Raw genomic sequence first — 55,948 nt, forward strand, 5'->3', positions numbered from 1 at the left:
TCGCCCAGGCCGTAGCTGGAGGTGATGAAGACCACGTCCTTGAAGCCGCTCTCGGTATCGATCGTGAACATCACGCCGGCCGAGCCCAGGTCGGAGCGCACCATGCGCTGCACGCCGGCCGACAGCGCGACATCGGCATGGGCAAAGCCCTTGTGCACGCGGTAGCTGATCGCGCGGTCGTTGTACAGCGACGCGAACACCTCCTTCATCTTGTGCAGCACCTCCTCGATGCCGATCACGTTCAGGAAGGTCTCCTGCTGGCCGGCGAACGAGGCGTCGGGCAGGTCTTCGGCGGTGGCCGAGGAACGCACGGCGAAGGACACGCCGGGGTTGTCGGCCGTCAGCTGCGCGAAGGAGCTGCGGATGGCCTTTTCCAGCTCGGCCGGAAAGGGCTGCGCCTCCAGCCAGCCGCGGATCTCGGCGCCGGCCTCGGCCAGCGCGCGCACATCGTCGGTATCCAGCGTGGACAGGCGCGCCTCGATGCGCTTGTCCAGGCCCTCGTACTTGAGGAACTCGCGGAAGGCGTGGGCCGTGGTGGCAAAGCCGCCGGGCACACGCACACCGGTGGCGGAGAGCTGCGAGATCATTTCGCCGAGGCTGGCGTTCTTGCCGCCAACGACCTCGACATCGCTCATTCTCAGATGTTCAAACGGGACGACCAGGGCGGTCGACTCAAAACGTGCAGACATGGGAAGGCTCCGTGATGTTGAAAATTCGGGGCTCCCACCGTGAGATTCACGGTCTGGACGCGCACAGCCACGGCTCCACCATTTCTGGATTCTTGTAGGAGGCGGGCGGGCTGCATGGAGAATGGGCGTCGCGGGATGTTGGCGCCGATTCTACGGGCAAGCGCCACTATGATGTCCAGGCACTTAGAAGCAGCACCCTATGCCCAATCGCACCGTGTATTTCGTCTCGGATGGCACCGGCATCACCGCCGAGACCTTTGGCAACTCCATCCTGGCCCAGTTTCCGACCAAGCCGCGCCATGTGCGCCGTCCCTTTGTCGACACGGCCGAGAAGGCCTATGCGGTGGTGCGCGAGATCAACGAGACCGGCGAGCGCGAGGGCAAGCGCGCCATCGTGTTCGCGACCCTGGTCGACCGCGACGTGCTGAAGATCATGCGCGACCATTGCACCGGCCGCGTGCTGGACATGTTCGGCACCTTCATCGAGCCGCTGGAAGACGAGTTCGAGGTCAAGTCCAACCACCGGGTGGGCCGTTTCTCCGACATCGCCCGCAGCCAGGAATATCACGACCGCATCGAGGCCATCAATTTCTCGCTGGCCCATGATGACGGCCAGTCGGCCAAGAACCTCGATGTGGCCGATGTGATCCTCGTCGGCGTCTCGCGCAGCGGCAAGACACCGACCTCGCTGTACCTGGCCATGCAGCACGGTGTCAAGGCCGCCAACTACCCGCTGATCCCCGAGGACTTCGAGCGCGGCAAGCTGCCCGCCTCGCTGGTAGCACACAAGAGCAAGTGCTTCGGCCTGACCATAGACCCGGAGCGGCTCTCGCAGATCCGCAACGAGCGTCGCCCCGGCAGCAAGTACGCCGACATCCTGAACTGCCGCTATGAGATCAACGAGGCCGAGAAGATGATGAAGCGCGACGGCATCGCCTGGCTGTCGTCGACGCACAAGTCCATCGAGGAAATCGCAACGACGATTCTGCGAGACATCCGGCCGGATCGGCTTATTTACTGAGCCGCTGCCTCGCCGATTCGTACAGGCAGATCGCCGCCGCGCTGCCGACATTCAGCGACTCTTCGCCGCCCGGCTGCGGGATGCCCACGGTCAGCGCGCAGCGCTGCATCAGCTCGGGCTGCACGCCCTGCCCTTCATGGCCCATGACCCAGGCGCAAGGACTGGGTAGCTGCAGCTGATGCAGTTGCTGGCCGGCATGCGAGCTGGTCGCGACCAGGGGCACGCCCAGCGTGTCGAGATCGGATGGGGCCAGACCCTCGATCAGGCGCAGGCCGAAATGCGCGCCCATGCCGGCACGCAGCACCTTGGGACTCCACAGCGCGGCCGTGCCCTTCAGGGCCAGGATCTGGCGAAAGCCCATCGCCGCCGCATTGCGCAGAATGGTGCCGACATTGCCGGCATCCTGCAGCCGGTCCAGCACCACCGAGTCCAGGCCCGGCGTCAAGACCTGGCCCTCGGCATGGGGAACCTCGAAGCCGATCTGCGCCGGCGACTCCAGGCCGCTGAGTGTCTTGAACAGGGCGTCCGGCACGACCAGCACCTTGGGCGCGGCGTCGGCCAGTCCCCGCAGCCCGGATTCGGCATAGGCGGTCTCGGTGACAACCGCCAGGCTCACCGCATGGCCGCGCTGCAGGCAGGCGCGCGCCAGATGGTCGCCCTCCAGCCAGACCGAGCCCAGCTTGCGGTAGGCGCCGCCATCCTGCGAGAGTTTGCGCAGGCGCTGCAGCACCGGGTTGTCGCGCGAGGTGATGTGCAGAACTTGGCTCATGAGGATTCCAGCAGCTGTCGCACCGGGCCGAAGCTGCGCCGGTGCCAGGCGCACGCGCCATGGGCGCGCAGGGCCGCGAGATGGTCGGCGGTCGGATAGCCCTTGTGGCCGGCGAAACCATATTCGGGATGCAGCTCGTGCATGGCCAGGCATTGGCGGTCGCGCGTGACCTTGGCCAGGATGGAGGCCGCCGAGATGGCCTGCACCTTCGAGTCGCCCTTGACGATGGCCTCGGCCGGGATCTTCAGCACCGGCAGGCGGTTGCCGTCGACCAGCACCTTGGTGGGCTTGAGCCGCAGGCCCTCGACCGCACGGCGCATCGCCAGCATCGTGGCCTGCAGAATGTTGAGCCGGTCGATCTCCTCGACGCTGGCCTCGGCGATGCAGCAGCACAGCGCCTTGGCGCGGATCTCATCGAACAGGCGCTCGCGCTTCTTCTCGGTCAGCACCTTGGAATCGGCCAGGCCCCGGATCGGGTGCAGCTCGTCGAGGATCACCGCCGCGGCCACCACCGGCCCGGCCAGCGGGCCTCGGCCGGCCTCGTCGACACCGGCGATCAGGCCGGGTGCGTCCCAGCTCAGGCCCAGCTGTTGCGGCATGGACTCAGGCATGGCCGATGACCCTCGCGATCGCAGCGGTGGCCAGCTGCGCCGTGTTGCGGCGCAGGGTCTCGTGCTGCTGCTGGAAGCGCGCTTGCGCCCGCGCGTAGCGCGCATCGTCGTCCAGCCAGGCCAGTCCCTCGCGCGCCAGCGCCGCCGGCGTACACTCGTCCTGCAGCAGTTCGGGCACCAGAAACTCATTGGCCAGCACATTGGGCAGGCCCACCCAGGGCTGGTAGCGCCGGCTCTTGATGCGCTGCCAGTTGAGCCAGTGCATGCGGTAGGCGATCACCATCGGTCGCTTGAACAGCGCGGCCTCCAGGGTCGCCGTGCCGCTGGCCACCAGCGTGATGTCGCAGGCGGCCAGCGCCTCGTGCGAGCGGCCATCGAGCAGCAGCAGATCCAGCCCCGGCGGCAGCAGCGGTGTGATCAGCTCACGCAGCCCCGGCGCCACCGGCATCACGAAGCGCAGCCCGGGCCGCGCGCGCTGCATCAGCAGCGCGGCCTGCAGCAGCGGTGCGGCGATATAGCGGATCTCGCTCTTGCGGCTGCCCGGCAGCAGGGCCACGACAGCATCGCCCTCCCCCAGGCCCAGCGCCGCACGGCTGGCCGCCTTGGGCGGCTCCAGCGGAATCGCATCGGCCAGCGGGTGGCCGACATAGCTCGCCGCGATGCCGGCACGCTGCAGCAGCTCGGGCTCGAAGGGGAACAGGCACAGCACATGGTCGACCGAGCGGCGGATCTTGTCGACACGCTCGCCGCGCCAGGCCCAGATCGAGGGGCAGACGAAGTGGATGGACTTGATGCCGGCGGCCTTCAACTGCGCCTCCAGCGCGAAGTTGAAGTCGGGCGCGTCGATGCCGATGAAGGCCTGCGGCGCATCGGCCAGCAGCCGGGCGGCGAGCTGCCGGCGGATAGACAGGATCTCGCGCAGATGCAGCAAGGCATCGACATAGCCGAATACCGAGAGCTTGTGATGCGGCCACCAGGCCTCGAAGCCCTGGGCCGCCATGCGGGGGCCGCCGATGCCCTGGGCGGTGAGGTCCGGCCAGCGCTGGCGCAGCCCCGGCAGCAGCAGGCCGCCGAGCAGATCACCGGAGGCCTCGCCGGCCACCATGCCAAAGCGGGGCGCGGTGTCGTTCATCGTGTCAGCGGATGATGCCGCGCGTGGCGCCGTGCAGGAAGTCCCGCATCAGCTGCACCGTGTCCTTGGCCTCGGGATGCGAGGCCTGCAGGCCGGCCATCTCGATCTCGGCCTGGGCCACGGTCAGACCGCGGCGGTAGAGGATGCGGTACATCTGCTTGACCGCATTGATCTGCTCGGGCGTGAAACCCCGGCGCTTCAGGCCTTCCTGGTTGAAGCTGCGCGCCTCGGCGGTGTTGCCGGCCGCCATGATGAAGGGCGGCAGGTCCTGGAACAGGATGGAGCCCATTGCCGTCATGCTGTGCGCGCCGATATGGACGAACTGATGCACGACGGTGAAGCCGCCCAGGATGGCCCAGTCGCCGACATGCACATGGCCGGCCAGCTGCGCGTTGTTGGCGAAGATGGTCTTGTTGCCGACCTTGCAGTCATGGGCCAGATGCACATAGGCCATGATCCAGTTGTCGTCGCCCAGCGAAGTGATGCCGTCGTCCTGCGTCGTGCCGCGGTTGAAGGTGCAGAACTCGCGCACCACATTGCGGTCGCCGATGATCAGCTGCGTCGGCTCGCCGGCGTACTTCTTGTCCTGCGGCGCCGCGCCGATCGAGCAGAACTGGAAGATCTGGTTGTCGCGGCCGATCGTCGTCGGCCCCTGCAGCACGCAGTGCGCCCCCACCGTCGTGCCGGCGGCGATCTTCACGCCGGCCTCGATAACGGTGTAAGGGCCCACCTGGACCGAGCTGTCCAGCTCGGCCTTGGGGTCGATCAGGGCCGTCGGATGGATGTTGGACATGGCTCGCGACTCCGACGGGTTCAGCAGTCGATGCGGCGCATCGTGCACATCAGCTCGGCCTCGCAGGCCAGCTCCTCGCCGACCCAGACCTTGCCGGTGAACTTGTAGATCGAGGCCTTGGCGCGGTCCAAGGTGACGTCCAGCACCAGCTGGTCGCCCGGCTCGACCGGACGCTTGAAGCGCGCGCCGTCGATGCCGGCGAAATAGCAGACCGTCTTGTCGTCCAGCTCGGCATCCAGGCTGACCAAGGTCAGCACGGTGGCGGCCTGGGCCAGCGCTTCCAGCATCAGCACACCGGGCATCACCGGGCGGTGCGGGAAATGGCCGAGGAAGTGCGGCTCGTTGATGCTGACGTTCTTCAGCGCGCGGATGCGCTTGCCCTTCTCGATCTCCAGCACGCGATCGACCAGCAGCAGCGGATAGCGATGCGGGATCTTCTTGAGGATCTGATGGATGTCCATGGATGTCGTCATAACTTCTTTTCCAGCGCCCGCAGGCGCTCACGCAGCGCGTGCAATTGTCTCAATGTGGCGGCGTTCTTTTCCCAGCTCGCATTGTCGTCGAAGGGAAACACGCCGCTATAGGTGCCGGGCTTGGCGATCGAGCGGGTCACGACGGTGGCGGCAGAGACATGCACGCCGTCGGCCAGGCTCAGATGGCCCAGCACGATGGCACCACCGCCCACGGTGCAATGCCTGCCGATGACGGCACTGCCGGCGACGCCGGCGCAGCCGGCCATCGCCGTGTGGGCGCCGACGCGCACGTTGTGACCGATCTGCACCAGGTTATCGAGCTTGACGCCGTCTTCCAGCACCGTGTCGCCCAGGGCGCCGCGGTCGATACAGCTGTTGGCACCGATCTCGACATCGTCGCCGATGACGACCGCGCCGAGCTGCTCGATCTTTTCCCAGCGGCCCTGCCCGTCATCCGATTTTGTGGGCGCGAAGCCGAAGCCGTCGGCGCCGATCACCGCGCCGCTGTGCACGATGCAGCGCGCGCCGATACGGCAATCAAAGCCCAGCGTGACGCGCGGCGCCAATCGGCTGTCGGCGCCGACGCTGGCGCCGCGCTCGAGCACGCAGTGTGCGCCGATGCGCGCGCCGGCAGCAATGCGCACACCGGCCTCGATCACGGCCAACGGCCCGATGTCCACGCCCTCGCCCAACTCGGCATCGGGATCGATCACCGCGCTCGGGTGAATGCGGGCCGGCGCGGACGGACGCACCCGCGCAGCCCACCACTGGGTCAGCCGGGCAAAGTAGAGATAGGGGTCGGGCGTGACGATATAGGCGCCGCCGCGCTCGGCGGCGGCCTCGGCCATCGCCGGGCCCACGATCACGCAGCCGGCCAGGCTGGCCGACAGCTGCGAGCGGTAGCGCGGGTTGGCCAGAAAGGCGATGGTGGCGGCGTCCGCGCCCTCCAGCGGCCCGATGCGCGCGATGCGCAGATCGGAGGCACCAACAAGATCGCCGCCCAGGGCGGCGATCACTTCGTTCAGCGGGGCGCTGAAGCTCACTTCTGCGAGTTGAGCGCGTCGATCACCTTCTTGGTGATGTCGATGCGGTTGCTGGCGTGCAGCGCATCCTGCACGATCAGGTCGTACTTGTCGGTATCGAAGATCTGCTTGATGACCTTGTTGGCCCGCTCGACCAGCACCGACAGCTCTTCGTTCTTGCGCTGGGTCAGGTCTTCCTGCCACTCGCGGCGCTTGCGCTGCAGGTCGCGGTCGGCCTCGACCAGATCGCGCTGGCGGCGGGTCTTCTCGGCCTCGCCCAGCGTCGGGGCATCCTTCTCCAGCTTGTCGGCGGCGCCGCGCAGCTTGGTTTCCAGATCCTTCAGCTCTTTCTCGCGCTTGCCGAACTCGGCCTCCAGCTTGAGCTGTGCTGCCTTGGCCAGATTGGCCTCACGCATCACGCGCTCGCTGTTGACGTAGCCGATCTTCACTTCTTGCGCCTGCGCCGACAGCGTCGATGCACACACCATGGCGGCCAAGGCCACCGATTTCAACAGCTTGCTCTTCATCAGAATGCAGTCCCGATCTGGAATTGGAATTTCTCGATTCTATCCGTGGGCTTCTTGCGCACCGGCGAACCATAGCTCATCTTCAACGGCCCCATGGGAGAAAGCCAGCTCAAACCGATACCGGCCGAGGCCCGTACCGAGTCGCCGGTGATCTTCTCACCATCGCGCCACACATTGCCGGCATCCATGAAGCCGAACAAGCGGAAGGTCTTGTCATTGCCAGCCCCTGGAACGGGCACATAGAGCTCGGCGTTGACATTGATACGGCGGCTGCCGCCCGAATAGGAGCCGGTCACGTCGACCGGGCCGAGCGAATTCGCCTCGAAGACCCGCACCGAACCCAGGCCGCCGGCATAGAAGTTCTTGAAGATCGGGTAGGGGCGACCGCCGATGCCCTTGCCCCAGCCCAGCTCGCTGTTCAGGCCCAGCGTGAACTTGTTGCCCAGCGGGATGTAGTGCTGGTACTGAAGATTGGCACGCATATAGCGCGAATCGCCGACCGCGCTGAGCTCCAGATTGACGCGCTGGTATTTGCCCGAGGTCGGCGACAGGATGCTGTCGCGGTCGTCGCGCTGCCAGCCGATCGTGAACGGGATCGCCATGCTGGACGAGCCGAACTGGTGGCGGAACAGGAAGTAGCTATTGGGCAGGCCGGCCGAGGTGGTGATGCGGGTCAGCTCGTAGCCGAGGCCGAAGAACACCGTGTCGACCTCGGAGAAGGGCACGCCGAAGCGCACGGCGGCGCCGTGGCTGACCAGCTCGTACTCCTCGCCCAGCGTGTTGATCGGCTTGGTCGTGCGGTAGAACAGATCGATCGCACGCGACACGCCGTCGACCGTGAAATACGGGTCCACCGTGCTGAGCACCAGCGCACGGCCGGTCTTGGCGGTGTTGACCTCGATGCCCAGGTAGTTGCCCGAGCCGAACACATTGTCCTGCTTGATCGAGCCCGACAGCGACAGGCTGTTGGCGCTGGAATAGCCGGCGCCGACCATGATGTTGCCGGTCGGGCGCTCTTCGACCGTCAGCGTCACATCAACCTGGTCGGGCGCACCCGGCACCTCGGTGGTGTCGATCTCGACTTCCTTGAAATAGCCCAGGCGCTCGACGCGGTCGCGCGAGGCCTTGATGCGGCGGCCGTCGTACCACGCCGACTCGAACTGGCGGAACTCGCGGCGTATCACCTCGTCGCGGGTGCGCGTGTTGCCGGAGATGATGACGCGGCGCACATAGACGCGGCGCTGCGGCTCGGCCACAAAGGTCACGACCACCTGGCCGGTGGCGCGGTCGATCTCGGGCCGGCTCTCGACGCGCGCAAAGGCGTAGCCATACGTGCCGTAAAGATCGGTAAAGAGCCGGGTCGTCTGGGCCACGGCCTCGCCGCGATAGGGCTCGCCGGGCTTCAGCGCGATCAGGCTCTTGAAGTCTTCCTCGCGGCCGAGGAACTCGCCTTCGAGCTTGACCTCGGTCACCGTGTAGGGCTGGCCCTCGTTGACGGTGATCGCGATATTGATGCTCTGCTTGTCCGGCGAGATCGTCACCTGGGTCGAGGTGACGGCGAACTCCAGATAGCCGCGATTCAGATAGTAGGAGCGCAGCGTCTCCAGATCGGCGTTGAGCTTGGCGCGCGAGTAGCGGTCGGTCTTGGTATACCAGGTCAGCCAGCCGCTGGTGGTCTGCTCGAGCAGGCCGGTCAAGGTGCTCTCCGAGAACACCTTGGAGCCGAGAATGCGGATCTCGCCGATCTTGGCCGGTTCGCCCTCGGTCACGGCAAAGCTGACGTTGACGCGGTTGCGCTCCAGCGGCGTGATGGTGGTGCTGACCTCGGCGCCATACAGGCTGCGGGTCAGGTATTGCCGCTTCAGCTCCTGCTCGGCGCGGTCGGCCAGGGCCTTGTCGAAGGGCTTGCCTTCGCCGATGCCCACGTCCTTCAGCGACTTGGTCAGCGCCTCGGTGTCGAACTCCTTCAGACCGATGAAGCTGACATTGGCGATGATGGGCCGCTCCTCGATCACGACCACGGCCGAGTCGCCATCGATCTGGATGCGCACATCCTTGAACAGGCCGGTCGCGAACAGCGCGCGCAGCGCAGCCACGCCCTTCTCGTCGTTGTAGGTGTCACCGATGCGGAAGGGCAGCGATGCGAACACGGTGCCGGGGTCGGTGCGCTGCAGACCCTCGACGCGGATGTCCTTCAGCACAAAAGGATCGACGGCCCAGGCGGTGCCCGACTGCAGCGCGGCGGCCAACGCCAAAGCCAGGATTGACGGGCGCATCAGCGCAGACTTGCAATGAGATGAGGACATGTGAGATCAGTGCAGGCCCAGCAGGCGGGCCATGTCATTGGAAAGGGCCAGAGTCATCATCAGCAGCATGACCAACACGCCAGCGCGTTGCAGCTGCCGGAGCCACCATTCCGAAACGGGGCGGCCGCTCAAACCCTCGAAAAGATAATACATCAGGTGTCCGCCATCGAGCATCGGCAGCGGCAGCAGGTTCAGCACACCCAGGCTGACGCTGACCAGCGCGAGAAAGCTCAGGTACTGGGTCAGGCCCAGCTTGGCGGACTGGCCCGCATAGTCGGCAATCGTGATCGGCCCGCTGAGGTTCTTCAGCGAGGCCTCGCCGATCAGCATGCGGCCGAAGGTCGTCAGGGTCAGTGCCGAGACGTCCCAGGTGCGCTTGGCACCCAGCCACAGCGAGTCCAGCGGCCCATGGCTGACCGTCACCAACTCGGGCGCCGAACCCAGCATGGCCTCGATACGGCCCAGGCGCTGGCCGGCGTCGTTGACGATGCGCGGCCGCACCTCCAGCATCAAGACCTGACCCGCGCGCTCGACCTGCCACTGCATCGCGGGCGCTCGCTCGCCCTCGACGCCCTGGGCGCTGGCGCGTATCAGCTCGCGCAGCGCGGCCGCATCACCGGCCGGCCGGCCATCGACGCTGAGCACCCGGTCGCCGCGCTGCAGCCCGGCCTGCTCGCCGGCACCGCCGGCCACCAGCTCGCCCAGCACCGGCTCGCTGAAAGCACCGCCCAGGCCCACCTCGCGCATCAGCTGCGCATCGAGTTCGCGGCCACGCAAGGCCTCGGTGTCGAGCACCAGCACGCGCCGGCCATGGCCTTGTGCATCGCTGACGCTCAGATGCAGCTTGCCGCCATCGGACAGCACCTGGGTCAGCTGCCAGCGCAGCTCGGGCAGCGACTGCAGCTCGGTCCAGTCCTGGCCATCGCGCGAGGTCGCCTGCACCCAGTCACCGACGCGCATGCCGGCGCGCTCGGCCAGGCTGCCGGCCAGCGGCGCGCCCAGCACGGGCTTGGGCTCATCGACACCCATCAGATTGACCGCCGCGAACAGCGCGATCGCCAGCAGGAAGTTCGCGACCGGGCCGGCCGCAACAATGGCAGCACGTTGGCGCAGCGGCTTGTTGTTGAAGGCCCGGGCGCGCTCGTGCGGCGCCACCGGTCCCTCGCGCTCGTCGAGCATGCGCACATAGCCGCCCAGCGGCAGGGCCGACAAGGTGAACTCGGTGGCATCGGGCCCGTTCTGGCGCCGCCAGATCACGCGGCCGAAGCCCACCGAAAAGCGCAGCACCTTGACGCCGCAGGCCTTGGCCACGCGGTAGTGCCCCCATTCGTGCACGACGATCAGCACGCCCAGGGTCAGCAGAAAAGCCAGGATCGTGACCATCACGCGGCCAGGCCCTGCATCAGCGCCCGGGCATGACGGCGGGCACGCTGGTCCAGCGCCAGCAGGCCCTCGACGCTGGCGCATTCACCGGCCTCGGGATGCAACTCCTCAAGGCTGCGCTGGTTGATCTGGTGGATCTGGTCGAAGCGCAGACGCCGCTCCAGGAAGGCGGCAACCGCCTCCTCGTTGGCGGCGTTCAGCACCGCGGTCGCGCCCTCGGCGGCGCGCAAGGCCTGCCAGGACAGGTGCAGGCCGGGGAAGCGGATCGCATCGGCCTCCTCGAAGGTCAGCGAGGGTCCGCCGACCAGGTCCAGGGTCTTGGCACCGGTCGCGATGCGCTCCGGGAAGGCCAGGCCATAGGCGATCGGCACCCGCATATCGGGCGTGCCGAGCTGAGCCAGCACCGACTGGTCGCGGCACACCACCATCGAATGGATGATGCTTTGCGGATGGATCACGACCTTGATCTGCTCGGGCCTCAGGCCGAACAGCCAGCGCGCCTCGATCACCTCCAGCGCCTTGTTCATCATGGTCGCCGAATCGACCGAGATCTTGCGGCCCATCACCCAGTTCGGGTGGGCGCAGGCCTCGTCGGGCGTGACGGCCGCGAGGCTGGCCGGATCGCGCTGGCGGAAAGGGCCGCCGGACGCGGTCAGCACGATGTGGTCCAGCCGCTGATGCCAGGTCGAGCGGTCCTCGGGCAGGCACTGGAAGATGGCCGAATGCTCGCTGTCGATCGGCAGCAGGCTGGCGCCGCCCTGCTCGACCGCCTGCATGAACAGCGCGCCACCCAGCACAATGGCTTCCTTGTTGGCCAGCAGCAGCTTCTTGCCGGCGCGCGCGGCAGCGATGGCCGGCGCCAGGCCTGCCGAGCCGACGATGGCGGCCATCACCGCATCGACCTCGGGGTGGGCGGCGATCTCGGCCAGGCTGTTCGGGCCGTCCAGCACCTCGGTCTTCAAGCCCTGCTCGCGCAGCAGGCTGCGCAGCTGGGCCGCCAGGACCGGATCGGGCAGCACGGCAAAACGGGGCCGATGCTGCAGGCATTGCGCGGCCAGCTCGTCGACCCGGCTCATCGCGCTGAGCGCGAAGACCTCGTAGCGGTCCGGGTGGCGGGCCAGCACGTCCAGCGTATTGACGCCGATCGAGCCGGTGGCGCCGAGCACGCAAACACGCTGACGTTGGGACAGATTCATTTCAGATGACTCAGAGAACTCAGGGCCAGGGCCAGCGGAAACACCGGCAGCAAGGCATCGACCCGATCCAGCACGCCGCCATGGCCGGGCAGCAGCTGGCTGCTGTCCTTGGCACCGACGGCCCGCTTGATCAGGGACTCGAACAGATCGCCGACCACACTCATGCAGCTCAGGAACAGCAGGGCCAGCACGCCAACGGGCAAGGCCTGAGCCCGCAGCAGGAGCTGATAGAGGCTGGGCGAATCGACCGCCAGATGGCGATCGATGCCAAAAGCCCAGGCAAAGCCCAGCAGCAGCACGCCCAGCATGCCGGTCCAGACCCCCTCCCAGCTCTTGCCGGGGCTGATGGCCGGCGCCAGCTTGCGCCGGCCGAAGGCACGCCCGCCGAAATAGGCCGCGATATCGGCCATCCAGACCAGGCAGAAGATGGACAGCAGGAAATTGATGCCGACGGCCTTGGCCTGGGCCATCGCCAGCCAGGCCGCCCACAGCGCCAGCGCACCGAGAATCAGCCGCAAGGGCTTGGAAGCCTGCGGCCAGGCCGCCGGCCCGCCGCGCAGCGCATAGGCCCCGCCCAGCACCCAGATCAGGGCCGCCAGCCACCAGCACCAGGCCGGCGGTGCGCTCAGGCCCATGGCCAGCAAGGTCCCGGCGCAAAGGCCGGCAATACCGGCGCCGAACAGCAGGGCCGGCAGGCCGGGCAGACCGTTCAGCCGCGACCACTCCCAGCCGGCAGCGGCAATCATCACCAGGGTCAGCAGCGCGAACGGCCAGGGCGAGGCCGCAAACAGGGCCGGCAGCAGAACCGCCAGCAGCACCAGGGCCGTGAGAATGCGCTGTTTGAGCATGCTCAGGCGCCAACCGCAGCCGGCACTTCCTTGACGCCGCCAAAGCGCCGATCACGCGCACGGAAGGCGGCGATCGCCGCATCCAGCTGGGCCTCGCCGAACTCCGGCCACAGGCAGTCGGAGAACACGAACTCGGTGTAAGCCACCTGCCAGAGCATGAAGTTGCTGATGCGCACCTCGCCACCGGTGCGGATGAACAGGTCCGGGTCGGGCGCATAGCTCATCGCCATGAATTCGCCGAGCTTGGCCTCGGTCATCTCCTCAGCCGGCACGCCGGCCTTGATCGCAGCCTTGGTGGCCTGCACGATGTCCCAGCGGCCGCCGTAATTGAAGGCGACGTTGAGGGTCAGCTTGCTGTTGTGGCGGGTCGAGGCCTCGGCCTCGTTCCAGGCATTGCGCAGCTTGTCTGACACCGCCTCGCGGTCGCCGACGATGCGGATGCGCACCCCCATCGCGCCCATGCGCGCCAGATAGCGCGACACCGCCGCCAGCACCAGGCCCATCAGGCCGGAGACCTCGTCGCTGGGCCGCTTCCAGTTCTCGCTGGAGAAGGCGAACACGGTCAGATACTCGATGTCGCGGTCGATGCAGGCCTGCACTACCTTGACCAGGGCATCGACGCCCTGCTTGTGGCCAAAGAAGCGCGGCAGAAAGCGCTTCTTCGCCCAGCGGCCATTGCCATCCATCACGATGGCGATGTGGCGGGGGACCGCCTTGCTCTCGATAGTCACCGCAGCGCTTCCGCTCAAACCGCCATGATCTCGGCTTCTTTGCCGGAGATCAGCTTGTCGATCTCGGCGATCGTGCGGTCGGTCAGCTTCTGCACCTCGTCGGTGCTGCGACGCTCGTCGTCCTCGGTGATCAGCTTGTCCTTCAGCAGCTTCTTGGCCTGCTCGTTGGCGTCGCGGCGCAGATTGCGCACGGCAATCTTGGCATCCTCACCGGCATTGCGCACCACCTTGGTCAGGTCGCGGCGGCGCTCTTCGGTCAGTGCCGGCATCGGCACACGGATCAGATCACCCTGGGTGGCGGGATTCAGGCCCAGATCGGACTCGCGGATCGCCTTCTCGATTTTGGCGCCCATGCCTTTTTCCCAGGGCTGGACGCTGATCGTGCGGGCATCGACCAAGGTGACATTGGCCACCTGGGAGATCGGCACCATGGAGCCGTAATAGTCGACGCTGACCTGATCGAGGATGCCGGGGTGGGCGCGACCGGTGCGTATCTTCTGCAACTCGCTCTTGAAGGACTCCACCGACTTGGCCATCTTCTGTTCGGCCGTCTTCTTGATATCTGCAGTGCTCATGATTCTTGACCTTGCTCTGTCTTAGTCTCTAACGCGGGGCCCGCCTCACACGTGGACCAGCGTGCCCTCGTCTTCGCCCATCACGACGCGCTTGAGCGCACCCGGCTTGAAGATGCTGAACACCTTGATCGGCAGCTTCTGGTCGCGGCACAGCGCGAAGGCGGTGGCGTCCAGCACCTGCAGATTCTTGGCGATGGCCTCGTCGAAGCTGATGCGCGAGTAGCGCGTGGCGTTCGGGTCCTTCTTGGGGTCGGCGCTGTAGACGCCATCCACCTTGGTGGCCTTCAGCACGATCTCGGCGCCGATCTCGGCACCACGCAGCGCGGCGGCGGTGTCGGTCGTGAAGAAGGGGTTGCCGGTGCCGGCCGCGAAGATCACCACCTTGCCCTCTTCGAGGTATTGCAAGGCCTTCGGGCGCACATAGGGCTCGACCACCTGTTCGATCGCGATGGCCGACATCACGCGGGCCGTCATGCCCTCCTGGCGCATCGTGTCGGCCAGGGCCAGGGAATTCATCACCGTGGCCAGCATGCCCATGTAATCGGCGGTGGCGCGATCCATGCCCACCGAGCCGCCGGCGACGCCGCGGAAGATGTTGCCGCCGCCGATCACGACGGCCACCTCGACACCCATTTGCGTGATCTCCCGCACCTCCTGCACCATGCGCACGATGGTGGCACGGTTGATGCCGTAGGCGTCGTCGCCCATCAGGGCCTCGCCGGAGAGTTTGAGCAGGATGCGTTTATGCGCGGGCATTCTTACCTCGTCAATGCTGTTGAGTGCCGCGATTCTTCCAGACCTCGTGGGTCCAAAGTCGCGGGCACAAGTGTAAAGGGCGCCACTGGCGCCCTTTATTTCTGCCGGGGCTTATTGCCCCTTGGCGGCGGCCACCTGAGCGGCCACCTCGGCGGCGAAGTCGTCCACCTTCTTCTCGATGCCCTCACCCACCACGTACAGGGTGAAGCCCTTCACCGTGGTGGCCTTGTCCTTGAGCATCGCGCCCACGGTCTGCTTGCCGTCGGCGGCCTTCACGAAGACCTGGTCCAGCAGCGAGACTTCCTTCAGGAACTTCTGCACCGAACCCTCGACCATCTTGGCGACGATGTCGGCCGGCTTGCCGGACTCGGCAGCCTTCTCGGCAGCGATCTTGCGCTCCTTCTCGACCAGCTCGGCCGGCACATCGGCCGACGACAGCGCAGCCGGCTTCATCGCGGCGATGTGCATGGCGACGTCCTTGGCGGCGACTTCGTCACCGTCGAACTCGACCACCACACCGATGCGGGTGCCGTGCAGATAGGAAGCCAGCTTGGCGCCGGAGGCGTAGCGCTGGAAGCGGCGGATCGACATGTTCTCGCCGATCTTGCCGATCAGGCCCTTGCGCACATCTTCCACGGTCGGGCCGAAGCCTTCTTGCGACAGCGGCAGGGCCGACAGCGCGGCCACATCGGCCGGCGCCTGCTCGGCGATCAGGCCGGCACAGGCGTTGACGAAAGCCAGGAAGGCATCATTCTTCGAGACGAAGTCGGTCTCGCAGTTGACTTCCAGCAGCGCGCCATTGGCACCGACCACGGCGGTGGCAACCACGCCTTCGGCGGTCACGCGCGACGAGGCCTTGCCGGCCTTGTTGCCCAGCTTGACGCGCAGGATTTCCTCGGCGCGGACCAGATCGCCTTCGGCTTCGGTCAGAGCCTTCTTGCATTCCATCATCGGCGCATCGGTGCGGGCGCGCAGCTCGCCGACCATGCTTGCGGTAATAGCAGCCATTTTCTTTCTCCGTTTCTTGCGAGCGCCGTGTGCTTTCGCGCCACCGCACCCTTTTGCATTTGCTTTGAAAAAAGGGGGCTGAACTCAGCCCCCTCTCGCCCAGGCGCTGAAGGCTTAAGCGCCTTCGCTGACTTCCACGAACTCGTCGCCAGCCGGGGCCACGGCTTGCACCAGCTCGTTGCCGGCGTTGGCACGGCCTTCCAGCACCGCGTCGGCCACGGCCTTGGCGTACAGAGCCACGGCCTTGGCCGAGTCATCGTTGCCGGGGATCACGTAGTCGATACCTTCGGGCGAGTGGTTGGTGTCAACCACGCCGATCACCGGAATGCCCAGCTTCTTGGCTTCGGCCACGGCAATCTTGTGATAGCCGACGTCGATCACGAAGATCGCGTCCGGCAGGGCACCCATGTCCTGGATGCCGCCGATGTTCTTTTCCAGCTTGGCCAGGTCACGCTGGAACATCAGCGCTTCCTTCTTGATCGCGGGCTGGGTGCCGGCGTCGACCTGGGCTTGCATGTCCTTCAGGTTCTTCAGCGAGCCCTTGACCGTCTTGAAGTTGGTCATCATGCCGCCCAGCCAACGCTGGTCGACATAAGGCACGCCGGCGCGCTGGGCTTCCAGGGCGATGACTTCACGGGCTTGGCGCTTGGTGCCGATCATCAGCACGGTGCCGCGCTTGGCGGACAGCTGGCGCACGAACTTCATTGCCTCTTCGAACGCGGGCAGCGTCTTCTCGAGGTTGATGATGTGAATCTTGTTGCGATGGCCGTAGATATACGGGGCCATCTTGGGGTTCCAGAAGCGGGTTTGGTGACCAAAGTGGACGCCGGCTTCCAGCATTTCACGCATCGTAACGGACATGGGTAACTCCGAAGGTTGTGTCTAAAATCCGGCTCGAATTGCCCTGCACACTTCAAGCAGCAGCAACACCTTTCGATAGCCGGTTTGCGATTAGTTTTGCGTTGCCTCCCGCCCGGATGAGCAGACTCGCAAACAGCAAAACCCAAAGAGTATACACGACCCATGCCCCACAACCTGAGCGGCGCCCCGCAAGGCCTGCACAGCGGCCCCGTGCGAGCCGCCGACGCGATGCAAGAACCCGTGGCCGCCGAGCCCGCCGATCAGAAGCGGGGAGGCTGAGATGCGCATCGCAGTCATAGGCGCCGGCATCATCGGCGTCAGCACCGCCTACGAGCTCGGCGCGGACGGCCACGAGGTCACCGTGTTCGAGCGCAGCGGCAGCGTCGCGGCCGAGACCAGCTTTGCCAACGCCGGCATCGTCGCGCCCGGCTATGTCGGCCCCTGGGCCGCACCGGGCATGCCAGCCAAGCTGCTGCGCCAGCTGTTCGCCAGCCATGCCGCCGCGCGGCTGGGCGGCCCGCCCAGCGCCGCCACACTGGCCTGGCTGTGGCGCTGGTGGCGGGCCTGCAAGCCCAAGACCCATGCCACAAACCGGCGCCGCATGCATGGGCTGGCGGCTTACAGCGCCGAGCGCCTGCGCACGCTGCGCCAGCAGCTGCAGCTGGACTACGAGCGCGCCGACGGCTATCTGGTGCTGCTGCGCAGCGCGCGCGAGCTCGCCGCCGCCCAGCCGGGCCTGCAACTGCTGGGCGAGCTGGGCGTGGCTCACAAGCTGCTGGACGCCGCGCAGTGCCGGGCCGTCGAGCCCGGCCTGAATCCGGACACCGCGCTGGCCGGCGGCATTCATCTGGCGCAGGACGAGGTCGGCAACTGCCGCCAGTTCACCCATCTGCTGCGCGGCGAGGCCCAGCGCCTGGGCGTGCGCTTTCGCTTCCACACGACGGTGCGCCGCATCGAACCGGGCAGTGCGCCACTGCTGGTGCATGAGTACACGCCGCCCGACGAGGGCCAGATCGTGCGCAACGAAGCCACCAGCCGCGAAGGCCCCTCCACCCTGCCCCAGCCGATCGAGCCGCAGCAGGAGCGCTTCGACGCCATCATCGTCTGCGCCGCGATGGGCTCGGCCGCGCTGCTGCGCCCACTGGGCCTGAAGCTGCCGCTGGCCGCCGTGCATGGCTACTCGATCACCGCGCCGCTGCGCCAGCTCGAGGCCCACCCCGATCTGGGCCCGCGCGCCGGCCTGATGGACGAGCGCTACAAGATCGCGATCAGCCGCATCGGCCAGCGCGTGCGCGTGGCCGGCAGCGCCGAGCTGGGCGGCGACCCGGCCGCCTTCAATGCCAAGGCCATCGCCACCCTGCACAAGGTGCTGCACGACTGGTTTCCCGGCGCCACGCACACGACGCAGACGCAGCGCTGGAAGGGCGCTCGCCCGATGCTGCCCGATGGCCCGCCGGTGCTGGGCGCCAGCGGCGCGGCCGGCGTCTGGCTGAACCTCGGCCACGGCAGCAGCGGCTGGGCGCTGGCCTGCGGCTCGGCGCGCGTGCTGGCCGACCAGCTCGCGGGGCTATCACCGGGCGTCGATGTCGAAGGCCTGGACATCGGCCGTTTGCGCTAATCTGCCCCCATGCGCCCCGCCCTGCGATCGCTCGAGCACCTGCCGCTGCATGGCACGGCCAGCAGTCGCGCGATCGAGGCCCAGGCCTTGCAGACAAGCCGGCCTCACGCGCTGATGCAGCGCGCCGGCGCCGCCGTCGCCAAGCTGGCGCTGGCACTGCAGCCGCATGCCCGCCAGATCTGGTTGCTGTGCGGGCCCGGCAACAACGGTGGCGACGGCCTGGTGGCCGCCCGACTGCTGCAGGCCGCCGGCAAGCAGGTGCGCATCAGCCTGTGCAGCACTGCCGGCCGCGCCGCGCCACCCGATGCCGCCTGGGCCCTGCAGCAGGCGCAGGCGGCCGGCCTGGCGATCGAGACGGTGCTGCCGACCAGCCCGCCCAAGGCCGATCTGCTGATCGACGCCCTGCTGGGCCTGGGGCTGAGCCGCACTCCCGACGGCGCCGCCGCCGAGGCGATTCGCTTGATCAACCACCACCCTGCCCCGACGCTGGCGGTGGACTTGCCCAGCGGCATGGATGGCGACAGCGGCCGAGCCTCACTGAGCGTGCAGGCGCAGCACACGCTGGCGCTGCTGAGCTTGAAGCCCGGCCTGTTCACGGCCGAGGGCCGCAGCCTGTGCGGCGAGATCTGGTGGGACGATTTGGGCCAAGCACCGGCCGGCAGCGCCGATGCGCGGCTGCTGGGGCGACAGGCCTTGCGCGACTGGCGACGGCTCAGCGGACCGCGCGGGCACGCCAGTCACAAGGGCAGCTGGGGCGATGTGCTGGTGGTCGGCGGCGCCACCGGCATGCGCGGCGCCGCCTGGCTGGCAGCGCGCGCGGCCCTGGCGGCGGGCGCCGGCCGCGTCTACGCCTGCCTGCTGCAGGCCGAGGCCAATATCGCTGCGCCGCAGGACCGGCCCGAGCTGATGAGCTGGTCGGAATCGCTGCTGCAGTTTCCGGACAGCTGGCAGCGCCATATCGTGGTGGCGGGCTGTGGCGGCGGCGCGGCGATCGCGGCCCCCTTGCCCGATCTGCTGCGGCACGCACGCCGCCTGGTGCTCGATGCCGACGCGCTCAATGCCATCGCCGCCGACACCCATCTGCGCCAGTTGCTGCGTGCGCGCCAGACCCTGGCTCACCCCAGCCTGCTGACCCCACACCCGCTGGAGGCAGCGCGACTGCTGCAATCCGATACCGCCCAGGTGCAAGCCGACCGGCTCGGCGCCGCGCAGGCGCTGAGCCTGGAATTCGGCTGCACCGTGTTGCTGAAAGGCTCGGGCACGGTGATCGCCAGCCCGCATCAAATGCCGGCCATCAACAGCAGCGGCAGTGCCGCGCTGGCGACGGCCGGCACCGGTGATGTGCTGGCCGGCTGGCTGGGCGGCCTGTGGGCACAGTATCGCGGCGACGACCCGGCCGCCACCCACACCCTCGCCTGCGCCGCCGCCTGCTGGCACGGGCTGGCGGGCGATGCACAAAAAAGCGGCCCGCTGAGGGCCGCCGATCTGATCGAGGGCATGCACGCGCTGCACGCCAGCGACTGAGGCCGCTCAGCGGCGCTTGCGCGTCTCGGTGCTCTTGGCGCTGCCGGAGCGCGCCGTCTTGCGCGCCGCCTTGACCGGATGAGCCAGCGACTTGGCGCCCTTGCCTCCGCTCTTGCCACCCGCCTTGCGCCCCGCCCTGAGCTCGGCCTTGAGCTCACGATCCTGGCGACGCACCTGCTCCAGAGCCTCGCTGGCCGATTCGGGCGCGAGCGCTGCGGCCCGGTCGCTGGCGCCCTTGTCGCGCAGTGCCCGCGCCACCAGGCGCGCCTCGTCCGTGTCCTGCACCAGGCGGAAGTCGATCTTGCGGCCGTCCAGGTCGACGCGGCTGACCTGCACCCGCACCTTGGCGCCGGTCGCGTAGCGGATGCCGGTGCGCTCGCCGCGCAACTCCTGGCGCACCTCGTCGAAGCGGTAGTACTCGCCGCCCAGCTCGGTGATGTGGATCAGGCCCTCGACATAGAGGGCATCGAGCTGCACAAACAGACCGAAGCTGGTTACCGCGTTGACGGTGCCGCTGAACTCCTCGCCCAGATGCTCGCGCATATAGCGGCATTTGAGCCAGGCCTCGACATCGCGCGAGGCCTCGTCGGCGCGGCGCTCGTTGGCACTGCAATGCGCACCGACAACCTCCCAGCGCTCCAGATCATTGCTGACCGTGGCCGGGTTGACCGGCTTGGCGCGGCCGGGGCGCTGCGCCGGCATCGGCACATTCATCTTGGCCGCGTCGAGCAGATAGCGCTTGCCGCCCAGCATGGCCTTGATGACCCGGTGCACCAGCAGGTCGGGATAGCGCCGGATCGGGCTGGTGAAGTGGGTGTAGGCCTGGTAGGCCAGACCGAAATGGCCGGCATTGGCCGAGGTGTAGACGGCCTGCTGCATCGAACGCAGCAGCATGCTGTGGATCTGCTGGGCGTCGGGCCGGTCCTTGGTCGCTGCGGCGATGGCCTGGTACTCGCCGGGCTTGGGGTCGTCGCTGATGCCCAGACCGATGCCCAAGGCGCGCAGATAGGCCTGCAGCGCGATGCGCTTCTCCGGCGTCGGGCCTTCGTGGACGCGGAACAGCGAGTGGTGCTTGGCGCCGGCGATGAAGTCGGCCGCGCAGACATTGGCGGCCAGCATGGCCTCCTCGATCAGGCGGTGGGCCTCGTTGCGGGTGCGCGGCACGATCTTCTCGATGCGGCCGTTGTCGTCGCAGATGATTTGCGTCTCGGTGGTCTCGAAATCCACCGCGCCCCGCTTCTTGCGATCCGCCAGCAGCGCGCGATAGACCTCGTGCAGATGCAGCAGATGCGGCACCAGCTCCTTGCGCTTGGCTGCTTCCGGGCCATGGGTATTGGCCAGCACCGAGGCCACCTCGGTGTAGGTGAAGCGCGCGTGCGAGCGTATCACCGCCGGGTAGAACTGATAGGCATGCGTGACCCCCTCCTGCGTGACCAGCATGTCGCAGACCATGGACAGGCGGTCCTCGTAAGGCACCAGCGAGCACAGGCCGTTGGAGATCTTCTCCGGCAGCATCGGGATCACGCGGCGCGGGAAGTAGACCGAGGTGGCGCGCTCATAGGCATCGTGGTCCAGCGGCTCGCCGGGCTTGACGTAATGGCTGACGTCGGCGATCGCGACCAGCAGGCGCCAGCCGCTGAAGGCGTTCTTGCCACGGCCCTGCTTGTGCGGCTCGCAGTAGACGGCATCATCGAAGTCGCGCGCGTCCTCGCCGTCGATGGTCACCAGCGGCACATCGCGCAGGTCGACGCGCTGCTTCAGATCCACCGCGCGCAAGCGGTCGGGCAGCTTGGCAGCCTGCGCCAGCGTCTCGGCGCTGAAGGCATGCGGCACATCGTATTTGCGCACCGCGATCTCGATCTCCATGCCGGGATCGTCGATCTCGCCCAGCACCTCGACCACGCGACCAACCGGCTGCGAATACAGCGATGGCGGCTCGGTCAACTCGACCGCCACCACCTGACCGGCCACCGCATTGGCGATGCCGTTCTTCGGAATCAGGATGTCCTGACCCATGCGCCGGTCTTCCGGCGCCACGATCCAGATGCCCGACTCCAGCAGCAAGCGGCCGATGATGGGCCGCTTCTTGCGCTCCAGGATCTCCAGCACCCGGCCCTCGGGTCGGCCGCGCTTGTCCATGCGCACGATACGCACGCGCAAGCGGTCGCCGTGCATCACCGCATGCATTTCCTGCGAGGACAGGTAGATGTCCGGCGGCCCGTCATCGGGCAGCAGAAAGCCATGCCCGTCGCGGTGGCCTTGCACCGTGCCTTCGACCTCGCTGAGCAGCGCCGCATTCGTTGCGCCCGCACTCTGCGTGGCGCTTGAGGACTTGATATTTTTGATGATAGAATCCTTGCTTTCCTGAAAGCCCAGGTGGCGGAATTGGTAGACGCACTAGTTTCAGGTACTAGCGGGTAACTCCGTGGAGGTTCGAGTCCTCTCCTGGGCACCAAACATAAAAGGCCAGCACATTGTGCTGGCCTTTTTCATTTCCGAACGAGCCCGAGCCACCGAGCACGGCGCAGCGGCGCGCAGATACAACAAAGCCGACCCGGCATGCTTGCGAGGTCGGCTTGGCTGTCATCGGTATCGTCGGGCCCAGAGTCTCAGACGGCGAATTTCTTGGCCAGCGCATCCGGCCGCAAATCGTCGTACTCCTCGAAAGGCTGGTGGATCCAGGGACTGGTCTCCAGCATCTCGACATAGTAGTCCGGCGTGTAGCTGGACACACCCTTGGTCCAGATCACCGCCGAGCGCAGCTCGCTGATCGAGGGCATGCCGCGCAGGCGCTCGACCACGGCGCGCAGGGTCACGCCCGAGTCGGCCAGATCATCGACCAGCAGCACGCGGCCGGCCAGCTCGCCCTTGGGCATCGTGATGTACTTGGCGATGTCCAGCCGCCCCTGGATCGTGCCGGCCTCGGCGCGGTAGGAGCTGGTCGACATGATGCCCAGCGGCTTGTCGAACACGCGCGACAGCACATCGCCGGGGCGCATGCCGCCACGGGCCAGGCACAGGATCTGGTCGAACTCCCAGCCGGACGCATGCACCTTCAGCGCCAGGCGCTCGATCAGCATGTGGTATTCGTCCCAGGACACGTACAAATGCTTGCCGTCGTCGGTCAACATGGGTTTTTTCTCCTTTGGGGGTCAGGTCGTCTCAGGCTCAGGCCTGGTAGGGATGGCGCAGCACGATGGTGTGGTCGCGGTCGGGGCCGGTCGAGACCATCGCGATCGGCGCGCCGATGACTTCCTGCACGCGCTCCAGATAGCGGCGCGCATTCAGCGGCAGCGCATCCCAGTCGGTCATGCCGAAAGTCGTTTCGGTCCAGCCCGGGAAGGTCTCGAACACCGGCTTGCAGGCCAGGATGTCGTCGGCGTCCAGCGGCAGGATGTCGATCATCTGGCCGTTGAGCTCGTAGCCGATGCACATCTTGACCTCGGCCAGGCCGTCCAGCACGTCCAGCTTGGTCATGCACAGGCCGCTGATGCCGTTGATGATGATGGAGCGCTTCAGTGCGGCGGCATCGAGCCAGCCGCAGCGGCGGGCGCGGCCGGTCACGGTGCCGCGCTCCTGGCCGACGGTGGCCAGGTGATAGCCGACCGTGCCTTCCTTCTCCCACTCCAGCTCGGTCGGGAACGGGCCCGAGCCGACGCGGGTCGTGTAGGCCTTGGTGATGCCCAGCATGTAGTGCAGCATCTGCGGCCCGACACCGGCGCCGGCGGCGGCATTGCCGGCCACGCAGTTGCTCGAGGTCACATAGGGATAGGTGCCGTGATCGATGTCCAGCAGCGTGCCCTGCGCGCCTTCGAACAGGATGTTGGCGCCGGCCTGGTGGGCCTTGTGGATCAGATAGCCCACGTCGGCCATCATGGGCTTGAGCACCTCGGCCATCTTCATGGCCTGGTCGTAGATCGGCTGGAACTCCAGCGCCGTGCCCTTCAGGTAGCCGGTCAGCGCAAAGTTGTGCAGCTCCAGCAGCTCCTTGAGCTTCTTCGCGAAACGCTCGGGATGCTTCAGGTCCTGCACGCGCAACGCGCGGCGTGCGACCTTGTCCTCATAAGCCGGGCCGATGCCCTTGCCGGTGGTGCCGATCTTGCCGCTGCCGCTGCTCTCGCGCAGCGCCTCGCGGGCCTTGTCGACCTCGACATGGAATGGCAGGATCAGCGGGCAGGACTCGGAGATGTAGAGGCGCGAACGCACCTCGACGCCGGCTTTCTCCAGGCGCTCGATCTCGCCCAGCAGATGGGTCGGGTCCAGCACCACGCCGTTGCCGATATAGCAGGCCACGCCGTCGCGCATGATGCCCGACGGGATCAGCTGCAGCGCAGTCTTCACGCCCTTGATCACCAAGGTATGGCCGGCGTTGTGGCCGCCCTGGAAGCGCACCACGCCCTGGGCGTGCGGGGTCATCCAGTCGACCACCTTGCCCTTGCCTTCGTCACCCCACTGGGTGCCCACAACGACCACATTACGGCCGCGCGCTATTTCGCTGTTCGTCATAAAAAACCCGCTCGCTAAGTTTGTTTCGGCGACACGCGGCTCAGAGCGCGCGCACCACCCACTGAGAGTCGACGCGCACCAGTTCGCGGTCGCAGTCGAATTCGTCGCCTTCGTGCTCATGCCCAGGCAGCATGCACACCACCGTCTCGCCCAGCTCGCGCAGCCGGCGGACCGCCGCGCGCAGACTGGCGTCCTCGCCCCAGGGCGCCCGCACCGCCGCACGCAGCGCACTGGCCGGGCTCAGCGCCACCAGCACCTTCAGATCCAGGCTGAAGCCGACGGCCGGGCGGCGCCGGCCGAACACCGCGCCGACCTCGTCATAGCGGCCGCCGCGTAGCACCGCGTCGCTGGAGCCGGCGGCATAGAGCGCGAAGCGCACGCCGCTGTAGTAGGCATAGCCGCTCAGATCGGCCAGATCGAAGCCGAGGCTGACCTCGGGATGGGTCTGCTGCAGATGCGTGGCCAGCCATTGCAGATCGTCCAGCGCCGCCGTGACGGCCGGCGTCCTGGGCAGGCGCTCGCGCGCCTGCGCCAGCACCTCGATGCCACCATACAGCGACAGCAGGGCTTGCAGGCCCTCCCCGGCCGCGGCCGGCAGCTCGCGCGTCAGCAGGCGCAGCGCGGCCGCGTCCTTGGCCGCCAGCGCCGCGACGATGTCGTTCAGCACCGCCGGTGCCGGCTGCACCTCACCGAGCAGGCCCTGAACCAGACGTGCATCGCCCAGATCGATCGCGATATCGCGCACGCCGGCGCGCTGCAAGGCATCCAGCGCCAGCTCCTGCACCTCCAGATCGGCCTCCAGGCCGGCATGGCCATAGATCTCGATGCCGAACTGCAGCGGCTCGCGTGTTGCGTGCAGGCCGGCCGGCCGGGTATGCAGCACCGGGCCGCAGTAGCACAAGCGGGTCACGCCGGCGCGGTTCAGCAGATGGGCATCGATGCGGGCCACCTGGGGGGTGGTGTCAGCGCGTACACCGAGGCTGCGACCGGAGAGCTGATCGACCAGCTTGAAGGTCTTCAGATCGAGCTCGCGACCGGTGCCGGACAAGAGCGAATCCAGATGCTCCAGCAAGGGAGGCATCACCAGCTCACAGCCGTAGGTACGCGCCATATCCAGCAACTCGCGGCGCAACTCTTCGATGCGGCGCGCCTGGGAAGGCAGCACGTCGGCGATGTGCTCGGGCAGCAGCCAAGCAGAGGACATGGAGTTCAGGGGGCGGTTAAAAACGGCATTGTACCGGTCCCGTGCGACCGCCCGGCGAAAGCCCGAGCGCGGCAGCGGATCAGCCCCAGAAGGCGTAGAGCAGCAGCAGGCCGGCGATGATGCTGGACAGACCGACGAAGCGAATCTGCCCGTCGCTCATCGCCAGCATGCGGGCGAAGACCTGGCGCCAGGCGCCGGGGTTGATGAAGGGCAGCAGCCCTTCGATCACCAGCATCAGGGCCAGCGCGCCCAGCAAGGCGTCGCCCATGAGCCCGGCTTATTTGCCGCTCTTGGCGGGCGCCGCAGGGCCACCACCGCGCATGGCCTTGAAGAAGTCGCTGCTGGGGTCGACCACCATCACATCCGACTTGTTGCGGAAGCTGGAGCGATAGGCCTCCAGCGAGCGATAGAACTGGGCAAACTGCGGATCGCGGCCAAAGGCTTCGGCATACAGGGCCGAGGCCTTGGCATCGCCCTCACCCTTGATCTTCTGCGCATCGCGGTAGGCCTCGGCCACGATGACCTCGCGCTGACGATCAGCGTCGGCGCGAATCTTCTCGCCGTCGGCGCCACCGGTCGAGCGCAGCTCGTTGGCAACGCGCTTGCGCTCGGACTCCATGCGACGGTAGACCGAGTCGGTGATGTTGGCGGCGAAGTCGACGCGCTTGATGCGCACGTCCACCACCTCGATACCGAACTGCTTGGCCTCATCCTCCAGGCGCTTGAGCACATCGGTCATGACCTTCTCGCGCTCGGTGGCCAGCACGGCCAGCACGGTGCGCTTGGTCACTTCCTCGTTGAAGGCGGCTTGCACGATGGGGCTCAGCCGGGTCTCGACATTGCGCATGTCGGTGCCGCTGTTGCGGATGAACTGGCGCGGCTCGGAAACCCGCCACTTGACCAGCCAGTCGATCACCAGGCTCTTCTTCTCGGCCGTGAAGATGGCGCGCGAATCGGGACTGTCCAGGGTCTGGATGCGGCGATCCAGGAACACCACGTTCTGGAACGGCGGCGGCATCTTGAACTTCAGGCCCGGCTCGGTGACCACTTCCTTGATCTCGCCCAGCGCATAGACCACGGCGAACTGGCGCTGGTCAACGATGAACAGGGTCGAGCTGGCCAGCATGAAGGCGATCAGGGCGCCGGCAACAATGGAGGCAATGCGATTCATAGTGTTGTCTTCCTTGCCTCAACGACCGTCACGGTCACGGCTGCGCAGACCGTCGCGCGAACGCACATCGGCATTGCCGCTCGGCGTCGTGCTGTCGGGCACGGCGGCCGGCGTCGGCACCGAGGCGGTCACGGTGCCGCCGGCCTGCTGGATCAGCTTGTCCAGCGGCAGATAAAGCAGGTTCGAGCCATTGCGGCTGTCCACCATCACCTTGCTGACATTGGAGTAGACCTGCTGCATCGTGTCGATGTAGAGGCGGTCGCGGGTCACCGCCGGCGCCTTCTGGTATTCGGTCAGCACGCTCTTGAAGCGCTGTGCATCACCCTCGGCCTGCGCCACCACGCGCGACTTGTAGCCCTCGGCCTCCTCGCGCAGCCGCGCGGCGGTGCCCTGGGCCTTGGGGATCACGTCGTTGGCATAGGCCTGGCCCTCGTTCTTCAGGCGCTCGCGGTCGGCGCCGGCCTTGAAGGCATCGTCGAACGCGGCCTGCACCTGCTCGGGTGCCTGCACATTCTGGACATTGACATTGGCCACCAGGATGCCGGCCTTGAGCCGGTCCAGCTGGTTCTGCACCGACTTGGCCAGCTCGGCCGCGATCGCATCGCGCTGCTCGTAGAGCACCGAGTCCATCTTGCTCTTGCCGACGATTTCGCGCACGGCCGACTCGGCCGCCTGGATCACCGCCTCGTCGGGGCCACGGTTCTCGAACAGGTACTCGCGCGAATCCTTCAGCCGGTACTGCACGGTGAAGCGGATGTCGACGATGTTCTCGTCCAGAGTCAGCATCGAGGAGTCGCGCAGGCCGGTGGCCTGGGCCACCGCATTGCGGCCCACCTCGACCGAGCGCAGCTGGGTCACCGAGACGATTTCATTGGCCTGAAAGGGATAAGGCAGGCGCCAGTTGAAGCCGGCATCGACCGTCTTGCTGTACTTGCCGAAGGAAGTCACGACCGCCTGCTGGCCTTCCTGCACGATGTAGAAGCCGCTACCCAGCCAGCCCAGCGCGACGACGCCGGCGATCAGGCCGACGCCGATGCCGGCGCTCTTCATATCGGGCTGGAAGCCATTGCCGCCACCGCCGCCGCTGGGTGGGGTGTTGTTGCCGCCGCCCTTGCCGCCGAACATGCCGCTGAGCTTGCGATTGAAGTCGCGCCAGAGCTCGTCCAGGTCCGGCGGGCCATCGTTGCGGCCATTGCTCAGATGGCGGCCCTCGCGCCAGTCACGGCGCAGCAGACCGCCGATCAGGGCTCGCGTGGCTGCCGCCAGGGCGCTGAGTCGCTGCCCAGGCTGGGCGGCGCTCACGGGCTCAAAGGTATTCATGCTCTTGCCTGTCATTGGTGTTGTAGGGCGGTGGCGGCATTTTCCGCACTTTCGCCTGCTTCAGATGGGGTCAGCTCTTGCGCATTCAAGTCTGCGGCCGGCGCGATGCCCATGGCCGCAACGATCTGGGCCCGCAGCACATCCAGGCCCTGGCCGGTCAGCGCGCTGACAAACACGCGCGGCACCCGCAGGCCGCCCGGACGCTCGATCCAGTCCAGCGCTGCGCGCGGCCGCTGATTCTCGTCCAGCATGTCCTGCTTGTTGTAGACCAGGATCTGCGGGATGTCGGCAGCGCCGATCTCGTCGAGCACCCGCTCGACCTCGACCATCTGCTCGTCCAGCGTCGCGCTGGCGGCATCCACCACATGCAAGAGCAGATCGGCCTCGGCCGCCTCCTGCAAGGTGGCCTTGAAGGCCTCGACCAGCTTGTGCGGCAGATCGCGGATGAAACCCACCGTGTCGGACAGCGAGACACTGGCGCCGGCCGCCTCCAGGTACAGCGAGCGGGTGGTGGTGTCCAGGGTCGCAAACAGCTGGTTGGCCGCATAGGCGCGCGCCTTCACCAGCGCATTGAACAGCGTGGACTTGCCGGCATTGGTGTAGCCGACCAGCGAGACGCGGAACACGCTGTTGCGCTCGCGCGCGCGGCGCTGGGTCGTGCGCTGGCGCTGCACCTTCTTGAGCCGCTCCTTGGTGACCTTGATGCGGTCGTCGATCATGCGGCGGTCCAGCTCGATCTGGGCTTCGCCGGGGCCGCCGCGCATGCCGATGCCGCCGCTCTGGCGCTCCAGGTGGCTCCAGCGCCGCACCAGGCGCGTGGCCAGGTATTGCAGCCGCGCCAGCTCGACCTGCAGCTTGCCCTCATGGCTTTGCGCCCGGGCCGCGAAGATTTCGAGAATCAGCGCGGTGCGATCGGCCACCGGCACGCCGAGCACGCGCTCCAGATTGCGCTGCTGGGCCGGCGAGATCGCCTGGTCGAACAGGACCGTGTGGGCCTGGTGCGCTTGCACCAGCAGCTTGATCTCGTCGGCCTTGCCGGAGCCGACGAACAGCGCCGCATCGGGCGCCTGGCGGCGCGCGATCACCTTGGCCACCGGCGTGTCGCCGGCCGATTCGGCCAGCAAGGCCAGCTCGTCCAGGGTGGGATCGAAAGTCGATGCGTAGCTCGAGGAACGGCCGAAATCGACGCCGACGAGAATGGCGCGCGCCGCCTCTAAGGGCGGCGACGCGAGCGTGGAGGATGGGGAGGAACTCAAGGTTTTGCGATGGGGCTGCTGCCCCGCGCGTTCAAGTGGCTTCGCCGGCGCCGCCATCGGCAGCGTGGAAATTCACCGCGCGACCGGGCACCACGGTGGAAATGGCGTGCTTGTAAACCATCTGCGTCACGGTATTGCGCAGCAAGACCACGTACTGGTCGAAGGACTCGATATGCCCTTGCAATTTGATGCCGTTGACCAGGTAAATGGACACCGGCACATGCTCTTTGCGCAGCAGATTCAGGAAGGGATCTTGCAAGAGTTGGCCTTTGTTGCTCACGATATGCTCCGTGTTGGAAGGGGAGTTGGGTTGGAAGGCTTCCACCTTAACACAGGGAAAGCAGGGTTGCCCCGAATGCCGGAATCGTCTTTATTCTTTATCGGCGAACGGATTCTTTGACGAGCGCATCTCGATGCGCAGCGGCGTACCGGTCAGCTTGTAGTGGGCGCGGATGCGGCCCTCCAGATAGCGCTTGTAGACCTCGGTGATGCCCTCCAGCGAGTTGCCGTGGACGATCACGATGGGCGGATTCATGCCGCCCTGGTGGGCGTAGCGCAGCTTGGGCCGGAAATGGCCGCTGCGCTTGGGCGTCTGGTGCTCGACCGCTTCCTGGATCAGGCGCGTCAGCACCGGCGTGGTCATCTTCTTGAAGGCCGAGGCGTAGGCGTCGGCCATCGCGTTCCACAGCGGGCCCAGGCCCTGGCGCTTGAGCGCCGAGATATTGTGGATGGGCGCGAACTTCAGAAAGGCCAGGCGCTGCTCGATCGAGCGCTGCAGTTGCTCGCGCTGGTAGCTGTCGATCGCATCCCATTTGTTGACGGCCAGCACCACGGCGCGGCCGCTGTCGAGGATGTAGCCGGCAATATGGGCGTCCTGGTCGGACACACCCTGGGTCGCGTCCAGCAGCAGCAGCACGACATTGGCATCGGCAATCGCCTGCAGGGTCTTGACCACCGAGAACTTCTCGATCGCCTCGAACACCTTGCCCTTGCGGCGCAGGCCGGCGGTGTCGATCAGCTGGAACTTCTGGCCGTTGCGCTCAAAGTCGACCGAGATCGCATCGCGCGTGGTGCCGGGCATGTCGTAGGCCACCAGGCGTTCTTCGCCCAGCCAGGTGTTGATCAGCGTGCTCTTGCCCACGTTCGGGCGGCCAGCCACGGCCAGGCGGATCACGCCATCTTCTTCCGGCCCGGCCTCCTCGTCCTCCTCGAACTCGAAGGGCTCCAGCACCGCCTCCAGCAGGCTGCGGATGCCCTGGCCATGGGCCGCCGAAATCGGATGCGGCTCGCCCATGCCCAGCTCATGGAACTCGGCCAGCAGCGGCGACTCGCTCATGCCCTCGGCCTTGTTGACGGCCAGGAAGATGCGCTTGTTGGCCTGCCGCAGATAGCGCGCGATGTCCTGATCCTGGCCCGACAGGCCGGTGCGCACATCGACAACGAAGACCACCGCATCGGCCTCGGCCACCGCCTGGCGGGTCTGCTTGGCCATCTCCTTGACGATGCCGGTCGTGCTGTCGGGCTCGAAGCCGCCGGTGTCGATGACGATGAAGTCGCGCGCGCCCAGGCGGCCATCGCCGTAATGGCGGTCGCGAGTCAGCCCGGCAAAGTCGGCCACGATGGCGTCACGACTCTTGGTCATGCGGTTGAACAGCGTGGACTTGCCCACATTGGGGCGGCCGACCAGGGCGATGACGGGTTTCATGATCTTCTTGTTCTTTTCTCTGACGTTGGGCGGCGCGCTTGCTCGGCCTTATTCAGGCTTGATCGCAAACAAACCGCCATTGCGGGTGGCGACCAGCACGGTGCCACCCAGGGCCACCGGTGCGGCCACGATGGGCGAACCATCGGTGGCCAGACGCGCGCGGGTCTTGCCGGTGTCGCGCGCGACGATGTGCACATAGCCTTCGAAATCGCCGATCAGCAGGCTGCTGCCCATGCTCAGCGGCGCGCTCAGCTTGCGGTTCAGGAACTGCTCGGCCGTCCAGGCCACATCGCCGTTGGCGATCTTCCAGGCGGTCAGGCGGTCCGAACCATCGGCACCGAAGACAAATTGCGCATCACCGCCGACACCCTGGGTGCCGCCGGTATTGCGGCTCCAAAGCGCGCTGCCGCGCTCGGCATTGACGCAGCCCACCGCCGACTGGAAGGCGCGGGCGCACAGGATCTCGCCCTGGCGCAGCAGCGGGCCGACCAGATCGGCCAGACGCTCGACCTCGTTGGTGCCGCGCGGGTTGGCCACGCTGGCCTCCCAGCGCAAAGTGCCACGCAGCGGATCGACGCCGGCCAGACGGGCGCCCTGCCCGACCACCAGCGTGTCCTTGTAGGCCGCGATCACGCCGGGCTGCAGCAGGGTCAGCGGATCGCCGGGGCGGCGCAGATCCCACAGGCGGCGGCCGTCCAGCGCATCGAAGGCCAGCACCTGGCGATCCACGGTCAGCACGAACACGCGCTCGCCGGCCACCAGCGGCGCGGCGCGCACGGTCGAGGTCAGCGTCTTGCGCCAGACCGGCTGGCCGGCGTCCAGCACCACCAGCTCGTTGTTGCGGGTCACGACGGCGGCAAAGCGCCCGTCGCTGCCGACGCCGGCATTGAGCTTGGCACCGGCTTCGCCGCGCCACAGCAGCGCGCCGCTGTCGGCCTGCAGCGACTGCACGACGCCGTCCGAGCTGGCGACGATGAACTGCTGGCCGGCGGTCGCAATCGACAGCGGGAACTGCAGGCCGTCCTGCTTGAGGCTCCAGACCACGCGCTCGGCGCCCGCAGAAGCCACGGCCTCCAGCGGCGCCGGCTTGGGTGCGTTGGAAGGATTGAAGACCGAGCAGGCGCTCAGCGCGACGGCCAGCAGCAGGCCGCTCAGCGGTTTGACGGCGGCCCTCATTTCGCGGCTCCGGATGCGGCGGCGGCCACCTCATCGGGCGGGGTCACGCCCAGCATGGCCAGCTTGGCCTCGATCAGGCGGCGGTAGTCCAGGGTCTTGTCCATCGCGGCATAGGCCTTCAGATACTCGGTCTTGGCCTGATCCGGCTTGGCCTGCAGCACGGCCAGGTCGCCACGGCGATCCGCCACCAGCGCGGCAAAGTCGGCCGACTTGACGCCGTCCAGGGTCTTGGCGGCCTCGTCATACTGCTTGGCATCGAGCTGCAAGCCGGCCAGACGCAGACGCGCAATATCGCGGTACTCGCCCTCGCCGGCCGACTCGGCGGCCCAGGCCAGGCTGGCCTTGGCGGCATCCAGCTGGCCCTTGTCGGTCTGCACCTTGGCGGCCAGCAGCGCCGCCTGGGCGGTGTAGGCGGTGCGCGGGAAGCGCTCCTTCATATCGGCAAAGACGCGCCCGGCGCGCTCGGCATCGCCGGCCTGCACGCCGCGGTCCAGCTCATCGAACATCGCGGCGGCCTTGACGGCCTGCTCGCGCTGCCAGTAGTTCCAGCCATTCCAGCCCGCGAATGCCGTCAGCGCCAGGGTCAGGCCCCAGGTGATCAGGTTGCCGTAGCGCTTCCAAAAGGCCTTCAGCCGGTCCAGCTGTTCCTGTTCTTCCAGATCGAGATGAGACGCCATGAGGGAAAGTGTTCTTGTAAGAGGGGGAAGGAATGAGCCGCGATTATGCGTTGAGCCGGAGTTCACCGGCCCAGTCGGCCACCTGGGCCAGACTGCGGGTGAACTGGGCGGCCGCCGCGTCGCGCAGCGGCTTGACCGCCACCAGGCCTTGGGCCAGCTCGTCGGGGCCGAACACCAGCGCGAAAGCCGCACCCGAGGCGTCGGCCTTCTTGAACTGCGACTTCATGCTGGACTGGCCCGGATGCAGGACCACCGAGACGCCGGCGGCACGCAACTGCTCCAGCGCCACCATCACCTGCGGCAAGCCTTCGGCCGAGGGCACGATGGCATAGGCATCCGGCTGCGGCACCTCGACCGGCGCACCGACCTCTTCCAGCAACAGCAGCATGCGCTCCAGGCCCATGCCGAAGCCCACCGCCGGCGCCGGCTTGCCGCCCAGTTGCTCGATCAGGCCGTCGTAGCGGCCGCCGCCACAGACCGTGCCCTGCGAGCCGAGCTTGTCGGTCATCCACTCGAACACGGTCAGGTTGTAATAGTCCAGGCCGCGCACCAGGCGCGGATTGATCGTGTACTTGACGCCGGCCGCATCGAGGATGGCGCGCACGCCGTTGAAATGCGCCAGCGAGGCGTCGCCGAGGAAGTCCAGCAGCCGAGGCGCCGCATTGGCCATCTGCTGCAGCGCCGGGTTCTTGGTATCCAGCACGCGCAGCGGGTTGGTGTAGAGGCGGCGCTGGCTGTCTTCGTCCAGCAGTTCCTTGTGCGCCTCCAGGTGCGCGATCAGGGCCTCGCGGTGAGCGCGGCGCTCGTCCGGCGAGCCCAGGCAGTTCAGCTCCAGACGCACATGCTCGTCCTCGACCAGGCCCAGCTCGCGCAGCAGGCGGCTGCCCATCAGTATCACCTCGGCATCGACATCCGGGCCATTGAAGCCCAGCGCCTCGACGCCCATCTGGTGGAACTGCCGGTAGCGGCCCTTCTGCGGTTTCTCGCGGCGGAACATCGGGCCGAAGTAGTAGAGCCGCCGGCCGGAGTCGCGCAGATAGCTGTGCTCGATCATCGCCCGCACCACACCGGCCGTCATCTCGGGGCGCAGCGCCAGATGCTCGGCCTGGCCGTGCTTGTCGGCACGGTCCTCGAAGGCGTACATCTCCTTCTCGACGATGTCGGTCACCTCGCCGATGCCGCGCACGAACAGCGCCGTCGGCTCGACGATGGGCGTGCGCACATTCTGATAGCCATAGCGCTGCAAGACGCTGCGCATCTTCGCCTCCAGCCACTCCCAGCGCGCCGATTCCGGCGGCAGGATGTCATTCATGCCCTTCACCGCCTGCAGCGGCTGCATCTTCTTCTGCTCAGTCATGGATTCAAGCCGTGGCGCCGAAGCGCTTCTCGATGTAGTTCTCGACCAGCGCGTGGAACTCGGTGGCGATGTTCTCGCCGCGCAGGGTCAGGGCCTTCTCGCCGTCGATGAAGACGGGCGCGGCCGGGGCCTCGCCGGTGCCGGGCAGGCTGATGCCGATATCGGCATGCTTGCTCTCGCCGGGGCCGTTGACGATGCAGCCCATCACGGCCACCTTCATGTTCTCGACGCCAGGGTACTTGCTGCGCCAGACAGGCATCTGCGCGCGCAGGAAGTCGTCGATCTGCTTGGCCAGCTCCTGGAAGGTGGTACTGGTCGTGCGGCCGCAACCGGGGCAGGCGGTGACGCTGGGATTGAAGGCGCGCAGGCCCAGCGACTGCAGGATCTCGGAGGCGATCACCACCTCCTGGGTGCGCGACTCGCCGGGCTGCGGCGTCAGCGAGACGCGGATGGTGTCGCCAATCCCTTCCTGGGCCAGGATGCCCAAGGCCACGCTGGAAGCCACCGTGCCCTTGGTGCCCATGCCGGCCTCGGTCAGGCCCAGGTGCAGCGCATAGTCGCAGCGCGCGGCCAGCGCGCGATAGACCGAGATCAGGTCCTGCACACCGCTGACCTTGCAGCTGATGATGATGTTGTCGGGGTTCAGGCCCAGCTCGCGCGCATAGTCGGCCGAGCTCAGGGCCGACTGCACCAGCGCCTGGTACATCACCTGCTTGGCGTCCCAGGGCTCGGCGCGCAGCGCGTTCTCGTCCATCATCTGGGCCAGCAGCTCCTGGTCCAGGCTGCCCCAGTTGACACCGATGCGCACGACCTTGTCGTACTTGACCGCCGCCTCGATCATCATCGCGAACTGGCGGTCCTTCTTGTCGCCCTTGCCGACATTGCCGGGATTGATGCGGTACTTGGACAGCGCCTGCGCCATCGCCGGGTGCTCGGTCAGCAGGCGATGGCCGTTGTAGTGGAAGTCGCCGATCAGCGGCACGTCGATGCCCATGCGGTCGAGCTGATCGCGGATCGCCGGCACCGCATCGGCGGCCTCGGGCGTGTTGACGGTGATGCGCACCATCTCCGAGCCGGCGATCGCCAGCTCCTTGATCTGGATGGCGGTGCCGATCGCGTCGACCGTGTCGGTATTGGTCATCGACTGCACCCGCACCGGCGCAGCGCCCCCCACCGTCACGATACGCGAACCCCAGCGCACCGTGGCCTGGCGCGAACGGCGCGCGGCCGGGTTGGCCGCCTCGATGGCCTGTGCAATCGTGCTTTGCGTGTCAATCATGTTCAGTTCAACTCCAGTCGCGCGACATTGTCCTTGGCCTGCGCCGCCAGATCGACGGCCGCACCGCGCAGCGTGATCTCGGTGCCCGAGACATTGCCCACCCGCAGCCGCAGCGGCGGCTGAGCCGCCAGCGCGGCCGATTCGCCCGGGCGCATCAGCTTGGAAAACAAGACCTGACCCCTGGTGTCGACCACCTCGACCCAGGACTCGGCCGAGGTCTTGATGCTCAGCGGCACCTGGCCGACGGCCAGCATCGGTGCACTCGCAGGGACCACCACGGGCGCTGCCGCACTCGCCACCGGCGGGGCCGCTTGCACCACGGCGGGCTGCACCACAGCGGAAGGCGCGAGCTCGGCGGGCGGCAGCGGCGGGGTCTCGGCCACCGTGCTGGCAGCCGGCTCGGCCGGCTGGATCGCGGCCTGCTCGGCCTCGCTGCCGCCCAAGGCATCCAGCGAACCCAGCCACTGGGTCGGCAGCAGATAGATCGCCAGCGCGGCCAGCAAGAGGCCGGCCGGCGCCCACACCAGCGGGCGCTTGAGCCAGTCCAGCGAGACCGTGTCCTCGCGCCCGGGGCGCTCGCGGAAGGGTTGGTTGAGCCCGCGCGAGACGCGGTCCAGGCCCGCCTCATCGCCGCGCGGCAGCAGCGCCAGCACCGGCGCCGCATCGACCTTCAACACCCGGCACATGGCCTTGGCCAGCGCGCGCGCAAAGGTCAGGTCCGGCAGATCCTGGTAGCGGTCGGCCTCCAGGGCCTCCAGCTTGGCCTGCGGCACCTTCAGCTGCGCCGCCAGCGCCGCGATGTGCAGGCCCTGGGCCATGCGTGCCGCGCGCAGCCAGGCACCGGCGCTCTGCGGGCTCGGAACGGCCAGCGGCGGGGCCTCGGCCTCGCTCAGGATCGAAGACATGCGCTCCCCTTCACTCATCAAATCGACCCCGGTCCAGGGCCAGCGCCTCGGGCGACTGCGCATGGCCGCGCCGCAGCTGCTGGCTCAACTCATCCACCGAGGCGGTGTTGCCCAGGCGTCGCTCGATGCGCAGCGCCAGCCACAGGCTTTGCGCGCTGCTTTGCTCGGGCTGGGCATTGACGCGGCGCACATAGAAGCGCGCCCGCTCGAACTGGCCGCCGCGATACAGCACATCGGCCAGATTGACGGCGATGGCCGGGTTGCCCGGGTCGATCTCGAAGGCGCGCGCCAGCGTCTTCTCGGCGGCCGGCAGCTGGCCGGCGGCCAGTTCGCAGACGCCCTTGGCCAGCAGCGAGCGCGAGGGGCCGCGGTACTGCGGCTGGGCCAGCGCCAGATCGAACTGGGCATAGGACTCGGGCCAGCGGCGCTGCTGGCACAGGAACCAGCCGTAGTTGTGCAGCGTATCGGGGTCGCGCGGATTCAGGCTCAGCGCGCGCGCAAAGCTCTCCTCGGCCAGCGGAATCTCGCCCAGCGCCGCATAGACCAGGCCGCGCAGATTCAGGGCCTCGCGCATGTCCGGCTTGGCCTGCAGGGCCTGCTTGAGCTCGTCCAGCGCGGTGCTGTACTGGCCGCGCGAGAAGTAGCCGTAGGCCAGCTCGATGCGCACCGCAGCACGGCGGTCGGCATCGGTCTGATCCGAGGCGGTGCGCACCTCGGCCGTCTGGCCGCGCGGGCCGCCCGCACAGGCCGCCAGCAGGGCCAGCGACAGCACCATCGTTGCCGCACGAAAGACCGAAAGCTGCAGAAGCTGGTTCATTGAGGGTGTCGAGGTTGGTGGGAGAGCTAGGCGGGGCGGTTCGGGCGGACCACGCTGACCGGCGCCCGCACCATGCGCACATGGGCGCGGGTGCGGTCCTGCACCTCGCCCGCCAACTGGCCGCAGGCGGCGTCGATATCGTCGCCGCGGGTCTTGCGTATCGTCGTGATCAGGCCGGCCTGTATCAGCACCTCGGCAAAGGCCTTGACGCGCTCGTTCGAGCTGCGCTTCAGGCCCGAGGCCGGGAAGGGATTGAAGGGGATCAGATTGATCTTGCAGGAGACATGACCGCGCAGGAGGGCCACCAGTTCCTGAGCCTGCTCCGGCGTATCGTTGACGCCGTCCAGCATGCAGTACTCGAAGGTGATGAAGTCCCGCGGCGCCTTGTCCAGATAGCGATTGCAGGCCTCCAGCAGCTCGGCAATCGGGTACTTCTTGTTCAGCGGCACCAACTGGTCGCGCAAGGGGTCGGTCGGCGCGTGCAGCGACACGGCCAGCGCCACCGGGCAATCGTCGCGCAGCCGGTCGATCATAGGCACGACGCCCGAGGTCGAGACCGTCACGCGACGGCGCGACAGGCCGTAGCCATGGTCGTCCAGCATCATCTTCAGCGCCGGCACCAGGGCGCTGTAGTTCTGCAGCGGCTCGCCCATGCCCATCATCACGACATTGGAGATGACGCGTTCTTCGGTATTCAGGCGCTTGCGCAGGCTGTGCTCGGCAAACCAGAGCTGGGCGATGATCTCGGCCGTGTCGAGATTGCGGCTGAAGCCCTGGTGGCCGGTCGAGCAGAAGCGGCAACCGACCGCACAGCCAGCCTGGGAGGAGATGCACAGGGTGCCGCGGTCGTCTTCGGGAATGAACACCGCTTCGACCGCATCACCAGCCCCGACATCGAACAGCCACTTGATCGTGCCGTCGGTCGAGACATGTTCGGAAATCACCGGCAACGCAGCGATGTGCGCCCGGGTGGCCAGCTTGTCGCGCAGCGACTTGGCCAGGTCGGACATCTGAGCGAAGTCAGATGCGCCTTTTTGATGGATCCAACGAAACAGCTGGGTGGCGCGAAAGCGCTTCTCACCCAGCTGCTCGCAGTACGCGGCCAGACCCTCCAGATCGAAACCGAGCAGGTTCGTCAAACCGAGCAGGTTGGCCGTGTTCATTGTTTACCTCTTTGATCCAGCCTCAAGGCCAGAGCACAAGAGGCATTGGGCCGTATTAACGGCTGTAGACATTCATGCCGGGGAAGAAGAAAGCGATCTCTTGAGCGGCCGTCTCGGCAGCGTCGGAGCCGTGCACGGCGTTGGCATCGATGCTGTCGGCGAAGTCGGCGCGGATCGTGCCCTTCTCGGCCTTCTTCGGGTCGGTGGCGCCCATCAGGTCGCGATTCTTCAGAATCGCGCCTTCGCCTTCCAGCGCCTGGATCATCACCGGGCCGGAGATCATGAAGGTCACCAGGTCGTTGAAGAAGGGGCGTGCCTTGTGCACGGCGTAGAAGGCCTCGGCCTCGCCACGCGACAGATGTGCCATCTTGGCGGCAACCACCTTCAGGCCGGCGCCTTCAAAGCGGGCGTAGATCTGGCCGATGACGTTTTTCGCCACGGCATCGGGCTTGATGATAGAGAGGGTACGTTCGATAGCCATGGTTATTCTCCTGAAATCTTGGGCTTGGCAAAGCCTTGGATTGTAATGCCTGAAGATGCCGGCCCCATGAAGGCCGGCATCGGGAACTCAACGGTTGCGGCCGCCAAAGCCGCCGCCACGGCCACCACCGCCGCCGGAGCGACCGCCCCCGCCCCCGCCGCTGCGGCCGCCACCGCCACCGGAGCGACCACCGCCGCCGCCGCCACGGCGCACAAAGGCATCACCGCCGATATAGCCGACCGAGGTCTGCATCGGATCGGGCTCGCGCGGGCCGCCCTTGTTGCCGCCGCCACGGTTGCCGCCCCGGTCCTGGGCGCTGCCACCGGCACCGAAGCCCTGCGGAATACGCTTGCTGCCGGTCGCAAAACGGCGGTCGAAGGTCTGCTCCAGCGGATTGATATTGCGCGGGATGAAGTCGTCACCGTCCTCGTCGTCGCGGTCCGGGCGCTCATTGGCGCGCGGCTCGTTGAAACGCTCGGACGGGCGCTCGGGCGCACGCTCGCGAGGCGCCTCCGGACGGCTCGGGCGCGGGCCGACGCCAGCCTGGCGGCCGTCGCTGCGGCGATTGTTCGAGCGCTCGTTGCCACGCTCGCGCTCATTGCGCGGCTGGCCACCGCGCTCGCCACGCGGCGCCTGACCTTCGCGGGGCTCACGCGACTCGCGCTGCGCGTCCCGCGGCTGCTGCGGGCCACCGGCCAATCGACGGATCACGCGCACATCGTCCTCGCCCAGCTCCACCCAGACGCCGCGCTTGAGGCCGCGCGGCAGCACCACGGTGCCGTAGCGGATGCGGATCAGGCGGCTGACCACCAGACCCACGGCCTCGAACAGCTTGCGCACCTCGCGGTTGCGGCCTTCGGTGATGACCACGCGGTACCAGCGATTGACACCCTCGCCGCCGCCATCCTCGATGCTCTTGAAGCCGGCCTTCTGGCCCTCGATGATCACGCCTTCCAGCAGGCGGCTGCGCTGCTCGTCGCTGAGCGTGCCCAGCACGCGCACCGCGTACTCGCGCTCGACGCCGAAGCGCGGGTGCATCAGCTGATTGGCCAGCTCACCCGAGTTGGTGAACAGCAGCAGGCCTTCGGTATTCAGGTCCAGCCGGCCGACCGACTGCCATTTGCCCTGATAGAGCTTGGGCAGGTGGCGGAACACGGTGGGACGGCCCTCCGGGTCATTGAAACTGACCACTTCGCCGGTCGGCTTGTGATAGGCCAGGATGCGCGGCGGCGGCGGCGAGATGCGCACCTTGATCGGCTTGCCGGCCACATGGACGCGGTCACCGAAGGAGATGCGCTGACCGATATGGGCCACCCCACCGTTCACCTCGATCTTGCCCTCGGCAATCATGTCCTCGATATCGCGGCGCGAGCCGATGCCGGCCTGGGCCAGCACCTTCTGCAGCTTGGGCGCATCGGGCTCGGGCGCCAGCACGCGCTTGGTCTCGACCTCCTGCTCCTCGACCTCGGCCACCGGCTCTTCATCGGCCGCATCGAACTCACCGGCCAGCACCTGGGCGAAGCGCTCGACCGTCTCGGCCTGCAATTGCTCGGGCGCGACGGCGTCCTGACGCGGGGGACGGGGCTCGCGGGCTTCGCGAGGCTCGGCACCATCGGCAGCCTCATTGCGATCCTTGCGGCCACGACGTCGGTTGCGGTTGCCGCGCGGCTCGCGCTCGCCCGCAGACTCGGCACCCTCGGCACTCTCTGCCGACTCCTGGGGCTCGCCGGCATCGACAGCGACCGGCTCGGCGGCAGGCGCCGCCTCCAGCATCAGCTGCACCGGCGCCGCGTCGACCGACTCGGCCTTGACCGCCGTCTTGCGCGGTGCGCGGCGCTTGGGCGCCACAGCCTCTTCCGCCACGGCAGCCTCGACCGGCGCCGCCGCCTCGATCACCGGTTCGGCCACGGCCTCGTCGACCTTCTTGGCCGCCGTCTTGCGCGGTGCGCGCGGCTTCACAGGCTTGGCCTCGGCCGCAGCCTCAGGCGCCGCTGCATCGGCCACGGTCTCGGCCTTGGCGCGCGCCGGCGCACGGCGTCGCTTCGGTGCGGCTTCGGGAGCGTCGCTCGGGGCCTCGGCGGCCTTGGGATCGGTGTCGTTGGAATTCATGCGTCGGCTTGCACCTTCTCGGTGGCTTCAGGGTCGGAGTCCGGCAGAGCCGGAACGGGAGCGCCCGCATGGGAAGCCATGGGCGCGGATTCGGATTCAGATGCGGCGGCAGGCTCGCTGACGGCCTGCGCCTCTGGGCTGCCGTCTTCCAGCAGCGAACTCTGTGCCTGCAGCAGCTGGCCCAACTCGGGGCCCGGCTCGCCACCGGCACTCAACAGGGGCAATTGCTCCAGATTGGACAGCCCGAGGTCATCAAGGAACTGGCGGGTCGTTGCATACAGGGCCGGACGACCCGGCGCCTCGCGATAGCCTATCACCTCGATCCAGCCCCGGTCCTCCAGCTGTTTGACAATTTGTGTGGACACCACGACGCCGCGGATGTCCTCGATATCACCACGCGTCACCGGCTGGCGGTAGGCAATGATGGCCAGCGTCTCCATCACGGCCCGCGAATAGCGCTGCGGCTTCTCCGGATGCAGGCGGTCCAGATACTCGCGCAGCTCCGGCCGGCTCTGGAAGCGCCAGCCCGAGGCCACCGCCACCAGCTCGACGCCCCGCCCGTCCCAGTCGCGCACCAGCTCGTCCAGCAGGCTGCGCAAGGTATCCGGGCCGACGCCGTCGGCAAACAAGGTACGCAGCTCACGCAAGGTGAGCGGCTGCTGGGCGCAAATCAGCGCGGTCTCGAGGACGCGCTTTGCATCCTGTGTGTTCATCGACTGCTGTCGGCTGGCTCACCGGTACGGGCGGGCATTGATCAAGTCGCTGTTCTCAGCGGGCTGTTCGGGTCAGGGCAACCGGCTCCGGGGCTGACCTGTTCAGCGACATGGGAGGCGGGGCATATCGGCCGGGCGGTTTCAAACTAGCCCTCACGGGGATGAGCATGGCCTGCACGGCCTCGGTCCAGGCGCCGCTGCGGATTGGTACGACATCCGCCGCGCTCGGCTGAACCAAGTTGCCACGATTGTAGCGCGCTCAATCCGCCAACGGCGGCAGCTCCGGCATCGGCAGCCCGGCCAAAGCCCAACTATTGGCCAAATCCTGTGGCAGCGGCGCATCAAATACCAGCGACCGCCCCTGGATCGGATGGGCAAAACTCAGCCGCGCCGCATGCAGGGCCTGGCGCGCCAGGCCGAAAGCCGGCGCGCCGCCATAGAGCGCGTCGGACACCAGAGGGTAGCCCTTGCTGGCCAGATGGACGCGGATCTGGTGGGTGCGGCCGCTGTGCAGCACACAGTGCACGGCGCTGTAGCTGCGGTTCTCGATCTCGGTCTGGGCCAGACCATAGACATCGGTGCGCGAGGGCTTGCCGCTGGACAGCACCGCCATCTTGACCCGCGAGGCCGGATCGCGCCGCAGCGGCGCATCGACCGTCATCTGCTCCGGCACCCGGCCGTGGGTCAGCGCCAGATACTCGCGATGCACCTCGCGGGCCGCGATCATGCGGCTCAGCGCGGTGACCGCCTCCAGGGTCTTGCCGACCACCATCAGGCCCGAGGTGTCCTTGTCCAGGCGGTGCACGATGCCGGCGCGCGGCAGGGTCGCGGCGGCCGGATGATGGGCGAGCAGGCCGTTCATCACCGTGCCCGACCAGTTGCCGGCGGCCGGATGAACGACCATGGCCGGCGGCTTGTCCAGCACCATCAGATGCTCGTCCTCGAAGACGATGTTCAGCGCCAGCGGCTCGGCACGGAAGGCGCGGCTCTCGGCGGTCGGCTGCAACTCGACCTGCACGCGCTGGCCGGCCTGCAGCTTGCGCGAGGCGCTGGTGGCGACCTGGCCGTTGATCTGCACATGAGCGCGCTCGATCAGGCTCTGCAAATGGTTGCGCGAAAACTCCGGTGCTAGCGCCACCAGCCATTTGTCCAGGCGCTGGCCATGGCCGGCCTCATCCACCATGGCCTCGCGCTGTTCCGCCTGTTCGAGTTCTTGTAATTCTTCACTGGCGTCGCTCTCGGACGAGAGCTCCAGGGCAGGCGAGGCCTGAACCATATAATCAATTCTCCAATTTCAGCTGAAGTTCGGTGCCATGGCACCGGCATGGACCATGACAGAAAACTGCGTGCAGCGCCCCCAGGCGCCGGCGAACCCAGCAACCGCCTCGCGGCTCGCCACGTTGGTCGCGGCCGGCGCCCTGGCCTTGCTGGCGGCCTGCTCTTCCACTCCAACGGATGATCCGAACTCGCAGGCCAATCTGGACAAATTGTACGCAGACGCCAAGGCTGACATCGCCAGCGGCAGCTACGACCGCGGCATCAAGACGCTGGAGCGCATCGAAGGCCGCGCTGCCGGCACGCTGATGGCGCAGCAGGCCGGGCTCGATCTGGCCTGGGCCCAGTACCGCAGCGGCGAGCGCGCCGCCGCCATCGTGACGCTGGACCGCTTCATCAAGAACAACCCGTCGAGCGCGGCGCTGGACTACGCGCTCTACCTGAAGGGCCTGGTCAATTTCAACGAGGACCTGGGCCTGTTCGGCCGCCTGGCCCGCCAGGACATCTCGGAGCGCGACCAGCAGGCCTCGCGCGATGCCTTGCTGGCCTTCAAGCAGGTGGCCGAGCAGTTCCCCGACTCCAAGTACGCCGACGACTCGCGCCTGCGCGTCGACTACATCACCAACACGCTGGCCAGCTACGAGGTTCATGTGGCGCGCTACTACTACACCCGCGGCGCCTATGTCGCGGCGGCCAACCGCGCCCAGCAGGCGGTGACCGAGTTCCAGCGCGCACCATCGGCCGAGGAGGCGCTCTACATCATGATGCAGAGCTACGAGAAGCTGAACCTGAAGCCGCTGCGCGACGACGCCGAGCGCGTGCTGAAGCAGAATTTCCCGGACAGCGCCTATCTGAGCGCCGGCTTTGCCGGCAAGAAGCGCGCCTGGTGGCAGGTCTGGTAAGCCGCAGCGCCAAAGACAGAGCCCGCAGCAGCGGGCTTTTTTACGCCCGCCCTTACGCCCGCTCGGCGGCCAGCAGACGCAGCCAGTCCAGCGCCTCGTCCTCGCTGGCCAGCCGCGTCATCGGCGGCAAGGCCTCGCGCAGGCGCCGGCCGTAGTTCATGCCGGCCATGCGCGGATCGCAGACGATCAGCAGGCCACGGTCGGTCTCGCTGCGTATCAGCCGGCCGCCCCCCTGCTTCAGCGCGATCGCGGCCTCGGCGATGAAGAACTCGGCAAAGGCATTGCGGCCGGCAGCTTCGAGCCGCTGCACACGGGCCTCGACCAGCGGGTCGCTGGGCGGCGGGAACGGCAGCTTGTCGATCAGCACGCACTGCAGATCATCGCCGGGCACATCGATGCCCTCCCAGAAGCTGGCCGAGCCGACCAGCACCGCACAAGGGTCGGCCATGAACTGCTGCAGCAGCAAGCGCTTGGGCGCCGCGCCCTGGACCAGCACCTTGATCGCATCGAAGCCGCGCTCGAACTCCTCACGCAAGGCATCGCCAATGCTCTGCAAGGCGCGCAAGGTGGTCGTCAGCACAAAGGTACGGCCGCCCAGCGCGCGGGCACAACGCGCCGCCATTGCCGCCACCTCCAGCGGGTGATCGGGCTCGCTGGGCTTGGGGAAGCCGCGCGGGATGTAGAGCCGCGCATGTGCGGGATAGTCGAAGGGGCTGCCGACGCGCAGCACCCGCGCGCTGTCCAGGCCGGCCGGCTCGGTGAACCAGGAGAGCCGCTCATCGTCGCCCAGCGTCGCCGAGGTGAAGATCCAGGCTTTCGGTGGCCCCGCCAGCTGCTCCTGCATGGCATCGCGGATGTCCAGCGGCGACTCGACCAAGCGCGCCTGGTGCGGGCTCAGATCGATCCAGCGCACATCGCCGGCCTCGGGCGCCGCCGCGAAATGCCGGGCCTGCTCGGCCAGTTGCTGGGCGCGCTCGTGCAGGCGCACGAAGTCGGGCGAGATCTCGTTGACCGTGGCCAGCATCTCGACCGCCAGATCAGCCATCCGCGCCACCTCGCCCAGCGCGGGGGCGAAGCCGGGCTTGCCGGCACGCTCCTGCCAGCGCAGCTTCAGAATGCCGCGCACCTCCTTCATCGAGCCGGCGCAGGCCAGGCGCAGCTCGCGCGCGGCCCGCTCCAGCCCGGCGTGCAGGCCCTGCCAGTCCTGCAGGCCGCGCGCCTCGCTCAGGCCCTGGGCCAGCACATCGCGGGCGAAGTCCAGCAACTGGCCCGTGCCCAGCAAGGTGCCGAGAAACTGCACGCCGGCCTCGGGCAGCTGGTGGGCCTCGTCGAACACCGCGACATCAACCCCGGGCAGCAGCTCGGCCACACCGCTGTCGCGCAGCGCCATATCGGCAAAGAACAGATGGTGGTTGACCACCACCACATCGGCCTCCATCGCCTCGCGGCGCGCCTTCACGACATGGCAGGCGCGGAACTCGGGGCAGTCGGAACCCAGACAGTTGTCGCGCGTCGAGCTGACGATGGGGATGATGGGCGAGCGCTCGTCCAGCCCCTCCATCTCGGCCAGATCGCCGCTGACGGTCTGCTGCGCCCATTGCTCGACGCGGGCCAGCAGCATCACCGCGCGCCGGTCCGGCAGCTCGGCGCTGTGGCGCGCATGCTTCATCCGGTGCAGGCACAGATAGCTGCTGCGGCCCTTCAGCAAGGCGATGCGGGTGGGCGTCTGCAAGGCCTCGCACAGGCGTGGCAGATCGCGCAGGAAAAGCTGGTCCTGCAAGCTCTTGGTCGCGGTGCTGATCAGGGCGCGGCCGCCCGACAGCAGGGCCGGCACCAGGTAGGCAAAGGTCTTGCCGACGCCGGTGCCCGCCTCCACTACCAGGGCCTCGCGCCGCGCCATCGCCTGGGCGACCGCCTGGCTCATCAGCAGCTGGGGCTCGCGCGGCGAATAACCGGGATCGGCCCGGGACAACGGGCCGCCACGGTCGAAGGCGGCGGCCACCCACTGCTCCAGCTCGCTCTTCTCGACCTTCTCGCTGATGTCGTCCTGGTCGCGCAGGAACGCCGCTTCTTGTTCGCTCAACAGGCTGTGCCTCGTTCAGGCCGGTTCGGCCGGGTCATTGGCCTGCTCCAGGCGGGAAATCAGATCGCGCAGCGCCAGACGGCGCTTCTTCAGCCGTCGCAGCGCCAGCTCGTCGAGCGGCTGTTGCCGGGCCAGCTGATCGATCAGCACATCCAGATCGGCGTGTTCCATGCGCAATTCGATCAGGCGGCGCGATAAAGAGTGAAGCTGTTCATCCATGAAAGGGTAAGCTGGCACGGATGGCGCGCTGAGTGCACGCTGGACATCGGTTGACGATTATAGTTTTTGCGAAACCCATAGTTTTTGCCATGACGCGTAGCTCCCCCGGATTTCGACTCAGCGCCGCCACCGGCACCCATCGCGGGGACCGCCTCTATCAGCAGGACCAGGTCGAGGTCTTCAGCCATGCGCGCCAGACCGGCTGCCTGCTGGCCGTGCTGGCCGACGGCATGGGCGGCAAGAGCGGCGGGCGCAAGGCTGCCGACCAGGTGGTGCTGACCGCCGGCCAGCTGTTCGAGCGCTATGTGCCCGGCGAGGAACCGCCGGCCGACTTCCTGGCCCAGATGGCGGCCGAAGCCCATCTGATGATCAAGCTGACCGCCATTGCCACCGAGGAGGAGCCGCACAGCACCTTGGCAGCCTTTCTGGTCAGCCCGGACCGGCGCTGCCACTGGGTGCATGCCGGCGATTCGCGGCTCTACCATTTCCGCGGCGCCGAGATGCTCAAGCGCAGCCTGGACCACTCCTTTGTGCAGCGCCTGATCGACGAGGGCCAGATCAGCGAGGCCGAGGCCGCCGTGCATCCGCAGTCGAATCTGCTGACCGGCTGCCTGGGCACGGTGCAGGAACCGACGCCCAGCCTGGACATCACCGAGCAGCTGCAGGTCGGCGACAGCCTGCTGGCCTGCAGCGACGGGCTCTGGCACTACTTCAGCCCGCGCGAGCTGGGCACCGTAGTGCACGGCCTGCCGCCGCGCGAGGCCGCCGAGCTGCTGATCGAGAAGGCGCGCCAGCGCGCCCACGGCGCCGGCGACAACCTGTCGTTGGCCATCGTGCGGGTCGAAGCGCTGGCCTGAGAAGGGCTTAGGGCTTAGGGCTTAGGGCTTGGGGGCCGGCGGCAGCTTGGCGATCTCGTCTGCCGTCGGCTGCGGCAGGCTGGCTGCCGGCTTGCTGGACTGCGCACGCTGCTGCTGACGCTTTTGTGCCGCCGCGCGCCGCGCCTGGGCCTCTTGCTCGCGCTCGGCCGCCTGCTGGCGACGCCGTTCCGCAGCGCGCTCGCCGCGCGCGATCTCGGCCTGCACCGCGCGGCCATGGGCCTGCTCATCGACGACGCGATGCGGCTTGGACGCAGCCGCAGCAGGCTTTGGCAGATCGGCCAGCAAGGAGCGCTGCATGCGCTTGCCGTCCTCGTTGGCAAAGGCCTGCTGCTTGGCCTGCACCCGCTCGCGCTGGGCCTGGGCGCGCGCCTGGCGCTGGGCGCTGTCCAGCTCCTGCTCACGCGCCAGCAGCGGCTTGAGCGCCGCCGAACGCTCAAGCCGGGCCTGCTGCTCGCAGGCATTGACATTGAAGCGCGGCGCGCAGGCCTGTAGCGCCTCGGCATGACGGGCCTCGATGTGCCGGCGCTGCTCGGCCAGCGCCTCGCGCTCGCCGGCCAACGCAGCCGACGCGGCACTCAGCAGCATCAGACTCAACAGCAGCAAGGAGGTCTTGGGCATGGGGCGGCGATTCAGGTCAGCGAGGTGTCCACCTCGCGGCGGGCCAGCGAAAGATATTCGGAACTCTGCATCTCTTGCAAGCGCGAGATGGTGCGCGGGAATTCATGGGCCAGCGGCCCCTCGGTATACAGCTGCTCGGGCGGCACGGCCGCCGAGATCAGCAGCTTGACGCGCCGGTCATACAGCACATCGACCAGCCAGGTGAAGCGCCGCGCCTCGCTGGCCAGGCGCGGCGGCATCGCCGGCACATTGGAGAGTATCAGCGTGTGGAACTGGGTCGCCAGCTCCAGATAGTCGTTCTGCGAGCGTGGGCCGCCGCACAGGGTCTGGAAATCGAACCAGACCACGCCGCCGGCGCGGCGCCGCGCACGCAGCTCGCGATGCTCGATATGCAGCAGCGGGTCTTCATCGCGGGCCTCGGCCAGCGACTCGAAGGCCTGGCTCAGCGAAGCGTCGGCCGCCGCATCCAGCGGCGTGTGATAGAGCTCGACATGGTCCAGGCTGCGGCGCCGGTAGTCGGTGCCAGCATCGACATTGATGACCTCGAGCTTGTCCTTCAGCAGCTCGATGGCCGGCAGGATGCGGTCGCGGTGCAGGCCGTTGGGATAGAGGCCGTCCGGGTGGAAGTTCGAGGTCGTGACGATGGAGACGCGGTGCTTGAACAGCGAGTCCAGCAGCCGGTGCAGAATCATCGCGTCGGTGACGTCCGAGACGTGGAACTCGTCGAAGCAGATCAGCCGGAAGCGCTTGGCGATGCGCTTGCCCAGCTCTTCGAGCGGGTCGGCAATGCCTTTGAGGTCCTGCAGCTCGCGGTGCACCTCGCGCATGAACTCGTGGAAGTGCAGCCGGGTCTTGCGCGTCAGCGGCACGGCCTGGAAGAAGCAGTCCATCAGAAAGCTCTTGCCCCGGCCCACGCCGCCGTACATATAGACGCCGCGCGGCAGCGGCGGGCGCACCAGCAGCTTGGTCACCGCATTGCTGCGGCGTGCCTTGTAGTCGGCCCATTCGTCCTGGCAGCGCTGCAGCGAGGCGATCGCGCGCAGCTGCGCCGCGTCGGCCGTGTAGCCACGCTCGGCAAGGGTTTGCTGATAGAGCTCGGTCACAGAAGTCATCGGGAATCCAGCAAGGCAAAGGGGCGACCGAGGCCGCCCCTTTCACTTTGAAACGCCTGTGGCGATCAGAAGTTGAGGGTGCGCTTGTCGACGGCCAGCGCGGCTTCCTTGGTCGCCTCGCTGAGGCTCGGGTGCGCATGGCAGATGCGGGCGATGTCCTCGGCCGAGGCCTTGAACTCCATCGCGACCACGGCTTCCGAGATCAGCTCGGAGGCGAAGGGGCCGATGATGTGCACACCCAGGATCTCGTCGGTCTTGGCATCGGCCAGGAACTTGACGAAGCCATTGGTATCGCCCAGCGCACGCGCCCGGCCATTGGCCAGGAAGGGGAACTGGCCGGCCTTGTAGGCCACGCCGTCCGCCTTCAGCTGCTGCTCGGTGCGGCCGACCCAGGCGATTTCCGGGCTGGTGTAGATGACCCAGGGAATCGTGTTGAAGTTGACATGACCGTGCTGGCCGGCAATGCGCTCGGCCACGGCCACGCCCTCTTCCTCGGCCTTGTGCGCCAGCATCGGGCCGCGCACCACATCGCCGACCGCCCAGACATTGGGCAGGCTGGTCTTGCAGTCATCGTCGACGACGATGGCGCCGCGCTCGTCGAGCTTCAGGCCCACGGCTTCGGCATTCAGGCCGATGGTGTTCGGGACCCGGCCGATCGAGATGATCAGCTTGTCCACTTCCAGCGTCTGGGCCTCACCCTTGGCGTCGGTGTAGGCGACAGCCACACCCTTCTTGCCCGACTTGACTTCGCCGATCTTGACGCCGAGCTCGATCTTCAGGCCCTGCTTCTTGAACAGCTTGGCGGCCTCCTTGGCCACCGACTCGTCGACCGCGCCGAGGAAGGTCGGCAGACCTTCCAGCACGGTGACTTCGGAGCCGAGGCGGCGCCACACCGAACCCATTTCCAGGCCGATCACGCCGGAGCCGATCACGCCCAGCTTCTTGGGCACGGCGCCGATGCGCAGCGCGCCGTCGTTCGACAGGATGTTCTCCTCGTCGAAGGCGGCACCCGGCAGCGCGCGGGCGTTCGAGCCGGTTGCCAGGATCACATGCTTGGCCTGCAGGGTCTCGTCGCCGGCCTTCAGCTCATAGCCGCCGTCCTTGGCTGCGACAAAGGAGCCGCGGCCGTGGAAGAAGCTCACCTTGTTCTTCTTGAACAGGTAGAGGATGCCGTCGTTGTTCTGCTTGACCACCTGGTCCTTGCGACCCAGCATCTTGGCGATGTCGATCTTGACGTTGTCGGCCGAGATGCCGTGGTCGGCAAAGTGGTGGTTGGCGTGGTCGAAGTGCTCGCTGGACTGCAGCAAGGCCTTGGACGGAATGCAGCCGACATTGGTGCAGGTGCCGCCGGGAGCGGGACCGCCCTTGTCGTTCTTCCACTCGTCCACACAGGCCACGTTGAAGCCCAGCTGGGCCGCGCGGATGGCGGCGATATAGCCGCCGGGGCCGCCGCCGATCACGACGACATCGAATTGCTTAGCGCTCATGGATCTCGTCTCCGGCTTAGATGTCGAACAGCAGGCGGGCCGGATCTTCCAGCGCTTCCTTCATCGTCACCAGGCCCAGCACGGCTTCGCGGCCGTCGATGATGCGGTGGTCGTAGGACATGGCCAGGTAGTTGATCGGGCGCACCACCACCTGGCCGTTCTCGACGACGGCGCGGTCCTTGGTCGCGTGCACGCCCAGGATGGCCGATTGCGGCGGGTTGATGATGGGGGTCGACAGCATCGAGCCGAAGGTACCGCCGTTGGAGATCGAGAAGGTGCCGCCGGTCAGTTCCTCGATCGACAGCTTGCCGTCCTTGGCCTTCTGGCCGAAGGACGCGATGGTCTTCTCGATGTCGGCGAAGCTCAGCTGGTCGGCATTGCGGATGATGGGCACGACCAGGCCGCGCGGCGAGCCGACGGCGATGCCGATGTCGAAGTAGCCGTGGTAGACGATGTCGTTGCCGTCGACCGAGGCGTTCAGCACCGGGTACTTCTTCAGCGCGGCCACGGCGGCCTTGACGAAGAAGCTCATGAAGCCCAGCTTGACGCCGTGTTCCTTCTCGAACTTCTCCTGGAACTTCTTGCGCATCTCCATCACCGGCGCCATGTTCACCTCGTTGAAGGTGGTCAGGATGGCGTTGGTCGATTGCGATTGCAGCAGACGCTCGGCGACGCGGGCGCGCAGGCGTGTCATCGGCACACGCTGCTCGGGGCGGTCACCCAGGTTCGGGGCCACCGGCGCGGCCACGGCCGGCAGCGGCTTGGCGACGGCCGGCGCAGCGGCCACGGCGATGGCCGGGGCGGCAGCAGGCTTGGCCGATGCGGCCAGCGCATCACCCTTGGTGACGCGGCCGTCCTTGCCGGAGCCGGCCACATCGGTGGCGGCCAGGCCCTTCTCGGCCAGGATCTTGGCGGCGGCGGGCATGGCCACATCGCCCTTGTTGCCGCCGGTGGCCGCCGGTGCGGGTGCGGCGGGCGAGGTAGTCACGACGGCCTTGACTTCCAGCGGGCTGACCTGGGCCTGGCCGTCGGTGTCGATGCGGGCGATGACTTCCTCGCTGACGACGCTCTCGCCGTCGTTCTTGACGATTTGCGCCATCACGCCGGCGCTGGGGGCCGGCACTTCCAGCACCACCTTGTCGGTCTCGATCTCGACCAGGATCTCATCGATGGCCACGGCTTCGCCGGGCTTCTTCTTCCAGGAGATCAGCGTGCCTTCGGCGACGGACTCGGACAGCTGGGGAACTTTGACTTCTACGATTGCCATGATGTCTATTGCTTTCTGTTCTTGAAGCGTCGCGCCCCGGCTGAGCACCTGTTGCGGTGGGCCGGGGCGGTCACAAACTTACTTCGTCAGGATGAAGCCCTTGAGCTTGCCGAAGGCCTGATCCAGCAGCGCCTTCTGCTGCTCCTGGTGCAGATGGGCATAACCCACCGCCGGCGAGGCCGAGGCCGGACGACCGGCGTAGCCGAGCTTCTGGCCTTCCACCATGTTCTCGTGGATGTAGTGCTGCACGAAGAACCAGGCACCCTGGTTCTGCGGCTCGTCCTGGCACCAGACGATGTCGGTGACGTTCGGGTACTTCTTGACCTCGGCCGAGAAGGCCTTGTGCGGGAAGGGATAGAGCTGCTCGACGCGGATGATGGCCACGTCCTTCTTGTCGCCGCGCGCCTTGACCAGGTCGTAATAGACCTTGCCCGAGCAGGCGATGATGCGCTTGACCTTGGCGGCGTCGATCTCGGCGTTCTGCTCGCTGATCACGGTCTTGAACTCACCCTTGGTGAATTCGCTGATCGGCGAAGTGGCGTCCTTGTTACGCAGCAGCGACTTGGGCGTCATGATGATCAGCGGCTTGCGGAACATGCGCAGCTGCTGACGACGCAGCAGGTGGAAGATCTGCGAGGCCGAGGTCGGCTGCACCACCTGCATATTGTTGTCGGCAGCCAGCTGCATGAAGCGCTCCAGGCGCGCCGAGCTGTGCTCGGGGCCCTGGCCTTCGTAGCCGTGCGGCAGCATCAGGGTCAGGCCGTTGGAGCGGCCCCACTTGACTTCGCCGGAGGCAATGAACTGGTCGATCACGACCTGGGCGCCGTTGACGAAGTCGCCGAACTGGGCTTCCCAGATCGTCAGGGTCACCGGGTCGGCGCTGGCATAGCCGTACTCGAAGCCCAGCACCGCCTCTTCGGACAGGATGGAGTCGATCACGACGAAGGGGGCCTGGCCCTCGGCGACGTTCTGCAGCGGGATGTAAGTGCCTTCGTCGAACTTCTCGCGGTTCTGGTCGTGCAGCACCGCGTGGCGGTGCACAAAGGTGCCGCGGCCGCAGTCCTCACCGGACAGGCGCACCGGATAGCCGGAGGCCACCAGCGAGGCATAGGCCATGTGCTCGCCCATGCCCCAGTCGATATTGATCTCGCCACGGCCCATGGCCGCACGGTCGGCGATCACCTTCTCGACCAGCGGATGCACCTTGAAGTTCGCGGGAATGGTCGTGATCTTCTCGGCCAGGCGCTTGAACTCGGCCACCGGCAGCGCGGTGTCGCAGCTGTCGGTCCACTTCTTGCCCAGGTACGGCGACCAGTCGGTCGCGTACTTGCTCTTGAAGTTGGTCAGCACCGGGTCCACCGTGTGGCGGCCCTCGTCCATCGCGGCGCGGAAGGCCTTGAACATCGCGTCCGGGCCATCGGCGCCCAGCACGCCCTGGGCCACCAGACGGTCGCCGTAGAGCTTGCGGGTGCCGGGGTGGGCTGCGATCTTCTTGTACATCAGCGGCTGGGTCAGCGCCGGCGTGTCCTGCTCGTTGTGGCCGAGCTTGCGGAAGCAGACGATGTCGACGACCACATCCTTCTTGAACTGCTGGCGGTACTCCAGCGCCCATTGCGTGCACAGCACGACGGCTTCCGGATCGTCGCCGTTGACGTGCAGCACCGGGGCTTCGATCATCTTGACGACGTCGGAGCAGTACAGCGTCGAGCGGCTGTCGCGCGGGTCGCTGGTCGTGAAGCCGATCTGGTTGTTGATGACGATGTGCACCGTGCCGCCGGTGTAGTAGCCGCGGGTCTGGGCCAGCGCCAGCGTTTCCATCACGACACCCTGGCCGGCAAAGGCGGCGTCGCCGTGCACCAGCACCGGCAGCACCTGCGCGCCGCTGGCATCGCCACGGCGGTCCATGCGGGCCTTGACCGAGCCTTCGACGACCGGGTTGACGATTTCCAGGTGCGAGGGGTTGAAGGCCAGGCTCAGGTGGACCGGGCCGCCGGGGCTGGTCACATCGCTGGAGAAGCCCTGGTGGTACTTGACGTCACCGGCCGGCAGGTCCTCGGGCGCGGTGTGCTCGAACTCGGCGAACAGATCCTTGGGCATCTTGCCCAGGGTATTGACCAGCACGTTCAGGCGGCCGCGGTGGGCCATGCCGATGACGATTTCCTGCACGCCCATCTCACCGCCGCGCTGCACCAGCTCGTCCATCGAGGCGATGAAGCTCTCGCCGCCTTCCAGCGAGAAGCGCTTCTGGCCGACGTACTTGGTGTGCAGATAGCGTTCCAGGCCTTCGGCGGCGGTCAGGCGGCCGAGGATGTGCTGCTTCTTCTCGGCCGAGAAGGCGGGCTTGGCGCGCACCGACTCCAGGCGCTCCTGCCACCAGCGCTTCTCCACCTGGTCGGTGATGTGCATGTACTCCGCGCCGATGGAGCTGCAATAGGTCTCACGCAAGGCCTGCACGATCTCGCGCAGGGTCATGGTCTCGGCCTTGGAGAAATAGGTGTTCGTGGCGCTGAACGAGATGTCCATATCGGACTCGCTCAGGTCATAGAACGCCGGCTCCAGCTCGGGAATCTTGGGGCGCTCGGTGCGCTTGAGCGGGTCCAGGTCGGCCCAGCGCGAACCGACATTGCGGTAGGCGGCGATCAGCGACTGCACGTGGACCTGCTTGCGGGCCACGGCCAGTTCGGCGCCGGAGGCCTTGTTGCCGAAGGCATTGGCCTTGGCACGCTGCGCGAAGGATTCGATCACCGGCGCATGGGCCACATCGCGGCCATCGCTGCCATCGGTGGCAGGCACATGCTGCAGGGCGTCGAAATACGCCCGCCAGTTGTCAGGCACGGAGCCCGGGTTGTCGAGGTAGGCCTCGTACATTTCTTCGACGTAGGGCGCATTGCCCCCGAACAGGTACGAGTTCGACCTGTATTGCTGCATCATTTCGCTCACCTCTTACCCCGGCTTCCAGGGATTTGGCTGGTAAATAAACCTTCCGCGACACGGCTCGACCGGTTGGCGGATTGCGACCCGCCTTCACTGTTGCCAGAAAAGGGGACGGGAAGGACCTCAAGTCTCAAGGGGCGGACTGTAGCACTCCTGGCTAACCCTAGGAGCCCGGCTGCGCTTTTGCATCGTGAGACTTTCACGCCGGGAGTTTCGGCCATGTGGACCTCGAACTGAAGTCTCTTCTGAGGCATGCTCATCGCTTCATCTTTGCCGGCAAACGTTTGCGAACGTCGCTGGCTTGGCCTAGACTTCAGCTCGCGCGCCACAGCCCCGCGATTGAATGGCTTGGCGTCGGGACACTATCGAGGAGATCCCATGCAAGTCAAAGTCGTCGACTACCGGGCCGCCGACGCGGCCGAGCAGTTCACCCGCTCGCTGCACGAAACCGGCTTCGGTGTGCTCGTCAACCATCCGATCCAGCAGGCCCTGGTCGAGAAGATCTATGCCGACTGGCTGGGTTTCTTCAACGGCGACGAGAAGCATCAGTACGCCTTCTCGAAGGAGAAGCAGGACGGCTACTTCTCCACCGAGATCTCGGAGACCGCCAAGGGCTTCACCCAGAAGGACATCAAGGAGTACTTCCACATCTACCCCTGGGGCCGCATTCCGGCGCCGCTCAAGGACGATGCGATGCAGTACTACAGCCAGGCCAACGGCCTCGCGCAGGAACTGCTGTCCTGGGTCGAGCGCTACACGCCGGCCGAGATCGCACGCCATTACCGCGAGCCGCTGTCCCAGATGATCCAGGACAGCCAGCTGACCCTGCTGCGCGTGCTGCGCTATCCGCCGCTGACCGGCAACGAGCCGGCCGGCTCGCTGCGCGCCGCCCCGCATGGCGATATCAATCTCTTGACCATCCTTCCGGCCGCCAACGAACCGGGCCTGCAGGTGCAGGGCAAGGACGGCGAATGGTTCGACGTGCCCTGCGACTTCGGCATGCTGATCATCAATATCGGCGACATGCTGCAGGAAGCCTCGCAGGGCTATTACCCGTCGACCCAGCACCGCGTCGTCAACCCGACGGGCGACGGCGCCAAGAAGAGCCGGGTCTCGCTGCCGCTGTTCCTGCACCCGCGCGACGAGGTCGTGCTGTCGGACCGCTACACCGCCCACGCCTATCTGGAAGAGCGGCTGCGCGAGCTGGGCGTCAAGAAGTAAGCCGGCCGTGCACCACAGCCGACCCCAGGGTCGGCTTTTTTGCGACGCTCTGCTCTACAGTGGCCCATGCGCCAGCTTATCCACATCCACCCCGAGGCGCCGCCCAAGCCGGCCTTGGGCGCGACATGCAATGGCTGCGGCGTCTGTTGCCTGGCCGAGCCCTGCCCCGTGGGCGTGCTGGCGAGCCGGCGTCGGCACGGCGCCTGCGCAGCCCTGCGCTGGTCGGACGAGGGCGGCCGCTATCTCTGCGGCATGCTGATCGAGCCGCTG

Annotated in this window: 52 protein-coding genes and 1 tRNA gene (2 of these 53 only partly in view); 8 read left to right on the top strand and 45 right to left on the bottom strand. The window is 67.2% G+C overall.

The window, feature by feature from the left end; translation table 11 throughout:
- A protein-coding gene (gene ppsA / locus O5M90_RS07560; protein ID WP_269840547.1) for a phosphoenolpyruvate synthase crosses the window boundary here: on the bottom strand, positions 1–689 show its 5' portion. Its footprint begins 1,720 nt before the window's first position; the window shows 689 of its 2,409 coding nt (coding positions 1–689); it begins with the start codon at positions 687–689; the stop codon falls past the left edge of the window.
- A 199-nt stretch (positions 690–888) separates the two neighbouring features.
- Between ppsA and ppsR the strand changes: the two genes are divergently transcribed.
- Positions 889–1,710 carry a posphoenolpyruvate synthetase regulatory kinase/phosphorylase PpsR gene (gene ppsR / locus O5M90_RS07565; RefSeq protein WP_137941780.1) on the top strand — a complete coding sequence of 274 codons (822 nt, stop codon included), beginning with the start codon at positions 889–891 and terminating at the stop codon, positions 1,708–1,710.
- Here ppsR and O5M90_RS07570 read toward each other — a convergent pair.
- The 16 genes from O5M90_RS07570 to rpsB form a co-directional block, all read right to left on the bottom strand.
- Positions 1,700–2,479 (bottom strand): TrmH family RNA methyltransferase, encoded by a 780-nt coding sequence (locus O5M90_RS07570; protein ID WP_269840548.1) that lies wholly within the window; start codon positions 2,477–2,479, stop codon positions 1,700–1,702. The genes ppsR and O5M90_RS07570 overlap by 11 nt on opposite strands.
- On the bottom strand, positions 2,476–3,090 hold the full coding sequence (gene rnhB, locus O5M90_RS07575) for a ribonuclease HII (RefSeq protein WP_269840549.1): 615 nt from the start codon (positions 3,088–3,090) through the stop codon (positions 2,476–2,478). The genes O5M90_RS07570 and rnhB overlap by 4 nt, the downstream gene beginning before the upstream one ends.
- Positions 3,083–4,222, bottom strand: coding sequence for a lipid-A-disaccharide synthase (gene lpxB / locus O5M90_RS07580; protein WP_269840550.1), 1,140 nt, complete (start codon positions 4,220–4,222; stop codon positions 3,083–3,085). The genes rnhB and lpxB overlap by 8 nt, the downstream gene beginning before the upstream one ends.
- 4 nt (positions 4,223–4,226) lie before the next feature.
- Positions 4,227–5,015 carry an acyl-ACP--UDP-N-acetylglucosamine O-acyltransferase gene (lpxA, locus tag O5M90_RS07585; RefSeq protein ID WP_262969543.1) on the bottom strand — a complete coding sequence of 263 codons (789 nt, stop codon included), beginning with the start codon at positions 5,013–5,015 and terminating at the stop codon, positions 4,227–4,229.
- Between the two features lie 20 nt (positions 5,016–5,035).
- The gene (fabZ, locus tag O5M90_RS07590) at positions 5,036–5,476 is read right to left on the bottom strand and encodes a 3-hydroxyacyl-ACP dehydratase FabZ (RefSeq protein WP_137941774.1); all 441 of its coding nucleotides are present in this window, start codon (positions 5,474–5,476) and stop codon (positions 5,036–5,038) included.
- 8 nt (positions 5,477–5,484) lie between these two features.
- Positions 5,485–6,531, bottom strand: coding sequence for a UDP-3-O-(3-hydroxymyristoyl)glucosamine N-acyltransferase (gene lpxD / locus O5M90_RS07595; RefSeq protein WP_269840551.1), 1,047 nt, complete (start codon positions 6,529–6,531; stop codon positions 5,485–5,487).
- The gene (locus O5M90_RS07600; RefSeq protein ID WP_137941772.1) at positions 6,528–7,037 is read right to left on the bottom strand and encodes an OmpH family outer membrane protein; all 510 of its coding nucleotides are present in this window, start codon (positions 7,035–7,037) and stop codon (positions 6,528–6,530) included. Before O5M90_RS07600 ends, lpxD begins: the two co-directional genes overlap by 4 nt.
- Positions 7,037–9,313: an outer membrane protein assembly factor BamA gene (gene bamA, locus O5M90_RS07605; RefSeq protein ID WP_269840552.1), complete on the bottom strand. Its 2,277-nt coding sequence runs from the start codon at positions 9,311–9,313 to the stop codon at positions 7,037–7,039. Before bamA ends, O5M90_RS07600 begins: the two co-directional genes overlap by 1 nt.
- Positions 9,314–9,349: 36 nt before the next feature.
- Positions 9,350–10,729 (bottom strand): RIP metalloprotease RseP, encoded by a 1,380-nt coding sequence (rseP, locus tag O5M90_RS07610; protein WP_262969548.1) that lies wholly within the window; start codon positions 10,727–10,729, stop codon positions 9,350–9,352.
- Positions 10,726–11,922 (bottom strand): 1-deoxy-D-xylulose-5-phosphate reductoisomerase, encoded by a 1,197-nt coding sequence (locus O5M90_RS07615; RefSeq protein ID WP_269840553.1) that lies wholly within the window; start codon positions 11,920–11,922, stop codon positions 10,726–10,728. The genes rseP and O5M90_RS07615 overlap by 4 nt, the downstream gene beginning before the upstream one ends.
- On the bottom strand, positions 11,919–12,770 hold the full coding sequence (locus O5M90_RS07620) for a phosphatidate cytidylyltransferase (RefSeq protein WP_269840554.1): 852 nt from the start codon (positions 12,768–12,770) through the stop codon (positions 11,919–11,921). Before O5M90_RS07620 ends, O5M90_RS07615 begins: the two co-directional genes overlap by 4 nt.
- Before the next feature lie 2 nt (positions 12,771–12,772).
- Entirely contained in the window at positions 12,773–13,501 is a 729-nt protein-coding gene (uppS, locus tag O5M90_RS07625) for a polyprenyl diphosphate synthase (protein ID WP_269840555.1), read from the bottom strand.
- A gap of 14 nt (positions 13,502–13,515) precedes the next feature.
- Positions 13,516–14,076: a ribosome recycling factor gene (gene frr / locus O5M90_RS07630; protein WP_137941767.1), complete on the bottom strand. Its 561-nt coding sequence runs from the start codon at positions 14,074–14,076 to the stop codon at positions 13,516–13,518.
- 45 nt (positions 14,077–14,121) lie between these two features.
- A complete protein-coding gene (gene pyrH / locus O5M90_RS07635) occupies positions 14,122–14,832 on the bottom strand; it encodes a UMP kinase (RefSeq protein ID WP_137941766.1) in 711 nt (236 codons plus the stop codon).
- Positions 14,833–14,943: 111 nt separating this feature from the next.
- Positions 14,944–15,840 (bottom strand): translation elongation factor Ts, encoded by an 897-nt coding sequence (gene tsf / locus O5M90_RS07640; RefSeq protein ID WP_137941765.1) that lies wholly within the window; start codon positions 15,838–15,840, stop codon positions 14,944–14,946.
- A gap of 114 nt (positions 15,841–15,954) precedes the next feature.
- A complete protein-coding gene (gene rpsB / locus O5M90_RS07645; RefSeq protein ID WP_137941764.1) occupies positions 15,955–16,701 on the bottom strand; it encodes a 30S ribosomal protein S2 in 747 nt (248 codons plus the stop codon).
- Positions 16,702–16,981: 280 nt separating this feature from the next.
- Between rpsB and O5M90_RS07650 the strand changes: the two genes are divergently transcribed.
- Together O5M90_RS07650 and O5M90_RS07655 are read left to right on the top strand one after the other, a co-directional pair.
- The gene (locus O5M90_RS07650; protein ID WP_269840557.1) at positions 16,982–18,319 is read left to right on the top strand and encodes an FAD-dependent oxidoreductase; all 1,338 of its coding nucleotides are present in this window, start codon (positions 16,982–16,984) and stop codon (positions 18,317–18,319) included.
- Positions 18,320–18,328: 9 nt separating this feature from the next.
- A complete protein-coding gene (locus O5M90_RS07655) occupies positions 18,329–19,843 on the top strand; it encodes an NAD(P)H-hydrate dehydratase (protein WP_269840558.1) in 1,515 nt (504 codons plus the stop codon).
- 6 nt (positions 19,844–19,849) lie between these two features.
- On the opposite strand, the gene rnr is transcribed toward O5M90_RS07655, so the two are convergent.
- The gene (gene rnr, locus O5M90_RS07660; protein WP_440401922.1) at positions 19,850–22,108 is read right to left on the bottom strand and encodes a ribonuclease R; all 2,259 of its coding nucleotides are present in this window, start codon (positions 22,106–22,108) and stop codon (positions 19,850–19,852) included.
- Positions 22,109–22,213: 105 nt separating this feature from the next.
- Here rnr and O5M90_RS07665 point away from each other — a divergent pair.
- Positions 22,214–22,298 (top strand) — tRNA-Leu (locus O5M90_RS07665).
- A gap of 154 nt (positions 22,299–22,452) precedes the next feature.
- On the opposite strand, the gene O5M90_RS07670 is transcribed toward O5M90_RS07665, so the two are convergent.
- The 20 genes from O5M90_RS07670 to O5M90_RS07765 form a co-directional block, all read right to left on the bottom strand.
- Complete coding sequence (locus O5M90_RS07670; protein ID WP_137941760.1) at positions 22,453–22,974, bottom strand: phosphoribosyltransferase; 522 nt, start codon at positions 22,972–22,974, stop codon at positions 22,453–22,455.
- A gap of 37 nt (positions 22,975–23,011) precedes the next feature.
- Positions 23,012–24,349, bottom strand: a complete 1,338-nt coding sequence (locus tag O5M90_RS07675) for an adenylosuccinate synthase (RefSeq protein WP_137941759.1) — start codon at positions 24,347–24,349, stop codon at positions 23,012–23,014.
- 40 nt (positions 24,350–24,389) lie between these two features.
- A complete protein-coding gene (locus tag O5M90_RS07680; protein WP_269840559.1) occupies positions 24,390–25,553 on the bottom strand; it encodes an ATP phosphoribosyltransferase regulatory subunit in 1,164 nt (387 codons plus the stop codon).
- A 79-nt stretch (positions 25,554–25,632) separates the two neighbouring features.
- Positions 25,633–25,821, bottom strand: a complete 189-nt coding sequence (locus O5M90_RS07685) for a DUF2065 domain-containing protein (RefSeq protein WP_269840560.1) — start codon at positions 25,819–25,821, stop codon at positions 25,633–25,635.
- 9 nt (positions 25,822–25,830) lie between these two features.
- Positions 25,831–26,724, bottom strand: a complete 894-nt coding sequence (hflC, locus tag O5M90_RS07690; RefSeq protein WP_137941756.1) for a protease modulator HflC — start codon at positions 26,722–26,724, stop codon at positions 25,831–25,833.
- Between the two features lie 18 nt (positions 26,725–26,742).
- Positions 26,743–28,044, bottom strand: a complete 1,302-nt coding sequence (gene hflK, locus O5M90_RS07695; RefSeq protein ID WP_269840561.1) for an FtsH protease activity modulator HflK — start codon at positions 28,042–28,044, stop codon at positions 26,743–26,745.
- An 11-nt stretch (positions 28,045–28,055) separates the two neighbouring features.
- Positions 28,056–29,300 (bottom strand): GTPase HflX, encoded by a 1,245-nt coding sequence (hflX, locus tag O5M90_RS07700; RefSeq protein ID WP_262969557.1) that lies wholly within the window; start codon positions 29,298–29,300, stop codon positions 28,056–28,058.
- A gap of 31 nt (positions 29,301–29,331) precedes the next feature.
- The gene (hfq, locus tag O5M90_RS07705) at positions 29,332–29,580 is read right to left on the bottom strand and encodes an RNA chaperone Hfq (RefSeq protein WP_137941753.1); all 249 of its coding nucleotides are present in this window, start codon (positions 29,578–29,580) and stop codon (positions 29,332–29,334) included.
- A gap of 90 nt (positions 29,581–29,670) precedes the next feature.
- Positions 29,671–31,005: a ribosome biogenesis GTPase Der gene (gene der, locus O5M90_RS07710; RefSeq protein ID WP_137941752.1), complete on the bottom strand. Its 1,335-nt coding sequence runs from the start codon at positions 31,003–31,005 to the stop codon at positions 29,671–29,673.
- Between the two features lie 48 nt (positions 31,006–31,053).
- Positions 31,054–32,181, bottom strand: a complete 1,128-nt coding sequence (gene bamB, locus O5M90_RS07715) for an outer membrane protein assembly factor BamB (RefSeq protein WP_269840562.1) — start codon at positions 32,179–32,181, stop codon at positions 31,054–31,056.
- Complete coding sequence (locus O5M90_RS07720; RefSeq protein WP_269840563.1) at positions 32,178–32,858, bottom strand: YfgM family protein; 681 nt, start codon at positions 32,856–32,858, stop codon at positions 32,178–32,180. Before O5M90_RS07720 ends, bamB begins: the two co-directional genes overlap by 4 nt.
- A gap of 43 nt (positions 32,859–32,901) precedes the next feature.
- Positions 32,902–34,215 (bottom strand): histidine--tRNA ligase, encoded by a 1,314-nt coding sequence (gene hisS, locus O5M90_RS07725; protein WP_269840564.1) that lies wholly within the window; start codon positions 34,213–34,215, stop codon positions 32,902–32,904.
- A 4-nt stretch (positions 34,216–34,219) separates the two neighbouring features.
- Complete coding sequence (gene ispG / locus O5M90_RS07730; RefSeq protein WP_262969561.1) at positions 34,220–35,494, bottom strand: flavodoxin-dependent (E)-4-hydroxy-3-methylbut-2-enyl-diphosphate synthase; 1,275 nt, start codon at positions 35,492–35,494, stop codon at positions 34,220–34,222.
- 2 nt (positions 35,495–35,496) lie between these two features.
- Positions 35,497–36,399 carry a helix-turn-helix domain-containing protein gene (locus O5M90_RS07735; RefSeq protein ID WP_269840565.1) on the bottom strand — a complete coding sequence of 301 codons (903 nt, stop codon included), beginning with the start codon at positions 36,397–36,399 and terminating at the stop codon, positions 35,497–35,499.
- A gap of 10 nt (positions 36,400–36,409) precedes the next feature.
- A complete protein-coding gene (gene pilW, locus O5M90_RS07740) occupies positions 36,410–37,216 on the bottom strand; it encodes a type IV pilus biogenesis/stability protein PilW (RefSeq protein ID WP_262969563.1) in 807 nt (268 codons plus the stop codon).
- Between the two features lie 26 nt (positions 37,217–37,242).
- Positions 37,243–38,379 (bottom strand): 23S rRNA (adenine(2503)-C(2))-methyltransferase RlmN, encoded by a 1,137-nt coding sequence (gene rlmN / locus O5M90_RS07745; protein WP_440401926.1) that lies wholly within the window; start codon positions 38,377–38,379, stop codon positions 37,243–37,245.
- A 55-nt stretch (positions 38,380–38,434) separates the two neighbouring features.
- The gene (ndk, locus tag O5M90_RS07750; protein ID WP_137941745.1) at positions 38,435–38,860 is read right to left on the bottom strand and encodes a nucleoside-diphosphate kinase; all 426 of its coding nucleotides are present in this window, start codon (positions 38,858–38,860) and stop codon (positions 38,435–38,437) included.
- 87 nt (positions 38,861–38,947) lie between these two features.
- Entirely contained in the window at positions 38,948–40,969 is a 2,022-nt protein-coding gene (locus O5M90_RS07755; protein ID WP_269840566.1) for a pseudouridine synthase, read from the bottom strand.
- Positions 40,966–41,682 (bottom strand): SMC-Scp complex subunit ScpB, encoded by a 717-nt coding sequence (gene scpB / locus O5M90_RS07760; protein ID WP_269840567.1) that lies wholly within the window; start codon positions 41,680–41,682, stop codon positions 40,966–40,968. Before scpB ends, O5M90_RS07755 begins: the two co-directional genes overlap by 4 nt.
- Positions 41,683–41,941: 259 nt before the next feature.
- A complete protein-coding gene (locus O5M90_RS07765) occupies positions 41,942–42,958 on the bottom strand; it encodes an RluA family pseudouridine synthase (RefSeq protein ID WP_269840568.1) in 1,017 nt (338 codons plus the stop codon).
- Positions 42,959–43,013: 55 nt separating this feature from the next.
- Between O5M90_RS07765 and O5M90_RS07770 the strand changes: the two genes are divergently transcribed.
- A complete protein-coding gene (locus O5M90_RS07770) occupies positions 43,014–43,859 on the top strand; it encodes an outer membrane protein assembly factor BamD (RefSeq protein ID WP_269840569.1) in 846 nt (281 codons plus the stop codon).
- 52 nt (positions 43,860–43,911) lie between these two features.
- On the opposite strand, the gene O5M90_RS07775 is transcribed toward O5M90_RS07770, so the two are convergent.
- The gene (locus O5M90_RS07775; protein WP_269840653.1) at positions 43,912–45,783 is read right to left on the bottom strand and encodes an ATP-dependent DNA helicase; all 1,872 of its coding nucleotides are present in this window, start codon (positions 45,781–45,783) and stop codon (positions 43,912–43,914) included.
- A 174-nt stretch (positions 45,784–45,957) separates the two neighbouring features.
- Complete coding sequence (locus O5M90_RS07780; protein WP_269840570.1) at positions 45,958–46,161, bottom strand: YdcH family protein; 204 nt, start codon at positions 46,159–46,161, stop codon at positions 45,958–45,960.
- Between the two features lie 89 nt (positions 46,162–46,250).
- Here O5M90_RS07780 and O5M90_RS07785 point away from each other — a divergent pair, with 89 nt between their 5' ends.
- Positions 46,251–47,018 carry a PP2C family protein-serine/threonine phosphatase gene (locus O5M90_RS07785; RefSeq protein WP_269840571.1) on the top strand — a complete coding sequence of 256 codons (768 nt, stop codon included), beginning with the start codon at positions 46,251–46,253 and terminating at the stop codon, positions 47,016–47,018.
- A gap of 21 nt (positions 47,019–47,039) precedes the next feature.
- Here the strand turns inward: O5M90_RS07785 and O5M90_RS07790 are convergent, their stop codons facing one another.
- The 5 genes from O5M90_RS07790 to O5M90_RS07810 form a co-directional block, all read right to left on the bottom strand.
- Entirely contained in the window at positions 47,040–47,657 is a 618-nt protein-coding gene (locus O5M90_RS07790; protein ID WP_269840572.1) for a hypothetical protein, read from the bottom strand.
- An 11-nt stretch (positions 47,658–47,668) separates the two neighbouring features.
- The gene (gene zapE / locus O5M90_RS07795; protein ID WP_269840573.1) at positions 47,669–48,769 is read right to left on the bottom strand and encodes a cell division protein ZapE; all 1,101 of its coding nucleotides are present in this window, start codon (positions 48,767–48,769) and stop codon (positions 47,669–47,671) included.
- A gap of 65 nt (positions 48,770–48,834) precedes the next feature.
- Positions 48,835–50,256, bottom strand: a complete 1,422-nt coding sequence (lpdA, locus tag O5M90_RS07800) for a dihydrolipoyl dehydrogenase (RefSeq protein ID WP_269840574.1) — start codon at positions 50,254–50,256, stop codon at positions 48,835–48,837.
- Between the two features lie 16 nt (positions 50,257–50,272).
- On the bottom strand, positions 50,273–51,523 hold the full coding sequence (gene odhB / locus O5M90_RS07805) for a 2-oxoglutarate dehydrogenase complex dihydrolipoyllysine-residue succinyltransferase (RefSeq protein WP_269840575.1): 1,251 nt from the start codon (positions 51,521–51,523) through the stop codon (positions 50,273–50,275).
- A 78-nt stretch (positions 51,524–51,601) separates the two neighbouring features.
- Positions 51,602–54,454, bottom strand: a complete 2,853-nt coding sequence (locus tag O5M90_RS07810; protein WP_137941735.1) for a 2-oxoglutarate dehydrogenase E1 component — start codon at positions 54,452–54,454, stop codon at positions 51,602–51,604.
- Between the two features lie 381 nt (positions 54,455–54,835).
- Between O5M90_RS07810 and O5M90_RS07815 the strand changes: the two genes are divergently transcribed.
- Both O5M90_RS07815 and O5M90_RS07820 read left to right on the top strand, forming a co-directional pair.
- Positions 54,836–55,678: an isopenicillin N synthase family dioxygenase gene (locus O5M90_RS07815; RefSeq protein WP_262969572.1), complete on the top strand. Its 843-nt coding sequence runs from the start codon at positions 54,836–54,838 to the stop codon at positions 55,676–55,678.
- A gap of 66 nt (positions 55,679–55,744) precedes the next feature.
- Positions 55,745–55,948, top strand: partial view of a hypothetical protein gene (locus O5M90_RS07820; protein ID WP_137941733.1) — the 5' portion only. It continues 144 nt past the right edge of the window; the window shows 204 of its 348 coding nt (coding positions 1–204); the start codon lies at positions 55,745–55,747; its stop codon lies beyond the right edge, outside the window.

Origin of the sequence: Paucibacter sp. M5-1 (genome assembly GCF_027498415.2) — a bacterium.
In the GTDB taxonomy this organism is placed as follows: Bacteria; Pseudomonadota; Gammaproteobacteria; order Burkholderiales; family Burkholderiaceae_C; genus Roseateles_E.

What these genes read in the sequence shown, in the direction of transcription:
- ppsR (WP_137941780.1), top strand. Translation starts at nt 889, where the DNA reads ATGCCCAATCGCACCGTGTATTTCGTCTCGGATGGCACCGGCATCACC.
- O5M90_RS07570 (WP_269840548.1), bottom strand. Translation starts at nt 2,479, where the DNA reads ATGAGCCAAGTTCTGCACATCACCTCGCGCGACAACCCGGTGCTGCAG.
- rnhB (WP_269840549.1), bottom strand. Translation starts at nt 3,090, where the DNA reads ATGCCTGAGTCCATGCCGCAACAGCTGGGCCTGAGCTGGGACGCACCC.
- lpxB (WP_269840550.1), bottom strand. Translation starts at nt 4,222, where the DNA reads ATGAACGACACCGCGCCCCGCTTTGGCATGGTGGCCGGCGAGGCCTCC.
- lpxA (WP_262969543.1), bottom strand. Translation starts at nt 5,015, where the DNA reads ATGTCCAACATCCATCCGACGGCCCTGATCGACCCCAAGGCCGAGCTG.
- fabZ (WP_137941774.1), bottom strand. Translation starts at nt 5,476, where the DNA reads ATGGACATCCATCAGATCCTCAAGAAGATCCCGCATCGCTATCCGCTG.
- O5M90_RS07600 (WP_137941772.1), bottom strand. Translation starts at nt 7,037, where the DNA reads ATGAAGAGCAAGCTGTTGAAATCGGTGGCCTTGGCCGCCATGGTGTGT.
- bamA (WP_269840552.1), bottom strand. Translation starts at nt 9,313, where the DNA reads ATGCGCCCGTCAATCCTGGCTTTGGCGTTGGCCGCCGCGCTGCAGTCG.
- O5M90_RS07615 (WP_269840553.1), bottom strand. Translation starts at nt 11,922, where the DNA reads ATGAATCTGTCCCAACGTCAGCGTGTTTGCGTGCTCGGCGCCACCGGC.
- O5M90_RS07620 (WP_269840554.1), bottom strand. Translation starts at nt 12,770, where the DNA reads ATGCTCAAACAGCGCATTCTCACGGCCCTGGTGCTGCTGGCGGTTCTG.
- frr (WP_137941767.1), bottom strand. Translation starts at nt 14,076, where the DNA reads ATGAGCACTGCAGATATCAAGAAGACGGCCGAACAGAAGATGGCCAAG.
- pyrH (WP_137941766.1), bottom strand. Translation starts at nt 14,832, where the DNA reads ATGCCCGCGCATAAACGCATCCTGCTCAAACTCTCCGGCGAGGCCCTG.
- tsf (WP_137941765.1), bottom strand. Translation starts at nt 15,840, where the DNA reads ATGGCTGCTATTACCGCAAGCATGGTCGGCGAGCTGCGCGCCCGCACC.
- rpsB (WP_137941764.1), bottom strand. Translation starts at nt 16,701, where the DNA reads ATGTCCGTTACGATGCGTGAAATGCTGGAAGCCGGCGTCCACTTTGGT.
- O5M90_RS07650 (WP_269840557.1), top strand. Translation starts at nt 16,982, where the DNA reads ATGCGCATCGCAGTCATAGGCGCCGGCATCATCGGCGTCAGCACCGCC.
- O5M90_RS07655 (WP_269840558.1), top strand. Translation starts at nt 18,329, where the DNA reads ATGCGCCCCGCCCTGCGATCGCTCGAGCACCTGCCGCTGCATGGCACG.
- O5M90_RS07670 (WP_137941760.1), bottom strand. Translation starts at nt 22,974, where the DNA reads ATGTTGACCGACGACGGCAAGCATTTGTACGTGTCCTGGGACGAATAC.
- O5M90_RS07675 (WP_137941759.1), bottom strand. Translation starts at nt 24,349, where the DNA reads ATGACGAACAGCGAAATAGCGCGCGGCCGTAATGTGGTCGTTGTGGGC.
- O5M90_RS07680 (WP_269840559.1), bottom strand. Translation starts at nt 25,553, where the DNA reads ATGTCCTCTGCTTGGCTGCTGCCCGAGCACATCGCCGACGTGCTGCCT.
- O5M90_RS07685 (WP_269840560.1), bottom strand. Translation starts at nt 25,821, where the DNA reads ATGGGCGACGCCTTGCTGGGCGCGCTGGCCCTGATGCTGGTGATCGAA.
- hflC (WP_137941756.1), bottom strand. Translation starts at nt 26,724, where the DNA reads ATGAATCGCATTGCCTCCATTGTTGCCGGCGCCCTGATCGCCTTCATG.
- hflK (WP_269840561.1), bottom strand. Translation starts at nt 28,044, where the DNA reads ATGAATACCTTTGAGCCCGTGAGCGCCGCCCAGCCTGGGCAGCGACTC.
- der (WP_137941752.1), bottom strand. Translation starts at nt 31,005, where the DNA reads ATGAAACCCGTCATCGCCCTGGTCGGCCGCCCCAATGTGGGCAAGTCC.
- bamB (WP_269840562.1), bottom strand. Translation starts at nt 32,181, where the DNA reads ATGAGGGCCGCCGTCAAACCGCTGAGCGGCCTGCTGCTGGCCGTCGCG.
- O5M90_RS07720 (WP_269840563.1), bottom strand. Translation starts at nt 32,858, where the DNA reads ATGGCGTCTCATCTCGATCTGGAAGAACAGGAACAGCTGGACCGGCTG.
- hisS (WP_269840564.1), bottom strand. Translation starts at nt 34,215, where the DNA reads ATGACTGAGCAGAAGAAGATGCAGCCGCTGCAGGCGGTGAAGGGCATG.
- ispG (WP_262969561.1), bottom strand. Translation starts at nt 35,494, where the DNA reads ATGATTGACACGCAAAGCACGATTGCACAGGCCATCGAGGCGGCCAAC.
- O5M90_RS07735 (WP_269840565.1), bottom strand. Translation starts at nt 36,399, where the DNA reads ATGTCTTCGATCCTGAGCGAGGCCGAGGCCCCGCCGCTGGCCGTTCCG.
- pilW (WP_262969563.1), bottom strand. Translation starts at nt 37,216, where the DNA reads ATGAACCAGCTTCTGCAGCTTTCGGTCTTTCGTGCGGCAACGATGGTG.
- rlmN (WP_440401926.1), bottom strand. Translation starts at nt 38,379, where the DNA reads ATGAACACGGCCAACCTGCTCGGTTTGACGAACCTGCTCGGTTTCGAT.
- ndk (WP_137941745.1), bottom strand. Translation starts at nt 38,860, where the DNA reads ATGGCTATCGAACGTACCCTCTCTATCATCAAGCCCGATGCCGTGGCG.
- O5M90_RS07755 (WP_269840566.1), bottom strand. Translation starts at nt 40,969, where the DNA reads ATGAATTCCAACGACACCGATCCCAAGGCCGCCGAGGCCCCGAGCGAC.
- scpB (WP_269840567.1), bottom strand. Translation starts at nt 41,682, where the DNA reads ATGAACACACAGGATGCAAAGCGCGTCCTCGAGACCGCGCTGATTTGC.
- O5M90_RS07765 (WP_269840568.1), bottom strand. Translation starts at nt 42,958, where the DNA reads ATGGTTCAGGCCTCGCCTGCCCTGGAGCTCTCGTCCGAGAGCGACGCC.
- O5M90_RS07770 (WP_269840569.1), top strand. Translation starts at nt 43,014, where the DNA reads ATGACAGAAAACTGCGTGCAGCGCCCCCAGGCGCCGGCGAACCCAGCA.
- O5M90_RS07775 (WP_269840653.1), bottom strand. Translation starts at nt 45,783, where the DNA reads ATGAGCCAGGCGGTCGCCCAGGCGATGGCGCGGCGCGAGGCCCTGGTA.
- O5M90_RS07780 (WP_269840570.1), bottom strand. Translation starts at nt 46,161, where the DNA reads ATGGATGAACAGCTTCACTCTTTATCGCGCCGCCTGATCGAATTGCGC.
- O5M90_RS07785 (WP_269840571.1), top strand. Translation starts at nt 46,251, where the DNA reads ATGACGCGTAGCTCCCCCGGATTTCGACTCAGCGCCGCCACCGGCACC.
- O5M90_RS07790 (WP_269840572.1), bottom strand. Translation starts at nt 47,657, where the DNA reads ATGCCCAAGACCTCCTTGCTGCTGTTGAGTCTGATGCTGCTGAGTGCC.
- zapE (WP_269840573.1), bottom strand. Translation starts at nt 48,769, where the DNA reads ATGACTTCTGTGACCGAGCTCTATCAGCAAACCCTTGCCGAGCGTGGC.
- lpdA (WP_269840574.1), bottom strand. Translation starts at nt 50,256, where the DNA reads ATGAGCGCTAAGCAATTCGATGTCGTCGTGATCGGCGGCGGCCCCGGC.
- odhB (WP_269840575.1), bottom strand. Translation starts at nt 51,523, where the DNA reads ATGGCAATCGTAGAAGTCAAAGTTCCCCAGCTGTCCGAGTCCGTCGCC.
- O5M90_RS07810 (WP_137941735.1), bottom strand. Translation starts at nt 54,454, where the DNA reads ATGATGCAGCAATACAGGTCGAACTCGTACCTGTTCGGGGGCAATGCG.
- O5M90_RS07815 (WP_262969572.1), top strand. Translation starts at nt 54,836, where the DNA reads ATGCAAGTCAAAGTCGTCGACTACCGGGCCGCCGACGCGGCCGAGCAG.